Origin of the sequence: Stenotrophomonas sp. PvP093 (assembly GCF_017876915.1) — a bacterium.
GTDB classification, from domain to species: domain Bacteria; phylum Pseudomonadota; class Gammaproteobacteria; order Xanthomonadales; family Xanthomonadaceae; genus Stenotrophomonas; species Stenotrophomonas muris.
Genome location: NZ_JAGIOX010000004.1, coordinates 3,393,462 through 3,447,952 on the forward strand (window position 1 = coordinate 3,393,462; position 54,491 = coordinate 3,447,952).

Consider the following 54,491-nt stretch of genomic DNA (forward strand, 5'->3'; position numbering starts at 1 on the left):
AGGTTGACCCTCAAGAGTCACTGAGGGGATGCCGTACGCCGACCACTGGAGCAGGCCTCGGCGGTTGCGGGGGACTGACCGTGCCCACCCCCACCTTCCACCATGCAATGCCGCAATGTCCAAGGGCTACCGGGCGCCGGCAAAGCTTTGGACAGCGGGAGCAATGCTTAGCGTGGTGCGGAGCGGAGGCGCGATGGCGGAGGGCCATACTGTAGGGTTCACCGGCCCAACACGCATTCCCTGACTAAGCTAGAGCGGTAGCCTACCGTGATAGAGGTGACCGATGGCTGAGGCCGCCCGTCAGTTTGCTCTGGAGTCGTTGCGGATCCTGGATTCCGACCCCGAGCCCTTTTTCGATGCGCTGATGCGGGCCGCGAGAAACATGACGGGCATGCCGGTCGCCCTGATCTCCTTGGTGGACGGGGACCGCCAATGGTTCAAGGCCCAGATAGGCCTTCCCGGTGTGGACGAGACGCCCCGCGACATTGCCTTCTGCACCTGGGCCATCCAGTCCGATGAGCCGTTTGAGGTGGCAGACGCCGGCCAGGATGCCCGCTTTTCGACCAACCCGTTGGTCTTGGGTCCTCCTTTCGTCCGCCACTATGTCGGCGCGCCCATCAGCGCCAATGGCCAGAACGTGGGAACGCTTTGCCTGCTCAGCCCAAACCCGGGAACGATCTCAGCGGAGCAGGGAGCAGCCCTGTCATGCTTGGCCCAGGCCGCCGCAGTCGGCATGCAGCAGCGCGCTCGCCTTCTTGAGCGGGTCAGCGAATCCCAGGCCTTGCAACGGCGTTTTCAGAGAAGCCAGTTCTTTCTGGAGCGCACCAATGCACTGGCCAAGGTCGGAGGGTGGGAGCTGGTGCTTGGAACTGGAGAAGTCAAATGGACCAAGGAGACCCGGAGGATCCATGACGTCTCTGACGACGCGGTGCCCGGCCTGGACACGGCGATTGCCCTGTGTCCGGAAGGCGCACGGCAGCGGCTGGAGGCCGCCCTGGAAGACTGTATCTCATCGGGTGTGCCCATCGATTTGACCCTTCCGTCCAGCAAGCTTTCGGGGGAGCGCACGTGGGTCCACGTGGTGGGCCAGCGGGAAGAGACCGAAACCGGTGCCCGATTGATCGGCGCGATCCAAGACGTGACGGAGCAACGGGCGGCGGTCGAGGCCTTGGCGCATAGCGAGGCACGCTACCGCAGGCTGTTCCAACACAGCCTCGGCCTCATCTGCACGCATTCCTTGGACGGGACGGTCACGTCGGTCAACCCTGCGGCCTCGCACTCACTGGGTCTCTCGGAGGGTGACGTCGTCGGCCGATCGCTGGCCGAGCTCATTCCCCAGAGCAAGCAGGACGCGTTCAAGGCTTACTTGGATCGCATCCGGGAAAACGAGAGCGACTCGGGCATGATGGAGCTGGTGGCCCGCGACGGATCGCGCCGCTTCTGGGCGTATCACAACGTGCTGGACACAGAAGCCCAACCGCCCTACGTGCTGGGCCACGCGCAAGACATCACGACTGAGCAGCAGCTCCACGACTTGGCGACCCGCGACCCGCTCACCCGAGCGTTCAACCGTCGCTACTTGGCCGATCTGGCCCACCAGCAGTTCGATGGGTGGGGCTGTCTGGTGTTTGACTTGGACCACTTCAAAGAAGTCAACGACACCCAAGGCCACGCCCAAGGCGACAAGGTGCTGGTCGACTTCGTGGCTTTCCTGTCCGCCCCGCTCCAAGGCGAGGAAGCGGTGGTTCGGCTCGGGGGCGACGAGTTCCTCGTGTTCGTCCCCGATGCGACGTTGGAACGGCTGAGCGTGTTGGAGGACACCTACCACGAGCGCGCCGGCGAGGCACCGATCCGCTTTTCCGGCGGTTGCGCCATTGGTCGGCCCTCGGAATCGGTGGCCGATACCATCAATCGCGCAGACATGAAACTCTACGACCGCCGAAAGCGGGAACGGCAGTGAGCCTGCCCTCAGATCCGGGCATGGGGCCAGTTGTGGGCTGCCCCCTTACGCCGATGATCGCCTTTAGCGTAGCAAGCGGCCCTTCAGTGCCGCCCAATCTCACCGATGGAGAGGGCAACATGGATAAGCGGGTGTGCTTTGATTTCGAGATTGATTTCAGCAACGGGGGCGGGATTCAGGGCCAAGGCTTCCGGCTGGACATCGCCGGTGACGACATCACCAATGAGGCGTTGGCCGACTACATCGTGCGCGACATGCGCCTGCTGATGGTGGGTGAGGTTCGCATCCTCAACAAGGAAATCATTGAGGAGCCTCATAAGCGCCCGGCGCACGACCAAGACGGTTCAACTGTCCACGACTCAAAGGACGGGTGAGCGGCCATGCATCCTGATGTTCTCGGCTGGGCTGCAACCGTAGTGCTGATTGCCACGCTGGTCCGGCAAATGATCAAACAGTGGCAGTCTCCCCACCCCGAAACGGTCTCCAAGTGGCTGTTCGTCGGTCAGATGACCGCGTCCACCCTTTTCACCGTCTACAGTGCACTTTTGGGGTCAACGGTGTTTGTGGTGACCAATGCCCTGCTGCTGCTCACGGCCGTGGTGGGACAGATCCTGGCTTGGCGTCGACGTCGACGAACCGACGCATCGCCTCCCTGCTGACCCAGTATTGGCTGCACCAAGGAAGGCCGTCGTAGGCGTTTAGCAGCCACTCTTCGTCAGATCCCAAACGGACGTCGCCTGACATGCTCGACCCGGCCTCCGACCGTGACCAGCGTCGAGATGGCCCAGTCGCTGGAAGCGGACACGGGCGGAAGCAACAAGATCTCAACGCCAGCCCCCATCGCCGCGCCTTTCCATACCTCCACTGTGCCATCCTCGCTGGGACTGCGGTGGAGGCCCCAATCCGAGGCGAAATCCGTCAGCGCTTGCCGTCCATGTATCCTATCGAGCGCGCTGCAAAGCGAATCATACTGAGCACTCCTCATTCCCCTCCCCCTTGCATCGTTTTCTAACCTGCGCTTCACCATCCATCCCAGACTACTTCATGGCAGACATGAAGATCGAAAGCCAGTCTGAATCCCTCAGGAGAACGCCAACTTTCTGACGGGGCAGCCTCCGATCCATTACCTGAAGCTGGGACCAGGGACGACCGCCTAAGCCGATTCAGGCAGGGTTGCGCGGCTGCCCGTCGTCTATCAACAACACCGTGCGGCAAGCGCGCGCCAACTGCAAGGCAGCCGACATGTCCGCATAGCTTCGATAGGGAGAAAATGCGCCGAGCGGGCCCGACACGCGATCGCCCTACTGGTTGGTTCAGAACAGCTCCGTCTGAGCCGGTGGGTAGACAAGCGCTGGCCCGACGGCCTGCGCCATCGGGTTCAGCGGATGCGGTTTGGGTTCGGCGTGGGACACGATGTGCAGCACCTCATGGCCCCGGTGCGTCAGCAGGTCGGAGATGAGACGTCGGTGGCAACGCCACCACGGTGCCTCCGCGCACATCAGCGCGGTCCGATGTTCGCCCCCCAGTGCAAGCACCTTCGATAGCCCGCCGGCGAACTCGGCGGTCGCCATGTGGTCTGCGTAGCCCTGAAACGCGGCGTTGTCCCACGCACCATTGGGCGAATCCGGCTGCACCTTGCGCCGCCCGCCCAGTTCAGGAATCCAAAGATACTCCACGCCGTGCGCTGGCAGCGTTTTAGCCATCTGCTCGGATGCGAACCAAGGGTGACGACGCGATCCTGGGAAACGACGCACGTCCGCGATCGCCGAGATGCCTTGTGCGAACAGCAGGTGTAAGAACTCGTCCCAAGGTCGAGTGGAATGCCCGATGGTCCAGACGGTCACCGGGGTCGGAGCGGGAGCATCGCACTGCATGAGGCTCATTGGACAGGAGCCGGCATCAAGCCCGCGTGCTCATCACGTGCTCGGCAGCTGCCAACGACGCTCGCGTCTGCCCGTCTACGCTCGGACACGACCGCGGGGATAGCGGCTAGTCGTTTCGGGCCCATTTCGACAAGTTCTGCTTCAACGCATCGATGCCCTCCCAAGGATCCTTGCGGCGACGTTTCAGCTTGCCCGGCACGTCCTTGATCGTGAACGCGTCAGCCCGCTTGAGCTTGGCCAGCTCACTCCACGCCAAGGGCATGGCCACCGGAGCGCCAGGCCTCCCTCGCAGTGAATAGGACGCCACGGCGGTGGCTCCTCGTCCGTTGCGGAGGTAATCGACGAATATCCGCTTGTTTCGCAGGGCCTTGGTGGCGGTGGCCAAGAACCGCTGAGGTTCCGACTGGGCCAGCGCGTCGGCGAATCCTTTGGCGAAGCGCTTGGTCAGGTCCCAGTCGCACCCCGGGTTGAGGGGCACCACGACATGCAGGCCCTTGCCTCCGGATACCCGAAGGAAGGACTCCAACTCCAGCTGGACCAAAAGCTCCCGGATATCGGTGGCGGCCCTTTTCACTTCGGCGAAGGGCACGTCCGGGCAGGGATCCAGGTCGAACACGACCCGATCCGCCCGGTCGGGCTCCTCCGCGTGGCTTCCCCACGGATGGAACTCCAGGGCATTGAACTGGACCAGCTCCAGCAAGCTGGCCGCGTCGCGCACTACGAGGTAGTGGGCGTTGATGCCGCTGTCCTCCTTCAACTTGACCGAGTCCACCAGCTCCAGCCCGGCGGTGTGGTGCTTCTGGAAGAAGCAAGGCTTGCCGGTGCCGGCGGGGCAGCGAATGATCGAGAGGGGCCGTTTGATCACCTCTGGGAGCAGGTGATCCATCACTGCCGAGTAGTAATCCCAAACGTCTTGCTTCGTATAGCCGTCGCCAGGGAAAAGGACCTTGCTCGGGGAGGACAGTTTGGGGGGCACGCGTTCGACTTGAGGCGTTGCGGCGGTCTTGCGGGCAGAAGACGCCGCCGATGCCCGTTTGCCACGGGCCGGTTTCGCCGGGGCGGCGCGATCCGAATCCGCCAAATCATTCACTTCCTTGTCGGCCCGCACGGCTTTCAAGGAGGCTTGGCGCAGCAGTTGCTGCCCCCCGATGCCGCGATAGAACACCTCCACCACGAAGCGCGGCTCGAACCACGTGGCAGAGCGAAGATCGGTGTCCTCGGTGGGCACGTAGGCCGTCGGCTTCTTGCCTCCCCCTTGGATCCTCTTGCTCACGTCCTTGATCAAGGCGTCGGAGAACCCGGTGCCCACCCGGCCCACGTAGAGCCAACCGTGTTCGGGATCAGGTTTGGCCAGAAGGAGCGAGCCAAAGCCGCTGCGGCTGCCCTTGGGGGCCGTGTAACCGACCACGGCGAACTCGTCGCTGGCCAGCTGCTTGGTCTTGCGCCAGTCGTCGCTGCGGCCGGGGTGGTAGCCGCGATCGGCGCGCTTGGAAATGATGCCTTCAAAGTGCTGTTCGCCAGCCAGGCGGTAGGCTTCGTTGCCGTCGCCTTGGACGTGAGAGCTGAAGGCCAAGTGGCCGGCCTGGCCCGCCAGCAGCTCCTGCAGGAGCGCCTTGCGCTCCAACAGGGGTGCTGCGGCCACGTCCACGCCATCGAGGTGCAGCAGGTCGAAGAGCGCGTAGGCCAGCGCGCCTTGCCGCTCCCCGGACAATGTCGCCTGGAGCAGGTTGAAGTCCTCCTTGGTGCCCGATCCGGCGATGAGTTCGCCATCCAAAGCCGCAGAAGTGAGGCCCAATGCCGCTACTGCGTCGCGTATCTCGGGGATCTTGTCGGTCCACTCCAACGCGTTCCGGGACCAGAGCCGGACGGCCCCATCGGCGACCGTTGCGAGGATCCGATACCCGTCCCACTTGATCTCATGGACCCATTGGTCGCCCTGCGGTGGGGCGTCCCCCAGCTTGGCCAACTGGGGCACGAAGGGGCTGGAAGGCGGGGCCGCCTCTTTCGCTTTGGGCAGGGCCAAGGCCTTCTTGGCCCAGTTCTTCCGTCGCGCACGCTTTGCAGGGAGGGCTTTGAGCTTCTTCTTGTCGGCTTTACCGCCGCCGGCCCTCTTGATGTCTGCCGTTGGGGCCGCCGACACATCGGCGAGCAGATCGTCCGCTTCCAGATCGCTCGCATACGCATCGTCGTCCTTGAACAACAGCCACTGCGGCTGACGGGCAGGCTTGCCGGAGCGGACCAGGTGCCACCCGCCTTTGAGCTTGGTGCCAAACAGCTCGAAGCGCAGGTGACCCTTGGCAAGTTGTGCCTCTGGGTCTCCTTGGGTGGCCCATACGCCGTGATCAAACTGGGCCACGTGCCCACCACCGTATTGCCCTTTGGGGATCTCGCCTTCGAAGCTGGCGTAGTCGACGGGATGGTCTTCTACTTCCACGGCCATGCGCTTGACCTTGGGGTCGTAACTGGGCCCCTTCGGCACCGCCCAACTCTTCAGGGCGTCGCCGACTTGCAAGCGGAAGTCGTAGTGTCGGCGGCTGGCGTGGTGGAGCTGCACCACGAAAATGGCGCGCTGCCCTTTTGGCAGCGCTTTGCCGGGTTCGGGCTCCTTGGTCTGGTCAAAGCGGCGCTTACGGCGGTATTCGACCAAGGACATGACGGCTCCTCGTTACTTGCCCAGGTGCTTGCGAACGGCCGCAGCGGTGGGGCCCACGGCTTTGACGGCGGCCCGGAGCTCGTCGGCGGACACGCCCAGCGCCTTGGTCCAATACTGGAGCTCGTAGTCTTCGTTGACGTTGATGCGGTCGCGGTCCGGGCTGCCGGTGTTCTTCTTGTCGTCGCTCATGGGATTCTCCTTGGGTGATCAGGCGCTCTTTAGAGCCTTCTTGGCGGGGGCTTTCTTTGCGGCTTTCTTTGCTGGGGCCTTCTTTATGGCGGCCTTCTTGGCAGGCTTGCTGTCTTTGGAGGAGGACTTGGAGGCAGTCTTCATCGGCGTTGCTTTCGCCGGGGTGCGCTTGTTGGTTTCCAAGCTCTTCTGGAGCAGCGCCATGAAGTCCACCACGTTGGTCGCCGAGTCCTCGCGATGTTCCGGTTCCTCGAAGGTGGTCGTGGCTCCGGCCTGCTTCACCCGCTTCTTGATGATGTCGGACAGGCGCTCGCGGAACTCGTCCTGGTAGCTGTCCGGCTCCCACTCAGAGGTCATGCTCTCAATCAGCTGCTTGGCCATTTCGAGCTCTTTGGGCGCAACCCGGTAGTCCGACGCCCCCCCCTGCGGCAGTTTGTATTCGTCCGGAGCCACCAACTCCTGCGGGTAGCGAAGCAGGATCATGATCAACGCATCGCCTTCGGGCATCACCGCGCAAATGTATTCGCGCGTGCGGATGACCACCCTGGCGATGCCCACCTTGCCGGTTTCCTTCAGGGTCTCTCGGAGCAGGACATAGCCCTTTTCGGCCTTCTTGCCGGGCACCAAGATGTAGGGCTTTTCGAAGAACCTCAGCCCGATGCTCTCGGCGTCGACAAAGGCCTCCACGTCGATGGACTCGTGCGTCTCGGGGGCGGCCGCGGCGATGTCTTCTTTCTCTATGACGACGTAGCTGCCCTTGTCGTATTCAAAGGCTTTGACGATGTCCTTCCAAGGCACTTCTTCGCCGGTTTCGGCGTTGACCCGCTCGTAGCGAATGGGCTTTTTGTTTCGAGCGTCCAACATGCGAAAGCTCAGATCCATGCGACGCTCGCCGGACATGAGGGACACCGGAACGTTGAGCAGCCCGAAGGACAACGAACCACTCCAGATGGGCCTGGGCATGCCAGCCGCCTCCAATCCTAGGGCCTTTCGTTGTAGGCCCGGCCGCGTCGGCCGGGCGTGAACCCGGCCGGCGCGGCGCAGCGGTTACTTTTTGGCTTCGACGCCCGGCGTGGCGTCGCGCACCATGAACTCTTCGGTCACCTCGGGCAGGTGGGCCGCCAGCCAGTCGGCCATCGCCTCTTCCTGCACGAGGATTTCTTCGCAGATCCGGGCCGTTTCTGCATCGCCCACCGTCTTCGCTGCGGCGATCAGGGCCGTGTAGGAGGCGATCTCGAAATGCTCGAAGACGTAACCGGCCATCGCGCCTTTGACGATCTCGTCGGAGGCCGTCATGCCGCCGACGGCCTGACCGAAGGCTGCCATCTTGCCCATCACGTCCTTGAGGGTCGACGGCGAGCCGCCCAAGCGCTTGATGCACCCTTCCAGCCGTTCGCGCTGGCCAATGGTTTCCTGAATGTGCTCTTCAATGCGCGCCTTCAGCACTGGGTAGTGCTCGATCCGCGAAGCCTGCCCCTTCAGCATGGTTTCGGCTTGCTGTTCCATCGCGTGTGCGTCGCGCAGCCAGTCCAACAGGTTCTCTTTGAGCTCTGCCATGGACGTCCTCCTCTCGTGTCGGGCGAAGCCTTACCGTATCGAGGCTGGGATGCGGATCAAGCGATCCCCGAGTGAAGGCTTGGCGAACGGCGGAGCATCTCAGACCGGCGGTGCGTGGGCCTGGAGATCGTTGGCCCTCGTGGTGAACGGCGCGCATGCAACGCATTCGCAGGCCATTGACCGCTCCCGCCACATGCTGAACGCTCCTCAGCGCCAGGCCATCCTCATGACCCGTTCCGCGCTTTTGCTCGTCTTCTTGGCCCCCTCCCTCGCCTTCGCTCAGCAGGGGGACGGAACCGACGTCCAAGCCAACGTCCACACGTTCAAACCCGCCAAGGTGGAGGCGACGCCCGAGCGCGTTCAGGCCCTGACGGTGCCCAGTGGCTTCCAAGTGCGTCCCTTGGCGCAAGGCCTTCAAAATCCCCGGATCATCGCCGTAGCGCCGGACGGGCGGATTTATGTCTCACGTCGAGATCAAGGCGACGTGCTGTTGCTGGAGGATGCCAATGAAGACGGAGCCTTGGACGCCGAACCGAAGGTGGTCTTCTCACGTCCAGGAGCGCACGGGCTGGCCATCGCCAACGGGCAGCTGTATGTCGCCACGGCCAACGACGTGTATCGCGCCCCCATACGCCCGGACGGCACGTTGGGTCCAGAGGAACGGATCATCAACGACCTGCCCGATGGCGGTCAGCACCCCAACCGCACGCTGGCCTTTGGCCCTGATGAGATGCTCTACATCAGCGTGGGCTCGTCCTGTAACGCGTGCAACGAGACCAATCCCGAGCATGCGGCGCTGCTGAGGTCCTCGCCGGATGGCAAGAGCCGGTCCATCTTTGCCAGCGGCCTGCGGAACACCATCGGCTTTGCTTGGGACTCCAAAACGGGGGAGCTGTGGGGGATGGATCACGGCATCGACTACTTAGGCAACGATGAGCAGCCCGAGGAGCTCAACCGCATTCAGAAAGGAAAGAAGTATGGCCCATGGTGCTCGGCTACACCGCCCACGCGGCCCCCATGCAGATGCTGTTCTACACCGGCCAGCAGTTCCCGGCAGCTTACCGGGGGGAGGCCTTCGTGACGATGCGCGGTTCCTGGAACCGCAAGCCTGCGTCGGGCTACGAGGTGGTGCGGGTTCGTTTCAACGCCGGCAAGCCGGTCGGGTTTGAGCCCTTCTTGACCGGCTTCCTGGTCGACAACGGCCAGGCGCATATCGCAAGGCCCGTCGGTCTGGCGATGACGAAGGGCGGTGCACTTTTGGTCGGCGACGATGCCAACGGCGTCATCTACCGTGTGACTTACGGCCAGGGCCAAGCGTCCGCCTCCCCCGCGGCGGCAGTGCCTAGCGGGCCCTTGATGGCCCAAGTCAATCAAGGCTCGGGGGTCCCGTTGGCCAAGGATCGGATCGGCAACCCCGCCGCGTTCCAGTTCCGCTCCCCGTCGTTCTCCTCGGGCCAAGCGTTGCCTCCCCGCTTCAGCGCGTATCACGACGATGCATCGCCCGCTCTTTCTTGGAGCCCGATGCCTGGTGCCAAGTCCTATGCGCTGATCATGGAGGATCCGGATGCAGCCAACGTCAAACCCTTCGTTCACTGGGTCGCTTACAACATCCCAGCCACCGAGCAATCGCTGCCCGAGGGCCTGCCGGTCGATCCGCGGCTTCTGAAACCGGAGGGAATGCTGCAGGGGGCGAACAGCCGAGGATCGGTGGGCTATTTCGGCCCCAAACCGCCTGTGGGCGATCCACCGCACCATTACCACTTCCAGCTGTTGGCCTTGGACACCGTGCTTGATCTGAAGGCCGGCGCGACGCGGGACGAAGTGCTAAAGGCCGCGAAGGGCCACATTCTGGGCATGAGCAAGACTGTGGGAACCTACCAGCAGGTCGAGGCCCCGCTGAAATAAAAAAAGGGACCCGAAGGTCCCGACCGGCGCCCAAGGCCCGGAAACTCAGTGAACCTCCAGTTCGTGGCAAAGGGACTGGAGGGCGGCGGCGATCTCTTTCAGGCGGAACGGCTTTTCAAGGAAGGGCGTGCCTTTGAAGCGTTCGGGCAGCCGGCTGGCCCCAAGGCCGGTCGTAAACAGGAACGGCACCCCCAACTCGACCAAGCGATCGGCCACGGGGTAAGACTCGACCCCGTTCAAGTTGACGTCCAGCACCGCAACATCGAAGGCCGCCTCCTCGGCGCATGCCAAGGCTGTGGGCAAATCTTCGGCCGTCTTGGAGACGTCGTAGCCGACTTGGGCAATGGCCTGCTCCAAGACCATCATGAGAGTGGGTTCGTCCTCTACAAGAAGAACCCTTACTGCTTTGCCGTCCAATCCCATGACTTTCTCCCTACAAGCGCTCTGAGTGGATGTGCCACGATTGGACAGTGTGGCCCGAGGGCTCGCCCGATTTGTTAAGAGGGCGCAAAAGGATGACGGCCGTCGCTCTTCTACACTGCGCACTCTGTCGCCCTTCGGTGGCCCTGCCGAGAGGATGACCCATGAACCAACCAGCGAAAGCGAAAACCGATTTGAGGGACGAGAGCCGGCAGTTTGCCCTGCTGGTGAACTCCGTCACCGACTACGCCCTATACATGCTCGACCCCAGCGGGGTGATCCAGACCTGGAACCCGGGTGGGCAACGAATCAAGGGCTACCAGGCTGCCGACGTGGTCGGCACCAACTTTTCCCGCTTCTACCTGCCCGAGGAGGCCCAAGCCGGCCTACCAGAGCGAAACCTGCGGACCGCGGCCTTAGAAGGGCGCTACGTCGCCGAGGGCTGGCGATTGCGGCAGGACGGGACCCGCTTTCGTGCCAGCGTCGTGATCGATCCCATCTGGGAAGACGGGGAACTGGTGGGGTTTGCCAAAATCACCCGCGACATCACCCAGCGCCACGAAGCGCAGGAGCAGCTGCTCCAAGCCCAGCGCGATCTCCTGCAGGCGCAGAAGATGGAGGCCATCGGGAAGTTCCCGCTCGGCTTGGCCCATGATTTCAACAACCTGTTGACCATCGTAGCCAACTGTTTAGACCTCATCAGCCTGCGGGTGAAAAACGGAGGCGTGGCCAAGCTCATCGATACCGCGCAGCGGGCCGCCGAGCGCGGGGCCCTTCTGACTCGGCAGTTGCTGACCTTCGGCAAGGGACAAACCTTGGTGCCAGAGGCAGTCGACTTGGCCGCCTTGATGGCCGAATGCGAAGCGATGCTGCGCCGCTCCGCCGGCGACGCGATCGCATTGACCGTCGAAGTTTCCCGGGGCCTTCCGACCCTGTCGCTGGACAAGGCACAGCTGGAGGCCGCAATCCTTAACCTGGTGTGCAACAGCCGCGACGCCATGCCGAAGGGCGGAACGATCCTCATCACGGCTGCGCGGCACACCCGTGATCCTACGTTGCCCAACGCCAGTGAAAGACCTTACATCTGCCTGAGCATCCGAGACGACGGTTCAGGGATTGAGGCGGACCAGCAGGCCAGGGTATTCGAACCGTTTTTCACCACAAAACCCATTGGAAGGGGCAGCGGGTTGGGCTTGAGCCAAGTGTTTGGCTTCACGGCCCAGTCCGGCGGGTTCACCGAGCTCCAGAGCGAGCTTGGGAAGGGAACCCGCGTCAGCCTTTGCTTCCCCGCACCAGAGCATTGAGATGCCGATCCACGTGTTGTTTGTTGAAGACGAAGACGATCTCCGCAGCGTCGTCGTCGAGGCCCTGACCTCTCAGGGCTTCCAAGTCACTCCCGCCAGCAACGGGGACGAGGCCCTCGTCCTCCTGCGCGGCGACGCTAGGTTCGCGGTGGTAGTGACCGACTTCAACATGCCAGACAGCGCCGACGGGCTGGAGGTCGCGGCGGAAGCCGCGGTTGCTCAACCCCAGGCCCGCGTCATGCTCGCGTCTGGTCTTCAACGCTCGCAGCTGCCCCCCCTGCCCGAGACGGTTCGATTTCTCCCGAAGCCTTACCGCTTCCGACAGCTTGTGACGGCGATCCACGAAGACTTGGGTTGCACGTAGGGGTCGGATTCCTTGCGCGGCCTGGCGGTCGCCAACAACTCACTTCCCCACCAGTGCGCGCCTGCTCACCAGAAACATCAAACGGTCGATCGCCGTTGCGTTCAACGCTTCTCCATCCCCCCGCACCTTGAAACCGGCCCAGTCGCCCACTGCGACCTCGCTCAGCTCCTTGACTTCCACTGGCAACCAGCGCATGGGCCAGTAAGGCAAGCGGCGATCCGTGATCGTCCCTCTTTGCAGCTCGATCAGATCGTGATGGCTCGAGGCTCCGAGCACCCTAGAGAACGCCACGTCCAACCCGTCCGGGGGGCCCTCCAAGTATTGGAGGAAGCGCGTCCCGTCGAACAAGAGCACCCCACTGACACCTGCGTCCCGGTTAAATCGAGTTGCGTCGTCGACCAGCTCCTGGAGCTTGCCGCTCCGGAGGCCAAGCAGATCGCCGCGCAACGCGTCGGATGCCTCGCTGACATACACCACGGCCCTGATGGGCATTGGGCGCTCCTTCTCAACTTGTCTGGCCATCCCCCCTTCCACGAACTTTAGTCCCGCCCACGCATTTAGGCAATCGCGTTGGGAGATAGCGCCTACAGGCGGCTGTTAACTTGATCCCGAGTTCCAATCGAGTAACCTTTGATTATGGCCCTTTACAACATCGCGGAACGTTTAAGCACGGCTAAAGAACTAATCAGCAGGGGCGATGACGCGTCATTGATCTACGCCGCGCTGGAACTACGATTCTGCCTGGAATCCGTGGCGTATCAGAACTTGGCTGCATATGGTGAAGACGTTTCCACCGAGCTTGCTCGCGAGTGGCGACCGGACCAGATCATCAAAATGCTGGCCGCCTTCGATCCGAACTCTGATCAAACGGCCAGCTTCTCCATCTCGGTAACGCCACCGCCCAAAGACCTCGATTTTGCCTCAAGTGACTTGAAGGCCGCTTTCAAGGACAAGGATTTCTTGCCGATCGGCGAGGCCAAGCGCATTCCTTGGGGCAAGTTTCGCAGTTACTACAACTCGTTGGGGAGCTTTCTCCATCTGCGCAAAGATCTGACGAACGCACGGCCGAAGATCGAAAGGCTCCGTGTTCTCATCGCTGAGCTGGAAGAGGTTGCGAGCTCGACGCTGATCGCTGCCAGCAAGGATCTCGCGACGGGCAAATGCGTCGACTGCGGCCATGTGCTCATTCTCGGCCCGGCCGAGCAAGCGGGGGACAAGCCCGTTTTCTGCCCGAATACCAAGTGCAACTCGAGCTATTTGGCCATCAAGGGGGACCCGGAGCGGCGGGTGCAGAAGGTCGAAGCCCTGGGGCTGCGCTGCGAATGCGAGGCCATCGTTCCTATCTTGCCAGAGAGGCTTCTCAAGCCTGCGGTTTGCCCAGCTTGTGGGTCGACCGTTTGCGCAGTCATTGCTGCAAAGGCAAGGGTGCTAGGGGTGCCGCCCACTCGCGAGGGAGACCTGAGCGGCTAGTTGCACCTTAACTTCGCCACTTCGTCCACGCCCGGCAGTGGCGACGGCAACACGGCTTTGCACACGCCGGAAACCTCGACGGCCATCCCCGGCTCGGGGTGCTCCAAGTAGAGCGCTCCGTCGTAGCCCATCATCGCTTGCTCATTCGGCGTAGAGGCCAGGATTCCTGGCGCGATGCTGGCACCGGTCAGGGTGAAGGCCCGGGCGTTCCGGGTCAGCACGGGGAAGGTCACCCGCACACCGCCTTGCCGGGGGGCCACGGCTTGTTTCTCCGTCTCCCCGATCTCCACGCCCACGGGCAGGTCTTTGTCTTTGAGGCTCACCGTGGTGGGCAGCAAGGAGGGAACGTCGGTCACCAAGACGCGGCCTTGCTTGTTGGTCTGGCCGACCGGCGCTCCGTTGACCCGCACCGGCAAGCCCGCCTGACCCGGTACGTCCACGACCGCATAGCTGGCGTAGGCCGGACGCCCGAAAGCCACGCCGCGGTGGTCCAGGAACACGGAGCCGGAGAAGTTGGCCGCCACCTGGGTTTGCCCGTCGTAGCGGTCCAGCATGATCCGGGCGTCGCCGTAACGGGTCATGGCATCCGCCGTGGCCCGGGTGCTGCGCAGGTCGCCGTCGATGTGCTCCGCGGCCAAGCGAACGCCGCCCTCGGTGCGGTAGGTGGCCCGGGTGGTCAGGAAGTCCTGGCCTGGGGCTTGGCGGGCGCGCACGCCCACGCTGGCCTTGCTGCCGAAGCGGTAGGTGTAGCTGGCGGCCACTTGAAGATCGTCGCCTCGGAGGTCTCGGAGCACGTTGGCAGAGACCTGGCCGGCACGTCCCAGGTTTGCGCTCACGCCCAGGGAGGCGAAGGCCAGACTGGTGCGCCCCGTGTCGATGGCGCTGTAGGTGCCGCGCAAGCTGAAGCGGCGATCCGGGCGGTAGGAAATGCTGGCTTGGGTGCGCGAGGCGATGGGCAGCGCCGTCTCGCTCTGCAGTCGCCAGAAGCCGTCGTTTTCTTCGTGTTCCAGCCGCACGCCAAAACTGGGCCCTTTGTAGTCGTAGGCAACAGCCCAGCGCGTCCCGCCGTCGCTTGAGCGCCCCACCTCGCCGTCGAGCACGCCCCAGGTGCCTGGGGCCCAGGTGGAACCCACGGTGACGTTGCCCTTGCCGTTCTCGTCCAGCTGGCCACCGGCTCGGATGGTCCAGCGGTCGTTGACGCCCTTGGCCCACGACGCGCTGACGCCGGCCGTGCCGTAGCGGTTTTCGTCTTCGCGGACCTGGCCGGCGGCGATTTCCCACGCGGAGAGCCCGGGGCGCAGCAGGGTTGGGGCGACGTAGAGCCGTGCAGTGGAAACGGCGGTTTCCCGGCCGTAGGCGTCGCGCACGACCACGGCCGTTTGGCTGGCTCCCAGGGCAACGTTTCGACCGTCCACGGTGAAGGGGCCGGCCTTGACGTCCTGGCGCGTGATTTCGGCTTGGTTGGACAGGACCTTGACCTGCCCCGGATCCAGCGCGATGCCCCCCAAGGTCGGGACGGGCCACGTCGGCGTGAGCGGATCCAGGGCTGCCGGGTCCTTCGCGAGGCGAATGCCGCCCAGCGCCACCGGGCCGATGCGGGGCGTGGCGTAGACATCGCCGGCTTGCCAAGTCCGTTGGCGCGGCAGGTCGTCTTTCTGCCAAGCGGTCATGCCGCGGCGCATGCCAAACCCGTTGGGGGATTGGTTGAGCTGCCCGGTGGTGGAGACCACGCCCCAACGCCCTCCGGTGCGCGCGTCCAGTGCCAACGACGTGGCTTGTCGGCCGCCTGCAATCTGGGTGGCGATGTTGTAGTTGACCAGCACGCCCCCGATGGCCGGCGAGACCTGGGAAACCGGGGTGCCTCGTCGGGTGAGCTGCTGGGCTGGCTTGCGGTCGGCGGGGATGGTGAGTTGGACCGTGGCGTTCTCGGGGTTGTAAGCCACCGTGACGCCCAAGGCTTGGTCAGTCAGGTCCTGCCCCTCTTCGCCCGGGCGAAGGGTCACGCCGAGCTGCTGCCAAGTCGTGGCTTCCGCGACCCAAGCCCCGTTCTGCTGCCAGAGCAACACGGGGTCTTTGGCGGGCTGGCGGTTGGCCAGGATAGCCGCTGCAAGCACGGGTTCCACCCCGTCTGGGATGGCCGCGTGCGCGGTGCCGATGGACAGGGCCAGCGCGAGGCCCAGGACGCTTCCCCGCCGCATGCGTTGCCCTTAGTCTGCGGGGACGGTAGCGGGGGACCCGTTGGCCGTGATTGAGAGCGTGGACGCTTTCAAGCCGGGCTTGAGCTCAACCAGCTTGCTCTGACCAGGGAGCACCCACCCCAGCGCCCCTTCGCGCCATGCCGGCATGCCTTGAGGACCGACGGCGGTCAGGCGCGCGGCGGTCGAACCGGTGTTGGTCAGCAGAAGGCCGTCGGCGGTGAAGCGGGCCGTGAGCACCGGAGGACCGGCCTTGGCGTCTTCAAACCCCACCGGCAGGTTCTGGTGGATCAACAACTGCACCTGGCCCGCCGTAGACGGCTGGGGCAGCTGGCGCAGCAGCACGCGGTAGTAGCCGGGCGTGCCGACGCCCTGGGTGCGGACCAACCGCACGGCCCGGCGGGACCCAGGTGGGATTTCGACAATAGACGGCGCCGCAAGCACGGTTGTAGCTGGGCTGGTCACGTCCTGCCCGCTGGGATCTTGGGACCAGTCCAGCACCGTCACCTGAAAGCGCTCGGGGATGTCCCCGTGGTTTTCCAAGGTCAACGCCCCTGCCTTTTCTCCAGCCGGGGCCACGATGCTTGTGGGAAACAACGACACGTTGCCCGCCCACGCAGGAGCGGCGCACAGCAAAAACAATGGAACCACCAACAAACGCTTCAACATCATTCCTCCAAACCGATCACCTCCTTTGATCCAACCAAAACATTTAACGTTGTCAACCCACCTTCAAAAGAAAACCCCCGGGGATTTCCGGGGGCTTCAAGGAAAACGATTGAGGATCAGTAAGTCAGGGTTACGGCAATGGTGTCGGAGAAGGTTCCACCGGGCACCTTGTTCAAATCATAGAAGGCATAACCGATGCCAATCATCTGCTGCTCACCGGTTCCCACGCCCTCCCAAGCATCGGCCCCACTGCCCCACACTTGGCTGGCACCAGGATCTTTGAAGAGGCCGTAGGCGACGAAGTTTCCGGCCCCATCGGACACGGCGCGGTGATTGGGACGGCCAATCGCGGCCCCGTAGTTCAATCCATCGCCGGGCACGATGCTAAAGGCCGTGCCCTGGTTACAACGCACCAGCAACGCGCCGTTGGAGTAGCCCTGCGTGCCAACCGCCAAGCCGTTGTATTCACCACCGCCCAGCTGGGTCACGAGCATGCTGCACTCGTTGTTCACGGTCGCAGAAATCATCAAGTCTTCGGTGACGTCGGCGGCGGAGGCCGAAGCGGCAGAAAACGCGGCCATCAAGGCCAGAGAAAAAGAAAGGGTCTTGCGCATGAAAAATCCTCCTCGGATTTAGGGAAAGGGAAAGTGGCCCGGATTGGGCTTGCTTCACCAATACTCGATAAATACATTTGCGCAAGAGGATCTGCTGACAAGATTTTGCGGATCCCCTCCAAGTGCTTGCACCGGGGACACGAGTGAGCTAAAAAGCAATCGCCGGTCGCTTGAAGCGTCGGTGTTGTGCTCGGCCACCTTAGGGGTCGGGTGCCCGAGGTCCACCCAATGGCGGCGCGGGAATCTTTTTTCGATTCCGGAGCCATCCATGACGACCAAGCGCCTCAAATCCATCCGCACATCCGCCTTCCATGCCCAGTCTGGCCGCTGCTTCTATTGCGGTCTGCCGATGTGGCTCGAAGCTCCATCAGAGCTCGGCCTGAAGCCCAGCAAGGCTCAAGCCTTTCAATGCACCGCCGAGCACCTGGTCGCCCAGCAGGATGGGGGCCGAGACATATCCGGGAACGTGGTGGCCGCGCATGCCCGGTGCAACCAGTGCAGGCACAAGCGAAGCGGGCCAGCTCCTTCCCCTGAAACGTTCCGGGCGCTGGTTCAAAAGCGCCTGGCAGTGGGAAGATGGTGGTCCAAACTGCCGCCAGGGATTGCGCATGCTCCTGTATGACCTCATCAAGCTCTACGAACCCTCGTTTGAGCCGGCTCGCACCAAGGTTCACTTGGCCCGAAACAATAAGATCGAGGATCCGATCGATGTTTGGCTGGACGGCCGGTTTGACGACTGGCAGTGCTGGCAGCGGCAGCGGAACTTCGACCGAGACATGGTCTTGTCCCTCGTCCAAATCCCCAATACCTACCGTTGGATGTTCGCCGGCCTCTTCCGATCCGTGGGAAGCAGGCCCGATGTGGATGCCAACGGAACGCCCCACGTTGACTACACCTTGGAACGCATCGACAGCACACTGGCGTTAGAAGGACGCCTCTTCGTGACGGGGAAATACGTCAGCCGCACCTCCTATCTGAGAGGCGAGACCCTCTCAGGAGACATGGTGGTGCACGAACTTCTGGCAGAAAAGCTGGGAGACGGAGAGTTTCCTGGCTTCGGGCAAGTGGACATCGACAAAGACACCTTGGACCGTATCGTTGCCAGCGGCAACAACTCTTGGCGTGCCGCTCTTTCCAGTGTCAAAGGCATCTATCTCTTAACAGACAGCAAGACCGGCCTGCTCTACGTCGGAAAAGCAGACGGCGACGCCGGCATCTGGGGACGCTGGTGCCAGTATTCGAGCACCGGGCACGGCTGGAACAAGGCCTTGGTCCAAGAGTTCGGCATCAAGGCCACAGATCGCCAGCGCGATCTCCGCTTCTCGATCCTCGAAGTCATGGACCGGCGCTCCCAAGAGAGCCAGATCGACAAGAGGGAGTCGCATTGGAAGCGAATCTTGATGTCCCGCAATGGCTACAACCGCAACTAGCAATGTTCAGCTAAGCCGCAGAGAACCGTCATCTTGTGATCGTTAGCGGCATGCCCGAGGCATGCCGTTCTCGGCACACGAATGCTCTTTCAGACAGGCAGGCGCTCGGCGATCCAATCCATCCATTCGGATTGTGCAGCCGTCGCATTGGCGCTCAAGGGTCCACGCCCAGGGATGAGCTCAAGGCGGTCGGCTTCGGCGCGGAACTGAGGGAAGAACGGGCCGTTGACGCCCATCACGAAGAAGTCGCCTTGTAATGCGCAACAGGCTTGGCAATGGTTGACCCAGTAGGTGGCATCGGCGGTTTCCGAGCGCCCTGGCTTGAGCCAAGGTGCCGCCTCGCGCACGTGCGCAGCGACTTGATCGTCCAAGTCCTGGATACCATGCAAAGTGGCCGCATCGCCTGCTTCCGGCTCGTCCCCCGGCTCATCTACGTCTGCGTAGTCCACGAAGGACGGCACCCACACCGACGTGACCGGCGTTGCCTCGCCGCACTTCCAACACTCGCCGCTGGCCTGCAGGAGTGCATAGCTCGGAGCGGACAAGGTTCGTGTCATTTGCGCTTCCCCACGTCCGCGGCTCGCACCTCTTGAAGGCGCAGGGACAGCTTGCTGGCAGACACCTTCCCTCCGCGGCTGCCCCGCACCTCATCCACGACCGCCAGGGCCATGACCACGGCTTGGAGGAGATCCGATTTCGTCCGCCCCTGCTCGCTCCACTCGCCCGGAAGGGCGGTCAATGCAGCGACCGCGTCTTTCCCTGACAAGTATTGGACGCACGTCAAGGCAGACCAATGAAGCCCAAACTGGTTGCGTAGTCGTGTTCCCGCCTCCTCTTGCAAGAGCGTTCCCTCCGCCATGTCGAGCAACACGTGTGCAGCGGCCAGCGCCTTGCAGCGGGGATTCGGGCCTTTGCGCACGGGCTTACTCTGCCGGCTTCGCCTTGGCCTTCTTGGCAGGCTTCCGAATCGGCTTTGCCTTCTTGGCGACCTTGCCCACCTTCGCAGCCCCCTTGGCCGCAGCCTTCTTCACTTTGCCTGAGGCAGGCGGGAACTTGGCCCCAGGGTTGGCCTGCGCCCACGCTTTTCCTTCGGCCGACTTGGCCCATGCCGTGAACGCCTTGGGTGCCAGCCCTCGGCCTGCCCAGGTCTCTCCCGTCGGGAGTCGATACTTGGGGGCGACTTTGCCGAGCTTTCGGCCCTTCAACGGCCCCGCAGAAAGTTTCGGGGAACGCGCCGGCTTGACCTCGATGGCCTCGCCAATGAGCTTGGCAACCTGGCGACGCTGGACGGGACTGAGAACCTTCGCATACTTCTGAAGCACCGCGATGGCCTTGGGCACTTCACCGTCGCGTTTCTCCACCAAACGCTTTTGGGCTTCGAGTTGCTTGATCTCCGCGTTGATCGACTGAAGGGTGGTCAAGGCCAAGGGAAACACTCCGTTGAGGGCAAGCAACGGTTATAGCCCATTAGTGGGATGAGGGCCAAATCACAGACTCATACCAGGCACAACAGAAAACGTTGACTTGATGACTCCGCGAGGCGGCAACTTCAGCAAGATGCACTTCAGACAACGAGTCGCCGAAAGATGGCTTTGTTAAGTTGTGTCCCCACACCCCACTTGAAGGGGGAGGACTTTCTGTTGCTGACGCAACCCAGGACATCCAACCGTCTCTCAGACGCTAGCAGCCCGGCTTATCACGCGGACAAGCCGGGCCTCGGCATCATTTCTTGAGCATGTCCCTCATGGCGTTCTTAAACCGAGTGCCGATCTCTTCGCCCGTTGGGGACGCATCCGGATCATCGGTGAAAATGGCAACCATGGCGGCCAGATACGCCTCTCCGAGTGCGGATGTCAGCGCAACAGCGGTCGTCCCTGAAATAGCCGCGCCTGCTGCGGTGCCTACACCTGGGATGAACTTGATCAAGTTACTCACCAAGGTGCGCCCAAGAAAGCTTGCACCTGCAACACCCACAGCCGAACTGACAAGCGAAGTGAGCATCGAGTTGGTCAGGTTGACGCCGAAGATCGACGTAATCTTTGCAATCATCCCAATCTGAACAGGGGCGATGATCATCGCGTCTGAAAAGGGAATCGGACTGACCCCAGCAGCACCAGACGCAGTGGCTGCGGCCATAATGATCTTCCGAGCCTCAGACTTTTTTGTGTTCAGATCCGCCTTTTGAGCAGACGCGAAAGCACGCTTTGCACCTTCAGGGATCGCACCGATGGTGACCTCAACCAGGGTTGAAAGGCCCTTGGGCTGCAATACAACATCGTCCTCAAGCTCTTCTTTGATTGCGCGCACCTGGACCACATTCCTGCACTCTGGCAGAAGGCCCTCCACTTCCTTCTTGAAGCCTTGGTCGGAGCGATGCTTTGTGATCACGCCGATGACAGGAACGACTTTGGAAAGAGCAGCATGCAGTTCCACTTCCGCGGGTTCCACGCGGCGGCCGTCCTCCATCACACAAATCCAAGCAACATGGATGTGCTTCGTGGGGTCAACCTCGTTTTTGCGAGCTTGGATGAAATTCGTGAGCGCACCAATGGTGCTCTTATAGTCAGCCATCTCCAAGCCACGGGTATCGAAGATCGATACCGGCATCCCTTCCTTGGTGATCTCCTTGGTCTCCTTTGTAACAGGCCGTCCCTGCCCGGTTTCAGCCAAATCTTCATGGAAGATGGCGTTGACCAGCGTGCTCTTCCCGACTCCAGACCGACCGGCGATCAGAATGTTGACATGCCCCATCTGCTTGGCCGCGTCTGCGACCGCGTCTGCGATTGTTGAAGCAAAGTTTCCGTCCATACTTCCCCTGTTTCCATTTTAAGAACTAGGCTACACATCAATCGAAGTCGCCACATAACTATCAATGGCGATTTCACTTCGACGACAACAATAAGATGGTGTCGTCTCATTTTCTAAGAATAAGAAGCTACGCGATAGCGGCCCGGAGCTGCTCAGTCACGCTGTTGCCCTTCTCGTCCCTCAGCTGGGCCATGAGGTAGATCCCCCTTCCCTTGCTCTTGCTGGCCCACAGCTCACCGATCATGCGTTTCTCCTTTTCGGAGTCCGCCGTGTAACGGTCGCCACCCTTGTATTCGACGACCAGCAGGCGACCGTCCTTGAGCTTTGCTACAAAGTCTGGGTAGGTCCGCTGCTTGGACGTCGGCATCCAGAACTGGCTCTTGTCCACCAAGTTTCGGACCCAAAACTCCACCTCATCCAGCTGATCGATGGCTTGGGCGCAGAGGAACTCCTCGCCCGCTTTGCCCCCGGCGGTCTTCCATTGAAGATCGCCCACGAAGGGGTAGTAGTGCTTGCGGAAGCGATACGTGCCACCTTGGTAGTAAGAATGCGCTGGATACTGGGTCATATCCGCGGGGTAGGTGAACATGGCATCAGGCTCGTCGCTGACCACGATCTCAGCGTGGGCACCAAACAGGGCCTGCTGGAAGCCATCCTTGAGCGCCTCCGCCTTGGCGATCTGGAGCTGTTCGCCGAGCTTCCGTCGGAGCACGAACTGGCCATTGAGCAGTTGGGAGAGAGAGAAGCCCCGATCTTCGGACAGCCCGCTGATGGACCGGCGCAACCACTCCCGCAGCACGGGCTGCTTGACCGCTGGATCGCGGATCTTCTGGTCCAGCCAGCCCACCAGGTCCGCCTGTGTGCGGTCCTTGGCGAAGCCTGGCAAGTAGGTGTTCACGTCGTCATCAATCGGCGTGTAGCTGACCTTCTCGTCCACCAAATCAACTTCAAAGGTCTTGCTATCTGCGTTGAACTTGAGGCTTGTTAAGTCCGGGGGATAGGCCAGCAAGTCCCAGGTGAAGCCCGGCGGCGTGGCGCCGCTCTCCACGAACTCCAGCTCGCCCTGCTCCATGACCCCAAGCCGCGGCACGCTGAACACCGCGCCGTTCTGGCTAGGGGCTTTGACGGCCTTGGCGGCGATCTGATGCCGCTGGATTGTAGCCGCCGCTTCCTCGCGCTCCTTGGTTGGCACAGCCTTGGTGATCGCTTCCACGGTGGACTCGTCCACCTCGCCCGTGATCTCCACCGAGCCGCCCTTGCCTTCCTCGTTCGGAGTGAACACCACGCTGGCCTGGTCCCGAGCAGGGATGCCGGTAAGATCAGGCTGTTTGCTCACAGCAATGGTGGCCCTGGGCGTCACGGGCACCGGATTGACCTTGCCGCCTTGCAAGTCCAAGCCGGGCCCAGGTGTGGGATCCGGCAGCACCGCGCCCACGGCCTCCAGAGGGTTGAACCCGATGTCGATGAGCGACTTGGTGAGCTCTGCAGCAGCCAGATTGAACGCCGCAGTGGTGACGTGCGCGTAGGCCTTGTTCATGGCCTCCTGCTTGCGGCGGGTCGCATACGGCATGCGCAGCACGCGCCCCAGCAGCTGCTGGATGTCCTTGTCGCTCTTGACCTGGGCAACCGAGCAGAAGACGTAGGCAAAGGAGCAATCCCACCCTTCCTTGAGCGCTTGCTTGGTGATGATGACCTCGATGGGGCAGTCCTTGGCGAACAGGTCCACCCCGTCGATCTCGCGCTGATCGCCCGTGGCGATGGCAATCGCCTTCTCGGGCACCTTCTCGTTGTCGATCAGATGCTTCTTGACCTCCTCGACCGTGGCGGTGCCCTTGGCGTTCTCGGCTTGAATGAGCAGGATCGGCCGGATGTAGTCCGGCTCGCCCAGCGCGGTCTTGCCCAACTCGTTACGGCGGGCCACAGCGCTGCCCACGGCGACTTCCCACTGCCCGACGTGCTCCTTGAGCACGACTGGGAACTTGATCATGTCCGCGCCCTTGAGCTCAAAGGCACTGACGCTGACCAGCACGTTGCTCTTACTGGCTTCCGGCGTGGCCGTGAGCTCCACCACGACCTTGGCACCCAGGCGCTCGTAAACCTGGTAGGACAAGGGCGTGTTGGCATTGTGGGCTTCGTCGGTGATGATCAACGGGCCGTGAAGTTTCAGCAGATTGGCGAAGGACGCTATAGCCTTTCCCGCCTTGTTCTGCTCCAAGTAGGGCAAGTCGGACACGCTGCCGGCGAAGTGAGGCTCCAAATCTTCGTGGTGCTCATAAACCTTGCGGCCTTCCTGGTTCTCCACGCGCAGGGCCGCCATGGTCGAAATGACCACGCACACCTTGGTGCCCAAGTCAGCAGGGCGGATGTGGGTGAAGTCCTCCACGTCGAACACAGCGACCTTGCCCCCGAACGCCTCGTCCAGTTCTTGCCGGTAGGGGTGTCGGGGGTTTTTGAAGGCTTCCAGCGTCTGGGTCTTGATCTGGGTGGTGGGGACCATCCACATGACCAGCGGAAACTCGCGCTCGAGGTAGGCGTCGCCTGCCGCCTGGATGATGTGTGCGCCCATGACGGTTTTGCCGCCGCCCGTCGGAATGCGTAGGCACACGTAGGGCGAGGCCTCCAGATGAGGCATGGGTTTGTATTGCGTGACCAGACCGGCATCCACGTTCTTCTCAAACGCGGATGCGGCGCCAGTCAGCCGGGCGTCTTCGAGGAACTGGGCCAGGCTGGACAGGGCCCGCTGCTGATACACCTTGAGGGAGAGAGCCATGCTTAGCGTGCCTTGATGTCGTAGGGGGTCTGTTTGAAGGTGATCTGGAGTTCTTCCAGACGCTCCTTTGGCAAGTCGCAGGACTCCCCGTAGATCACCTTGGGCCCGTCAAAGGGCTGCAGGCCTTTCAACACCCGCTTGGTCAGCACGTTGCCGCCGGTCTTGCTCTCATCGCCCAAAATGCCGTTGAACAGCAGGTAGTAGCCGACCCCGTGGTGCTCCCCCAGGAACGGCTGCTTCGGGGCTCGAGTGGAGCGTGCGGCACCAGTCTCGGCGAACCAGACGTGGGCGGCCAGGTGCTCGAACTTGATGCCGTCGCGGATGTGACCCTCGTCATCGAACACGGGCACGCCGAGCTTGTAGAAGCGAAAGCCACCGCCACCTTTCCAACCGACTTCTTTCGAAATACCTGATTGCTCTCCTTCCACAACGGATACAAGCCTCGCTTGGCAATGGCTTCGCGCCTGGTCACCTCGCTCAATACCAACAAACCTGCGATTGAGCTTCAAAGCAACTGCTGCTGTCGTCCCGCTTCCAAGAAAACTATCGAGAACAAGGTCCCCAGGTTTAGTCGTTAACTCAATGCAACGACGCAGGAGCCGCTCGGGCTTTTTACCTTTCTTAAATGTCACGCCGCCCTCGCCAGCAATACCCTCCCACGAGATATCACTCCAGATATTCGTGAGCATTGAGGAGGCGACAGGCTCTCCATCAATCTCAACAACGTTCTTGCTGTAGAAAAGGATTTGCTGACCGTCCAAGATGTAGACCGTATCGAGCGATTCGCCCCGCTCCAGCTTTAGAACCTCACCAGGTCGACTGAGAGACTCTTTCTTTAGATCAACGATTGCCTGACCCGCACCGGAGTCGCTAAGGAGGGTCTGAACAACGCACTCTGACACTTGGATTTCAGCGTCAGAGCGCCGGACCAGCGTCGATTTGATCAATTTCCCGCCCTTTCAGGCGGTTTCTGGCGGGTTTTCCCGCCTTACAGGCGCACCACCCCCATCGCCGGCAACAGGCGCCGGCGCGCCATCCACAGGTTCGACAGCGCGAACAGCGTCAGCACCTGCGCCGCGTTCTTCGCCAGGCCGCGGTAGCGCACCTTCGTGTAGCCGAACTGGCGCTTGATCACCCGGAACGGATGCTCGACCTTCGCGCGCAGGCTCGCCTTGTACCGCTCCCAGCGCTCGGTGTAACGCCGCTCGCGCGGGTTCTTCATCGCCCGCAACTTCGACGGCTTCTCCGCGATCAGGAAGCCGGCCTCCACATCCTTCAACTCTTCACGCTTGTCGGCACCGGTATAGCCGCTGTCGCCACAGATCGTGTCTTCCCGGCCGTGCAGCAGCCTGTGTACCCGGGTCACGTCGGCCACGTTCGCCGCCGTGCACTCGACGTGGTGCACCAGGCCGGATTCATCATCGACGCCGATGTGCGCCTTCATGCCGAAGTGCCACTGGTTGCCCTTCTTCGTCTGGCACATTTCCGGATCGCGCTTGCCTTCGGCGTTCTTCGTCGAGCTCGGCGCGGCGATGATCGTCGCGTCCACGATCGTGCCCGCGTGCAGGCTCAGGCCCTTGCGCGCCAGATGCGCATTCACCCGCTCGAAGATCCGCCCGGCCAGGCCGTGGGTTTCCAGCAACCGGCGGAAGTGGAGGATCGTGGTCTCGTCGGGAATCGCGTCCACGCCGCCCAACCGCGCGAACCGGCGCATCACCGGCGTGTCGTACAAGGCCTCTTCCATCGCCGGGTCGCTGAGCGCGTACCACTGCTGCAGGAAATGGATGCGCAGCATCGTCGCCAGCGGGTACGGCTGGCGGCCGGGACGGCCCAGCTTCGGGTAGTGCGGCTCGATCAGCGCCAGCAGCGCCTGCCACGGCACCACCTGCTCCATCTCGGCCAGGAAGATCTCCCGCCGCGTGCGCTTGCGCTGGCCCAGGGTCTCGGCATCACCGAACGTCAGCTGCATCGATCGTCACCCCAATCTGGTGCGCTATTGTCGCCTGCAGCAGCGGAGTTGTTCAGACCTTCCCTAATGGATGCTAAGCGGCAGACTTGGCTTGAGTTCTTCAGAACCCACTTGTCGAAGTGCTGGAGAATAGACTTAGGGTGTTTGATCCTTGCGTTCCGTGGCACCTCAGCATATTTATCGGCAAGAGACGAAAACCTCCATTCACTCTCAGGCAAATCCCGGTTCTCCAGCCAAAGGTTGTAGGCATAGTCAACACCGCGTGGAATGCGGGCACTTACGTCTTCAAACTTCTCTTTGTCCTTGGCATACCAAAGAATGTATTCCGATGCTTTGAATACACCAGGATTGACAGTGCTAAATGCAGAAGGAGAGCGGGCAGCGATAGTTATCCTGTTGACGAAGTTAGACCGGCCAAAAATCTCATCCAGCATCACCTTCGCATAGTCAACCTCGTTATCGTCCAGATGAAGAAAAAGAGATCCCTTCTCTGAAACAAGCTCGTGGATGAGTTCGAGCCTGGCATACATCATTGACAACCAAATCGAATGCTCGAAGTTGTCGTCGTATTTCGGGAACATCGCTCCGGTATTGAACGGCGGGTCTATGTAGACGCAACCAACCTGGCCGGCGTAGTAAGGCAGCAACGCCTTCAACGCATCCAGGTTGTCGCCCTCGATCAGCATGTTGGGAGCGTCCACCTCCCCATAGGACAAGCTTGCCACCGGCTCCAAGAGTCGATAGGGCGTCAGGGCGGAGCGGGTCAGGTCCTCATCACGGTCGGACCAGTTGAGCAGTGGCATCGAATACATCCCCTCGAACAGGCTCCAAGTATCCTTCAACGGGTGCATTTGGGCCAATCCCTAAGGGACCATCCGGCTCTAAATCATTGATCGAAATGAGCTTTGCGAAATAAGAAACCGGCGGGGCTTTAGAGCCTGACGACGCATCGGCACTTGGGCCTGGAGATATGTCTCGGCTACTACGTGCTGAGGCCCGCATTCCTGCAGTAGCGATACACGGCCGAGCTGCTCACCCCGAGCTCCCGCGCCAACTGAGCCCGGCTGACCTCCTTTAAGCGAGCCCGAACCTGGTCCAGGGCCAGCCCCCGCAAGGTGCGGTGCTCCGGCCCTTTCAGGACGCGCCCCAACCAAAGGGCTCGGCGGTCCAGGCCGATGGTGGCCGGCGACAAGCCCAAGCGCTGGGCCACCTCGGCCGAGGTTAGCCCGGCTTGAACCAGCTGCTGCACCCGTTGGCGACGCTCAGCGAGCTCGCGGGTTTGGCGGGCCCGAAAGGCCTGCCGTCCGGAACCGGCCAGGCGGTGCCGCCTCACAAAGCGGTTCACGGCTTGGTGGGTAACGCCCAGGCGTTGGGCCAGGGCGCGCTGGCTCACCCCTTCGTCCAGCCAGGATTGAACCTGGGCCGGGGAGCGGCCGCCGAGGAAGCCTTTGCGTGGAATCATGATGGAGTGGCCTGACGACGTCGCCCATCGCGCGGCGCTTTGAGGCCTGCTCTTTTCATGTAAACAGATATAGACGACGCGCTGACCCCAAGATGCAGAGCCACAGCGTTGGCCGTCTGGAATCGGGCGAGCAGGATCTCGACCTCTGCTCGACTCAAGCCCGAGAGGGTCATTTTCTCCGCCGGTTTACGCATGCCCGGAAGCTTCAGCGGTTTGCGGTCGGTCGATGGTGTGTTGGCCTGGCGGCATCGCCCGTCCCGTGGCGCTTTGAGGCCGGCTCTCTTCATGTACGAGGACACATGCGCCCCACTGGTTCCGAGATGCAACGCCACTGCCTTGATGGTCTGGAATCGAGCAAGAAGGGCCTCGATCTCTGCTCGACTCAAGCCCAAGAGGGTCATTTTCTCTGCCGGCAGACGCACACGCGGCAGCTTCAGCGCTTTGCGGTCGGCCGTTATGCACGCGTATGGCACGGCCAACTGTTGCGCCATTTCAGACACCGATAGGCCGGCCTCGCTCAACCGGCGCACCTCTTTGCGCCGAGCCAGAACAACCGCCTTCTTTCCGTTTTGCGGCATGTCCAGTTCGTATTTCTTGCAAAACAGGCTAACCGCTTGCTGCGTGACGCCGATCCGAGCCGCCACACGGGTGCGGGTGCCCAGTTCGTGGAGCAGGCTCAGCACTTCCTCAACCGAGTGCCCTGCAATGCTCCTCGGTTGTCGTTGGCAGACCGGCAACCGCAGTCCAAGGGCTTGAGCATCTTTCTGCACGGTGTAAACAGCCACCCCGAGGAACCTTGCGATGTCCTTTCGTGCCATGCCGGCCTGAATGCAGGCGCGGACCGCATAGCGGCGTTGGCTCACATAAGCCCGGTAGCGCTCCGAGGGCATGGCATCCGCAGGATCCACACGCTGAGCGTGCTCGATTTGCTCCGCTTCGCCGTGTGCGTTGCGGTGCGCGGCCAGGGCGTCGTCCACGTCCTTGCTGAAAGGCGTGTTGCGTTGGGCTGCGTCGTAGATGGCCCGGATGTCTGCGGGCATCGGCAACAGCTCGATGCCATCCGGCCCGGGAAGAACGTCTGGGGCAAACAAGGTGGACGGCTCGCGTGTCATCGGCCCACCCAGTAGCCCAGTCCCGCGCTAAGCAAGGTGGCCGCGTATAGAGCGGCGTCCTCAGCGCTGGAAATGTTGAGGGCCATGATTACCGCCCCGAATGCGAGCGTGAGGACGCAACCCGCGAAGATCCCACCAAAAATCGCTAACTCCAGGTAGAGCCAAGCACCGCGCCTCCCAGCCCAGAAAAGGGCCAGCGATTGCTTTACGGTCGGGTAAGTCAACGCGATCATAAAAGAGAGAAACGCTGCCGAGCAGAGAAACACGGCAAGGACCAGCACGGATAGGACCAGCATCGTCAACGCACTCATCCGCGCGACCTCCCCTTGCGGCAAACAAGCGCCAGCAGGCAGAGCACCGCGACTATGCCGAGTGCAAACAGCCCTCCCCCGGTGGCGACCTGGTGCCAGACGCTGAAGGTGGCTTGGGCCAGGAATGCGGCGATGACCACCATCCCAACGCCAAACAGCCCGCCATGAATCACGAAGCGGCCGTGCGTGCGAGCGCCTCGCTCACCGCCCCTCACCCGTTGCCAAGCTGCCTTGGCGTCGCCAAAGCGCTTGAACGTCCAGAGCGGGACCAGGACCATGAGGCCAAGCAGGGTCAGCAGAAGGATCGCGCTCACCATGGGCGGCCTCCCGCGTGGCTCCTCAGTGGGCGAGCCTGGAAGGGGAGAGGTTGGCCCCACTGGCTGGGCTTGAGATTCCATGCCATTGGCAGGTGGTGCAGCTCGTGAGGTTGCGCAGGGGAGCAATCCATGCCGTCTAGAATGAGGTGACCGTAATGGTGGGCAATGCTTTTGAATGTGGCTCCCATTAGCGCCGCCCTTTGCCGGTCGTTGCCGCGTTGGCAGAGCGCACGCCCCAGCCCTTGGCTTGGCGCAACCGATCGATCTGGGCTGCTGCTTCGTGAGAAAGGCCCAGGTATCCGCTCTCGTCCATCAAAACGTGGCCTGGAGATTGCTTGAAGTCCTCGATGCTCAGCGCGGCATCGGGGCGCTTGCGGAAAAATGCGAGCCATTTCATCAGCGCTGCCCCTCAGGCCGTCAAGGGGAGCAGGCCGGCAAGGGCCAGAGAAAGAACCAAAACGCGCATGAGGCCTCCTTTTTTGAATGGGTTGCACTACCCATAACAAACGGTTTGGTTTGCGCAAGGGGATCGGGAAAAGAAAAGGCGGCTTTCGCCGCCCTTTCCCTTGGCCTTAGAAGCGCGCTCGCAAGCGAGGGGCTTCCAGGGTTTGGCCGTCCTGCCCATGGGCCTTCATGGCCGCACCGACCTGCCGTTGGGCGTCGGCCCCAAACCCGCCTTCCGGTGGCTTCCAAGCGTTGGCAGGCGGAAGCATACTGTCGAGGAGCTTGGCTCGGTTGTGGGCACGGATGACCTGATCCGATTGATCATTCCCGTGCCGCCCCAACAAATCTGTCGGGGTCGTTCCCTCCGAGTCCGCGTCCTGGGGCGTGCGTCCCGACTTGAGCAGGTCACCAGCCCATTCGGCATCGCCGGATGCGACGGCGAAGTGGAGCGGATACTCGGTGGCAGCGGTCAGGAAGGCCACGTAGTCCTTGTAGCTGGTTACCCAGGTCTCTTCCTTCCACTCTTCTTCATCGGTCTTGCCGTCGTAGTAATGGTCGAAGGCCGCTTGCCGCAGCTCGTCGTAAAGCTCGTCTACTGACCAATCGTTCTTCACCGCTTGGATGAGCAGGTCGCGCTCTTGTTCGCAGAGCTTCAGACCAAGGGCTTCGCGTGCGCTGATGGGTTGGGTGGAATCGTGTTGCATGGGGTCCTCCATTGGTTGGTGTTGAGTAGGTCACGGCTCACCAGCACCGCAGGAATGCGGTGGAAGCCGTTCTTCGTTTTCAACCCCGATGGGGAACCTGACAGGGGCATGGATGCCCACTTCCCAGTTCTAGCAAAAACTCGGGGAAGGTCAAGCCCTACCAGCGTTAGGCTACTTGGCGTTCCTTGCGTTGCGACGGCGACCTTCGACCGGCTTCCGCCTTCCGCCCCTGCTCGGTGTCCTGCTCCTTCTTGACCTGCGGCAGCGGCTCGCGTTCAAACGTCGGGATGTCGAGGAAGGTCATGACCTTCTCCGCTTGGCTGGCTGCGCGGAACAGGGTCCTGGGGTCATCGGCCAGGGCTTTCATCCAAGACTGCAGGTAGCCGGCGTGCTGTTCTTCGTGTTCTTTCCCCAGCCCGATCCCGAGGCGCTCGGAAATGAAAAGGCTGGACAGCTCTGCCACCAGTTCCTCCTTGGCATACCCCTCCGTCCCGAATCGCCCGGTTAGATCGCGGCCGAGCCGGTGCTTGGCCCCGGCCCAATGGGCCAGTTCGTGGAGCACGGTTGACGCATAACTAATCGGGTCTTGAAAGCTGCCCGCTTTCGGAACGTGGATGCTGTCGGTAGCAACGGAGTAGAAGGCCCTGTTCCCGCCATCGTGATGAAGTTTTGGCTGGTGCTTGTCCAACAACTCCCGCAGACGCAAGTTGCGGATCGACTCGGGCATGATGAAGGGCGGCGGGGGCTCGGGCATGCCGTCCATTTGGCTGGCATTGAACACCGTGGCGACGAACACCGATGGCCCTTGGTATCCGCCCTTCTCTTCGCCTTCGGTCAACGGCTCGGCACCGTCTTTGGCTTTGCCCGTCTTGCTGAAGTCCCAGTAGGCGATCTGCTGCCCCTTCTCGCCGCGCCTGACTTGGGCCCCGATGCTTTCTGCCTGCCGATAGGTCAGCCAGCGATTGTCGTTGTAGCCGTGGGCCATCTGCGCCCCGCGCAGGACCAGCGTGTTGGAACCTCGGTAGGTTTTGCCCGTGTGCGGATTCCACGGGCCGTTGATCGAACCGTTCTGCGGGGCGTCGGGGTCGTTCCAGGGCCGGCGCCAGGGGATGGTGCCCTGCTGCATGAGCGCAAGCATGCGCTCGGCGGTGGCTTGAATGAGATCAGAATACTTGGACATGCGGTGGTTGCCTCAAATCTTTTTCAACCTCCTGCGCCTCCAAGCGGGTGGTTGTGGGTGGGGTCGGGTCAGAACTCGATATGAAGGGTCAGTGTCTTCCGGTGATACAAAGCTCGCCGCACCAGCTCGGCGATTTCATCCTCGCTGCGCAATCCCTGGTCGCCGTCTTTGCCAAGACGGACATGGAGACCAAACCCGCTCTGCACGAGCAAGTATTGCGGGTCCGCTTCCGGCGTCTCTGGACTCTCCAGATCAGCAGCGGTGATAGCTTCTTCGTGGAAAGCGTCGTCGGGGATGTGGTTGGGCGATGGCATGGGGGCTCCGTTTTGGTTTGGATACCCCTTTGCAATAGCGCAACGTCGCCGGTTGTAAAGGCCTACGCGGCTTCAGCCATCGGTGCGCCCGACAGGAGGGCGATGGCTTCCATGGCCTCTTTGCTCAGAGGGTCACCCAACGGAACCTCCTCGTCCGGGATGGCCTGGGGAGGCCCGCCCTCCAGGCGCGGCTTCAATCCCCCCACGCGCAGGTTGACCCAGCGCTCGGCCTTCGAGCCCTTCGTCGCCTTCTTTTGCTTCTGCTGGAGCCCCGGCATCCGTTCGCGCACGCGCTTCCAAAGCTCTTCTGCGCCCACCGGCTTGCGCCCCAGCTCTTCCAGCACGTAATCGCGGTAGTCGGCATAGATGTCGTTCTTGTCGGTCCACGTGCCTTCTTCTTCGATGACCATGCGCTCGGCGAAATAAGATGCCGTGGTGTCCGTCTCTTGCCGGGTCTGCTCGGCCAGCGCTTTGACGGCCTCGGGCATTTCCTCGGGCAGGCCGCCACGCTCAATGAGGCGCATGGCCCCCTCCAGCAGCCAGTCGATGATCACGGCCATTTCCGCCGGGTCCTCGGTCAGCTTCTTGTGGAAGTCCGGATCGCGGTCCTTGTCGTTCTCGGCCAGGCGCACATTGAACGGGATCATGCAAATCTTTCGCCAGAAGCCGTGTTCGTGACTCGTCACCGAGAACATGGCGTTCAGTGCCAGGAAGAGCGTGCCGCGCGGCACCGTGGTGTAGGCATCTTTGCCCTTGTTCTCCGCTGACATGGGATCGCGCGAGATAAGCGCCTTCAAGACCTGCTGGATGGGATCGGAGAGGACCTTGGGCGCCTCTGTCGCCAGATAAAGAGTCTTGGAAGCGAGAGGTGCCATGGCGAACTGCCCATCCAGCTTGTCGATGCGGACCGCAGTGTTCTTGGGGTGGATGGCTCGCAGGACGTGAAGCAAGGTGCTCTTGCCGTTGCTGCCGCTTCCCAGCAACAGGAAGGCTTTTTCCAGGCACATCGGCATGACCGACGACGCCATGGCTTCTTGAAGCAACCCTCGCACGGCCATGTCAGGCATGAAGCGATCCAGATATTTGGCCCACCGCGACTTGGGGTCCAACGGCTTGGGGGTGTAGCGGCCGGACCTCACCTGGTCGAGGTTGAGCTTCGCTGGGACCAAGGAAGTGATCCCGTGTTTGGGGTCGGCCGGCAGGTATTCGATGTAGGCCTTCTTGTTGGCGTCCTTGAGGATCTCCAGGTAACCGCCCTTCAGCGGCACGATGGCCCGATGCTGGCTTTCAGGCAACTTCATGCCTGGCAAGCGGATCATTTCGAGAATGGCCGTCTTGACGCAGCTGGTCGCGCTGCTCTGCTTGGCGTCCTCCGGGGCGTGCTTGCGCATCCAGTCCAACGCGTGGGCTTCTACTTCCCGGGTGGCTTGCAGGGCCCAGATGCCTTCGGACTCATCCCACTGATACAGCGAAAAATCGATCTCGCCGTTGTCCATCTTGCCGCCAATGCGGAAACAGTTGGCGCGGCGCATATCGTCGGCATAAGCCAGCTCAAACGAGAGGTCTTCCCCAATAACGCCCAGGTCATCCGTGGCGTCGTTGGGATTGACATCGGCCCCAAAGGCCTTGCCCTTTTTCTTAGGAGCCTGATCAACGGCGTCGCCATTGGCCTCCCCGCCCTTGACAGGGCCAGTCTTCGACTTACTCTTCATGTTGTAATCCCTAGTAGTAAACGCCCCGGTTCGCACCCGGGGTTTTTTATGCCGCTTGACTGGGGCGATGCACCCACTCTTGAAGCGCCTGACGCATGGCCTCGGAAGGGGTTTGCCCACGGGCCACCGCCGTCTCCTCCACCAACGCCTTAAAACTTTTGCTGACCCGGGCCTTCAACAACTCATCCCGTGCGGTCTTTTCGCGTTTCGTCTTCACTGCCTGCTCCGTTTCTTGATTTGTGGTCCTGTTGTGGCCACAAATCCATCTAAGCAGGCTTTACGGAACTGGCAAGGGCTCGCGCCAACGGATGTTCGTTTCTGCTTTCGATGCTCCAGAAACACTTGAAAGTGTGAAATACCTCAAGCATCAGCCTGGGAGGTAGCAAGTGCTTGTTACCCACTTGTTACCCTTCAAACCCTTATGTTTACTGGGGGTAACAGGTGGTAACAAGGTAACAAGTGGTTTAAGAGATCCACGCAAGAAAAATCCACTCACCGCTCACAACATCCATGCATACATCCATCGGGAGCTCGCGATCCACCCGTTACCCTGTTACCCCTTGTTACCTCCTTATGGGACAAGGCTTTCACGGGTAACAAGGGGGTAACAGGTGCTTGTTACCTGTTAGGAAAAACAAGAGCAAAAGCGGCTTGAAGCAAGAGCCGGCGGCTGCTCGCCGCCGAGTCTTGAAGAGGGAAAGGCGGGCCTCCGGCCTCTACTCGTAGAGGTGGAAGTGGGACCAAAACCCGGGGCGCCTGGGACCGATCAGTTCGTTCCCCACCGTGACTTTGACCGCCCCAAGCGGCAAGAAATGAAACGTTTGATTCGCGTGGATCTGCAAAGCCGTCATCGCTGCGCACAACGGATCGATGTCCCCCGCCAGCACCAGGATTTTTTCGCTTGGAAGGTGTTTCTGTTGACTCCTGATCGCGGCAAGGGCAAGCGAACCCGCGCCGCAACAGCTGTCGTAGACCTTGGCTCCGCTCCCACCAGGCCGATGCCTGGTGGCAAGGGTTTGAACCAGATCGAGAAGATCGCCGGGAGTGAAAGACTGACCCAGCCCTTCCCCACCCTTCCTGGCCAGCAGCTCGGCATGGACCCGTCCCAGGACATCGTCAAACGGCCTGCTTGCGAAGACCGCTTTGATGTAAGCGTTGATGGCTGCTACCACTTCAGGCGCTTCTTCGACATTTTTTTTCAAGGGTCCAAAAGCAAGGACTTTGGTGTCGAGGTGACCCTTGGTGTCTGCGTGGATATGTGCCATTGACATCAGTGCGTGCTGAACGAACGTTTCGAATGCAACCCGCGGATTCCACGGCTTGCCAGGAGTGGAAGGGATGGCGCGGATGGCCTTCACAAGGTTGGCGACCTCATTCATCGTTGGCCGCCCCCATGTCAGCGCCCGTCACCCGGTTGGCCTTCTCGAGCCGGATCTCCTCATCCATGGCGATGAACCGATCTCGCGTGAGAGACCAAAACACCACCCGCGTTTCCAGGTATTGAGTGATGATGTCTTTGCACTCGACCACCACGCGCCCGATGGGCATCCGCCAGATCAACTGGTTTGACAGCAACTGAAGTGCGGTCATCGCAGCACACAACGGATCGCGGTCGTTCGCTTTCACGGTAAGCCCCCGAAGGGCCTTCGAATCCTTCCCGGCCAGTTCGTGAAGCTTCACAAGCAACAGCGTGCCGGCTCCGCAGGTGGGGTCACCCATGGGCCACTCGTCTTTTTGAGGCGCTTGAGCAAAGGCGTTCATCGCCCTCGCCAAGCCCCAAGGGGTGAAATGTTGAGCGTCGTTCTTTTTCCCTGACCACACCAACTCATTAAACAATCGGCCCAGGATGCATTCGAACGGCTCGAAGGTTTCCACTGCGCCGCCGTAGGCCTGGCCCGCTTCGTGGCACCAATCCTCGCTTCCTTGCACGTCAGTCCCAAGCAGCGTCAAGTCACACCAGGCGACCAAGGGCCCAAATCCCCGGGTGAACAACTCCTCGGCCTGATTGATCACGCAAACCTTCAGCGCAAACGCGGTGAACTTGCGCATCTTTTCCCTGGGCGATTCCCCGGGGATGGCTTGGATAGCCTTCAACAACCGCTGGTAAGCATTGTTGCGGGGATCGGTCGGCTTTGCCTTCTTCGAAGTGCCCTTACTCATCGTTGGCCGCCCCCACGTCAGCGCCCACCCCAGAACTCACCCGGGCAAAGTCCAGCTCCAGGAAACATCCGCGGATCTGCCCCTCCCTGACCGCCCGCTTCAAGCGACGGGCGCCCTCCTCGCCGTAGGCAATCCACGCAGGGCCAGCAGGGGGCGCGTCACCTACGTCTCCGTTGGCCCGGTGGAACTTCAAGCGGCCCTCCTGGAAGACCACCGCGCTGACATCGGGGTGGTTCAGCACGAAACTTTGGAACCAGCGGGTCTCGGTTCGCGCAAACACCAGGGCGATGCCGCCCCCCGGGTGGTTGGCCATCTTCTCCATCCAGGCCTCTTGCCCCCGGCCGAACGGCGGGTTCATGAAAACGAAGGCATCCGCCGGCCATTCCGACGCCAGGCCGTCATCGCTGGGCTTGAGCATCCGAGCCGCGGTGGGCCACGGCATCCCGTTCTCGGGCGTTGCCGGATCCAGGTCGAAGGGCCCCAGGCCCGTGAAGCCTTCCCTCGGGCTGCCCCAAATATGCTCCGGAGGGGTGAGCCAAGTGGTGGTTGTCTCGAACTGCGGCAAGCGGTCGAAACCAACTGTGGCTGCGGCGAGCTTTTTAGTCCGGGGGATGGAGGTGGTTTTGCGCTCCTTCGGCATGAAGAGGTTGTTCGGGTCAGACGAAGCGGAGAGGATGTTCAATGTGCACACCTTATGGTTGATAGGGAGTTGTTGTTAGTTCGAGGGATTCAGACCTGCGTAGCGGGTCCGAGGTACAGCAAGGGCATCTACGGCAGCTGCACGTCCAGGTGCATGGCAATGTCTTCCAGCGCGTCTTCGTCGGCTTCACCGCCCTCGACCAATGCCCCCACGACAAGGCTGACGTCCACGTCCAGATCAATTCCCCAAATGCTCCACGTCGGCGCATTGAGCTCCTCGGTGCTGAGCCCGTGAAACTGACTCAATGCGTCTTCCCATGACTCGGCTTCGAAGGTGTAGCGGCGGCTGGCGAGCCCCGTCGCCGTCAGCAAGAGGCGTTGCGGCAACGCGGGCGCGACGGGATCGGCGACACCATCGTGGTCGTCCTCCTCGTCCGATCCGAACTCCATCTCACCGGCTCGGTTGAACACGTAGTCCGGGATCGCCTCGTACACCGCGTCCCCCACGCCTCCGCATACCTCGTGTTCGATTCTTTCCAGAGAGTAGGCCGATGACTCAATCAGCCACTGTGCGGCGATTTCAGGATCAAGCGATTCAAGATGGTTGATCGCATCGGACACACACGTGACATCCATGGCGACGCTGTAGTCGACCCACACCGGGCCGGTGACGCTGATGGTGTATCGCTGTTTCATTGGCTGTTCCTTGATGATTTGGCAAAGCTCCGCCCTCACGGCCAAAGGGCCGCGTTGAACGTTTGCTTTATGGGGTTGGGTTACTGCGCGCCAGCAGAGAGGCAAGCGATGCCCGCACTGCCTTAGGCAAGCCCGGAAAGGCGATCGCTGCCCGGGTTGGGGTTACGACTCGGACTGCAAGCCGGGCAGCGGCGCCGTGCGCAGGAGGGGCTGGAAGCTGCCGAGCCACGAGGGAGGCTGCAAATCGCCGGGTGCATGCTGATCGTATGTATCCAGAACAAAGCCGGGCTTGGATGAATGGCCTTTCGTAGCGGCGCGGCACCCCACGGACTCGACCACAAACTGCGTGTCGAAATGGGTCACGACTGCTCGGTAAGAACCGTAAACTTGAATGCAGGACGTGACTTCCTCCGACGTCAGCAAGTCCGGGAGCGTCATTTCAAAGAGTTCCCTTTCAATGCTATCCATCCCCTCAATGAGGGAAGCCGCACTGGTCGTCAAATAGATCTGCGGAACGATCGCTCCATGAGATCGAGAGGAACGATTCGACTTCCGATTACGGCGGGATTTGCTGCTGGGCTTCTTGCTCACGATGGACTCCGAAGGTTGATGGATGCGGAAGGTTGGGTAGCGGTACGAGAGGACAGAGATCACCACCACGAGTCGTAGAAGACATTCCAACCCTGATCGATGAGGCGGCACGCTCCATCGATGAAGATCAGGTCGAAGTGCTGTTCTTCGGGAAGAGACTCGCCAAAGAAGTGCCCCTCCGTTTTCGGAAGCTGTCCGGAAAGCACGGCCTGCCGGAGGTCCTCCAGGTCCTGCCTAGACAGAAACAGGGGCTTCTTGTTGAACTTCATCGGGTCTTTGCAGCCGCTCCGGCTGGCATACAGCGCCTGCATGTAGCCATGCAGATCCGGGTGCTTGCGCCATTCCATGATCGGCACGGCGGTGTTGTCCACCACGTCTTTACGGGTTTTTCCTGCAAACATATCGAGTCCCACGGGAGCATCTCCTTGGTTTTTGGGTAAAGCTTCGCCGTCGCGGCAGATCTGCCGCGCGGAAGAAGTGATCGAAGTAGTGAGCCGCTTGGCCTGACCTACGCCCTTACTCGGAAGCGGTCACGCCCGGACTACAGGTTTCCTTAGGCACCGACCCAAAGTGCGTGCTGAGAGCAGTGCCACTGGGCGGGCCTGGTAGGCGGGGGAAGTGTTCAAGGGCGTCTCCGTTTCTTGTGCGCCCATCCTACCCACTCGCTGGCGACCTCCCATGAAGGGCTAAATCACTGAAAGTGATCGTTTTTCAAGGGCTTGCAAGCAATCATTTTCACGACAAAGTGCGCGAGGACCCGGCATTCGGGCATCCCATTTCGCGGTAAGCCTTTGCCTCAGCCGAGGCTTGCCTCACGCGCCCTGTTCAGCGCTTGGCGGACATCGCTCAGGATCGAGTCGACAGCGTCCATCAGCACGTCGTGCAGACGCCGCTCGACCCAGGGCATCTGGAGCGCCTCCAGGGTCGTGTGAGGCTTTGCGAGGTGGGCAGGGTAGGCCGCGGCAGAGCCAAGCACCCGCCCTCGATCATCCACCGCCCAAGGCAGCACGCGTTCAAGCGCCTTAATGCCAAGCCGCTTGAGTGCCTTTGTCAGGGATTCAATCTCGGCATCGGCCTCAGCGCGCCTGATCTTGGCTACAGCCAATGCTGCCGACAGCGCACTTGCCTCATCCTCTTCGATACGTTGGCGGCCGGCCGATATCCATCGCCCGTTCACCTCCGCCTCGCTGCAATCCAGGACGGATCTCCAGTTGTAACGGGTGCCACCTTTGTTGCTCTTCGCCCTCGTGAAATCAGGAAAGAGCCCCTTCCCCGCCCGGCGTCGACTGTTCAATGAGTCTAGGCTGATGCCCATCGTGTAAGCGGCGACGGCGCCGCTCACATCAGGCTCCAAGCCTTTTCTTGCTCGCGATAGCTCGTCCTGATGTTGCTCGCTCAATGTAACGAGCGGTGACGTCGGATCTTTTCGAGGCCGGCCACGACGCTTGCCCCCCATAATCCCTGGGTCTCGACCTTTAGCTGTTGGCTGGCGTTCTCTCACTGGGCGGCCTCAGAAGCGGAATCGACCGCCACCGACATCTTTTGCGGGTCGGGCAGGCTCAGGCAGAGAGTCGTCCAATGCGTCTTGGCGGGCAGAAGAACGCGCCACCCGCAAGACCTTTTCCACCTCGTCCAACGCAGCGCTCATGGCGGCGTCGTAGGGTTCTCTTGCGTCGACGCTGACCCAAGCCTCCAGCAGAGCCTCGGACAGCGATGCATCCCACACGTTGCCTTCGTCCAGGGCCCGGTCCAGCAGATCTTCCGAGACCGAGAGAACGTGACCGGCGATACAGCCGTCGCTCATTACCCACCCATGGCTGATCGACACGCAGTCTCGCAACGACAGGAAGGACACGCCCTTGCCGACCGCCTTCTTGAGCTTCTCCAACTCCGTCCGGCCCGTCTTTACCGCGAGCTCCCGCTCGAGCTCGCGGATCTGCTGGCGCAGAGCGTCTTCCTCTGCCACCAGCCGGCGCTCCTTGGCTGAGCGACCCAATCGAGCGCGCTGCCACTCGACGAGATCCTCGTACAGATAGCGGACGTGCTGATTGGCCCCGCCGTGAAGGCTGCCCGCGCCTTTTTGAAAGGGCGGCCCCAGCGGGGGCGACCGGCGGCGCCACTCGCCCAGCGTGTCGAAATGCACCCCGAGAAACTGGGCTGCGGCCTTGGTTGAAACGGTGGGCGTCAGGCCGGCTGCAGCGCGCGACAGCTCTTGGTCCAGCGCGCGTTGAAGCTTGGCGCGGTAGTCCTCGTCACTGCGAACCGTTTCAATCGTCTGCATGGCTCAGCGCCAACTTCCTGTTCCTTGGAGCGAACAGTTTAACCGGCTCCTCGCCGGCCTCGTCGAGGCGGGGCTTGTCCAGCCCCTTGAGCCGGTTCCAGACCCGGGGACTGCGGGCCACCATCATCTCCTCAACCTCACCAAATGCCTCGCGAAGGCGTGCCCACTCCTGCTGCGTGTAGCGTTCGGAGACCGGAGACATGCCATCGCCACCGGCCGTGCGGACGTGGTGGTGGAGCATCTGCGAGACAATGCGGCTCTCGCCAAACTTCAGGGCCGCATAACGCCCAAGGGTCCGCCGCAAATCATGCGTGGTCAGGCCCTGGTCGACGTCATCCCGAATGTCCCCCGTATCTCCCTGCTGCCCAACCAAGCCCGCGTCGCGACGCACATTGGCGAGGATCGATTTGCTATCGAGGTAATGGCCCGACTTGCTGCGGCTAGAGCGGGCGGGGAACACGAAGCGTGTCCGGTCCACCTTGCGCAACGCTTCCTGGACGCCTGCCTCCAGTGCAGCAAGGACCGTTCGTGCCGCCCCCTTGGCCTTGGCTGACTTCAGCAACGACTCTGCTGCAGCCAGTTCGCGCAGGGCACCGTCGTCGTCCAGCCGGGTTTCAAAGCGCAGTCGCAGCACCCTCTCCGCGAAGTAGCTGATCGGCAGGAAGCGCTCTTCGCCCGATTTGGTGTCGAACATGAAGACCTGCGGGCCCTCCCGCTTCGTATAGCGGTTGATCTCCCCGGGCTGGCCCAGCCAGACCCATGACACTTCTTCTTGGATCAACTCGCTGTGGGAACAGCGATCCATCCAGCGCAGTTGCGCGGCTTCGCTTCGACGCGTGCCCCAAAGCAAGGTCAGCAGCAGATAATCGGACGCGCCGGCGTTGTGGCCACCCTGCTCATCCCGGCGCCCCACAATCGACTGCAACACCTTTGGGAGCGTGTTGTCGGTCAGCGGATTGCGGACCGCCGCCTTCTCATAATGCTTGCGGAGGTTCCGGGCGCCTCTCAGCAAGTGCCTATCAAAGATGGCCTGCAGGGGGTTGTGCCTCAGCCTAGACTCTCGCCCTTCCCGTCCCGCCAGGACGCTCTCACGTTTCAGCACCATGGCCACCGCGCGATGGGCATCCGTGAAGCTGTGTTCGGTGGCGGCCAGGCCACTGGCCCGGACGCGCTGGACATACTTTCCCGTGATCCCCAGGCTTTCCAGTGTCCGCGTATCCAGCTCCGCCCAGTCCTCGTAGCCCGCCAAAGCTTCTCGCATCGGGGTCGGAATGCGGTTGGATCGGACCATCGCGCTCTTGCGCAACGCGTCGAACGCGGCTTCCACGTCGTCGTCGGTCACATCGGCCACGGCCCGCTGAGCGAACCCCACTTCCGGACGTGACAATCGAGCAAGGCTGTCCTCCAACGCCGTCAGGCTGGACTGCTTCACCAGTCGCTTGGTCACCCGGTCCTTCATGTCGGCGATGTAGACGTCGAAACAGTCGGCCACGGTGAGCCGAGCCAGTCGACCGTCCTCTTGCTGCTGCTGGCTAGCCCGCGCTGCCCGAGTCTTCGGGTTCTCGCCTGACGCCTTGAGCTCCTGAATCAGCTCCCGGGCCACGGAGTAGGCCTCTTCCAGCCCCATGTCCGTGACGTTGCCCAACGCAAAGCGGCGGACCCCCTGCGTTCCGCGCCGAACCACTTCATAGGTCGTCCGGGTCTTGCCCACGTAGAAGCCAAACCCTACCGGCGCCCCTTGGTTTCCATCCAGCACGCGATAGGCCTTATCGCCCTGCTCCGCCGGCCGCTCCACCAGCTTGGCGCGCTTGCCCAAGCCTCCCGACGCAGGGATGCGCCGAACTGAAAGCTCCATCACCTGTTGGTGGGTCAGACTAAACTTGGTGGCCTGGCGCCGGGTGGCGCGGTCCGTCGCAACATTTTTTGGCATGATCGTCCGTGTCCCGATTGGCGTCGCAACACGATCTTTGCCCAAGCAACCGGCCGTCGCAACACCATCGCAACAAAAAACCCCGTTACTTGCCGTTTCTGACGGCAACCCGCCTTCACTCACCGAGACGGACTCCATTGCAAGCCACTGATTCAAAAACAAAACGGAACGAATCCAAGGGGAGTCAAGAGCACACCCCCCTGATGAAGCAGTTCTTCGCAGCCAAGTCCGAGTATCCGGACCTGCTGCTGTTCTTCCGCATGGGCGACTTCTACGAGCTGTTCTACGACGATGCGCGCAAGGCCGCGCGCCTGCTCGACATCACCCTGACCCAGCGTGGCAGCTCCGGCGGCGCGCCGATTCCGATGGCCGGCGTGCCGGTGCATGCCTATGAAGGCTACCTGGCGCGGTTGGTGGCGCTGGGCGAGTCGGTGGCGATCTGCGAGCAGATCGGCGACCCGGCGCTGGCCAAGGGCCTGGTCGAACGCAAGGTGGTGCGCATCGTCACCCCCGGCACCGTCACCGACGAAGCGCTGCTGGACGAACGCCGCGACACCCTGCTGATGGCGCTGTCGCGCACGAAGCAGGGCTACGGCCTGGCCTGGGCCGACCTGGCCGGTGGCCGCTTCCTGGTCAATGAAGTCGAGACCGACGACGCGCTGGAAGCCGAACTGGCCCGACTGGAGCCGGCCGAGCTGCTGGTGCCCGACGAGGAGAACTGGCCCGACTTCCTGCGCCACCGCACCGGCGTGCGCCGCCGTGCGCCGTGGCTGTTCGACGCGGACAGCGGCCGCCGCCAGCTGCTGAACTTCTTCAAGCTGCACGATCTGAGCGGCTTCGGTATCGATGACAAGCCACGTGCCACCGCCGCCGCCGGCGCCCTGCTCGGTTATGTCGAGGAAACCCAGAAGCAGCGCCTGCCGCACCTGACCTCGATCGCGATGGAAACCGCCGCCGAGGCGATCGCGATGAACGCCGCCACCCGCCGCCACCTGGAACTGGATACGCGCGTCGACGGCGATACCCGCAATACCCTGCTGGGCGTGCTCGACAGCACGGTGACGCCAATGGGCGGGCGCCTGCTGCGCCGGTGGCTGCACCGCCCGCTGCGCCTGCGCGAGGTGCTGGTGCAGCGCCACCATGCGGTGGAAACCCTGATCGATCGCGGCAGCGATGCCGACATCCGCGAACAGTTCCGCCGCCTCGGCGACCTGGAACGCATCCTGACCCGCGTCGCACTGCGTTCGGCGCGCCCGCGTGATTTCTCCACCCTGCGCGATGGCCTGGGCCTGCTGCCGGCGGTGCGCGAAGTGCTGGCGCCGCTGGATTCACCGCGCCTGCAGGCACTGCATGCCGCCTTGGGCGAGCACGACGCGTGCGCACAGCTGCTGGCCAGCGCCATCGCCGAAATGCCGCCACTGAAGCTGAGCGACGGCGGCGTGCTGGCCGATGGCTTCGATGAAGAGCTGGACGAGCTGCGCCGCCTGTCCACCCATGCCGACCAGTTCCTGGTTGACCTGGAACTGCGCGAGCGCGAGAGCAGCGGCATTCCCACCCTGAAGGTGGGCTACAACCGCGTGCACGGCTACTACATCGAAATCAGCAAGGGCCAGTCCGATCGCGCGCCGGTGCACTACACCCGCCGCCAGACGCTGACCAATGCCGAGCGTTACATCACCGAAGAACTGAAGGCATTCGAGGACAAGGTGCTGTCCGCGCGCGACCGTTCGCTGTCGCGCGAGAAGTACCTGTACGAGCAGCTGCTGGACACCCTCGGCGAACAGCTGGAACCGTTGAAGCAGTGCGCCGCTGCGCTGAGCGAACTGGACGTGCTGGCCGCCTTCGCCGAACGCGCGCAGGCGCTGGACTGGTCGCGGCCGGAACTTGAAACGGCACCGTGCCTGAAGATCGAGCGTGGCCGCCATCCGGTGGTCGAGGCGGTGCGCGAGCAGCCGTTCGAACCCAACGATCTGGATCTGCATCCGGACCGCCGCATGCTGGTCATCACCGGTCCGAACATGGGTGGTAAATCGACCTACATGCGGCAGAACGCGCTGATCGTGCTGCTGGCCCACATCGGCAGCTTCGTGCCGGCCAGCCGGGCGCTGATCGGCCCGATCGACCGCATCCTGACCCGCATCGGCGCCGGTGACGACCTCGCCCGCGGGCAGTCGACCTTCATGGTCGAGATGGCCGAGACCAGCTACATCCTGCACCACGCCACCGCGCATTCGCTGGTGCTGATGGACGAGATCGGCCGTGGCACGTCCACCTACGACGGCCTGGCGCTGGCCGACGCGGTGGCCCGCCACCTGGCCTACCAGAACCGCTGCTACACGCTGTTCGCCACCCACTACTTCGAGCTGACCGCGCTGGCCGACGAGCAGCACGAGGGCGGCCGCAGCGGCATCGCCAACGTGCACCTGGATGCCGTCGAGCACGGTGAAGCGCTGGTGTTCATGCACGCCGTTAAGGACGGCCCGGCCAACCGCAGCTTCGGCCTGCAGGTGGCCGCACTGGCCGGCCTGCCGCGCGCCACCGTGGCGCAGGCGCGCCGTCGACTGGCCGAGCTGGAACAGCGCGGCGGTGAGAGCCATGCCGCCGAGCTGGCGCCGCAGGCATTGGATGCACCGCAGCAGTTCGGCCTGTTCGCGGCGCCGTCGAACAAGGCACAGGAAGCACTGGCCGCCATCGATCCGGACGAACTGACGCCGAAGCAGGCACTGGAAGCGCTGTACCGACTGAAAGCACTGCTGTAACCGCAGCACGCACCCCTGGCTTCCCGCCGCCACGCGGGAGGCCTATCGAAAGATCCGGCAAATCTTATTCTTCGTTTCAATTGACAGAAACTATCAAACTGAACGGATCATTCGATTATTCATTTCATCTGGCCCTAGCTAAAGTCGAGTGAAGATGTTCCATCCCGTCTTCACCCGCAGGAGCCAGCCATGAGCCAGTCCGATAACAACAGCCCGAAATGTCCGTATCACACCGCGCCGTCGCCTGCGGAAGGCGCCCAGCAGCAGCGCGAGCTGAGCACTACCCCGAAGCAGAAGCACGGCGATGAACCGGTCACGCCGATGACCACGGCCTTCGGCGCACCGGTGGTGGACAACCAGAACAGCAAGACCGCCGGCCCGCGTGGCCCGCTGCTGATGGAAGACGTGTGGCTGCTGGAAAAGCTGGCCAACCTCAACCGCGAGATCATTCCCGAGCGCCGCATGCACGCCAAGGGCTCGGGCGCATTCGGCACCTTCACCGTCACTCACGACATCAGCAAGTACACCCGCGCCAAGCTGTTCGAGAAGGTCGGCAAGCAGACCGAGATGTTCGCCCGCTTCACCACGGTGGCCGGCGAGCGTGGCGCCGCCGACGCCGAGCGTGACATCCGCGGCTTCGCCCTGAAGTTCTACACCGAAGAAGGCAATTGGGACCTGGTCGGCAACAACACGCCGGTGTTCTTCCTGCGCGACCCGCGCAAGTTCGCCGACCTCAACAAGGCCGTCAAGCGCGACCCGCATACCAACCTGCGCAGCGCACGCAACAACTGGGATTTCTGGACGCTGCTGCCCGAAGCCCTGCTGCAGGTGACCGTGGTGATGAGCGACCGCGGCATTCCGCGCAGCTTCCGCCACATGCACGGTTTCGGCTCGCACACCTACAGCTTCACCAACGCCGACAGCGAGCGCTTCTGGGTGAAGTTCCACTTCGTCAGCCAGCAGGGCATCGAATCGCTGACCGACGCGCAGGCGCAGATCCTGGTCGGCCATGACCGCGAAAGCCACGGCCGCGACCTGTTCGCCGCGATCGAGAAGGGCGACTTCCCGAAGTGGAAACTGTTCATCCAGGTCATGCCGGAACTGGAGGCGGAAACCTACCGCATCCATCCGTTCGACCTGACCAAGGTGTGGCCGAAGAGCGACTACCCGCTGATCGAAGTGGGCCAGTTCGAACTGAACCGCAATCCGGTCAACTGGTACCAGGACGTGGAGCAGTCAGCGTTCGCGCCGAGCAACCTGGTGCCGGGTATCGGCCCGTCGCCGGACAAGATGCTGCAGGCGCGCCTGTTCGCCTACTCCGATGCGCAGCGCTACCGCCTGGGCGTGAACCACCATCAGATTCCGGTGAACGCGGCGCGCTGCCCGGTGCACAGCAACCACCGCGACGGTGCGATGCGCGTGGACGGCAACTACGGCGGCCTGCCGCACTACGAACCCAACAGCTACGGCCAGTGGCAGGAGCAGCCGCAGTACCGCGAACCGCCGATGAAGATCCGGGGCGACGCCGACTTCTGGAACTTCCGTGAGGACGACGCCGACTACTTCAGCCAGCCCGGTGCGCTGTTCCGCAGCTACAACCAGGCACAGAAGGAGCGACTGTTCGCCAACACCGCCCGTGCCCTGGGCGATGCGCCGGACTTCATCAAGCAGCGCCACATCGACAACTGCAGCAAGGCCGACCCGGCCTATGGCGCTGGTGTTGCCGCGGCGCTGAAGGCGCTGGCCAGCCAGCCGACCGATCCGTTCAAGCCGGCCCAGCCGGAAGCGGACTTCCCCACCGCGACCCCGGGCGCCGAAGACATTGAGCTCTGATCGCCCTGCCCCGTGAACGCCACGCCGCCTCCCCGTGAGGCGGCGTCGCCGTTTTAACGGTCTGCGTCGTACCTTCTGCACGCCCAACCCCAATCAAGGATTCCGCAGATGAGCCTGACCGACGAACTTCTCGCCAAACTGCAGGGCGCCCCGCTGCAGCAGGTATCGCAGCAGCTCGGCATCAGCGATACCCAGGCCTCCGGTGCGATCAGTGCCGCGCTGCCGGTGCTGATGGGCGCGCTGGGCAACAACGCCTCGCAGCCGCAGGGCGCACAGGCGCTGCTCGGTGCACTGCAGAACAACCACAGCGGCCTGGACCTGGGCAGCGTGCTCGGCTCGGTATTGGGCGGCGGTGGCGGTGGCGCCGCCAGCGACGGTGCCGGCATCCTCGGCCACATCTTCGGCGGCAGCCAGCAGAAGGTGGAAACCGGCCTGGCCCAGGCCACCCAGCTCGACAGCGGCCGTACCAGCCAGTTGCTGCAGATGCTCGCACCGATCGTGATGGCCTTCCTCGCCCAGCGCCTTGGTGGTGGCCAGGCCGATGCCGGCTCGCTCAGCCAGGCCCTCGGCCAGGAGAAGCAGCAGGTGCAGCAACAGGGCGGCCTTGCCGGCGGCCTGCTTGGCAGCGTGCTGGACCAGGACGGTGACGGCCAGCTCGGCGTGGGCGATCTGCTGAAGATCGGCGGCAGCCTGCTGGGCGGCAAGCGCTGAGCCAAGGCGGCGCCGGACCCGGTCTGGCGCCCTGCAACTTACAACGCGTCGATATCGCCGAGCGCGCGGATCAACCGCCGTGCGCGTTTGTCCGGCTTGTGCTCCGGCGGCTGGAAACCATCGCGTGCGGCGATGCGCAGCGCCCGCTGCTCGGCGCGGCGGGCCCTGGAGGCCTCACTCTCGGCATACAGCTGCTGCGCCGCCGGCGCCGGCCCGCGCTGATCGCTCAGCCCCAGCACCTGGATCTCGAAATGCTCCTCGCCGCGTTCCACCTGCAGCTGCTCGCCGACGCGCACCGCGCGTGAGGATTTCGGGCGCTGCCCAGCCACGCTGACCTTGCCGGTCTCGATGGCCTGCTTGGCCAGGCTGCGGGTCTTGAAGAAACGGGCCGCCCACAGCCAGATGTCCAGGCGGACACTGGGCGGCAGCGGGGAAAGCTCGGTCATCGGCAGGGACTACTCCGTTCGCTTGTTCAGGGGACGCGGGTTGTCGGGGTCGGTGCGGCAGCCGCTGCCCCCGATCAGGGTGGGTACGCCGGCAGAAAGATCCTGGCGCTGGCTGCCGACCAGGCACTCGGGCCGGTCGGTGGGCCGCACCTGGGTATCGCCCAGCCGGTCACCTGTCGAACATGCGGCCAGTACGACGCTGATCAAGGCCAGCGCCAGGCTCCACTTCACCTGCAGTCGTTGATGCATTGCCACATCCCGCAAACCAGCTTGGTGCTAGTGTGCGCCTCCCGGGATTCGATCACCACTCCATGGCCAAAGCGCCGCTTGACCTGACCTCCGGCCCGATCGGCCGCAATCTCCTGCTGTTTTCCCTGCCGATCCTGGCAGGCAACATCGCGCAGTCGCTGAACGGTTCGGTGAATGCGATCTGGGTCGGGCGCTTCCTCGGTGAGGCGGCACTGACCGCCACCGCGAACGCCAACAACATCATGTTCTTCCTTATCGGCTCGGTGTTCGGCTTCGGCATGGCTTCGACCATCCTGATCGGACAGGCGATCGGCGCGCGCGACATCGCGCAGGCGCGGCGCGTGGTCGGCACCAGTGCCACCTTCTTCATCGGCCTGTCGGTGATCATCGCCATCGCCGGCTGGTTCATGGCCCATCCGCTGCTGGCAGCGATGGGCACGCCGGCCGCCTCGCTGCCATTGGCCGAGGCCTACCTGCAGATCATCTTCCTGGCGATGCCGACGCTGTACGCGTTCGCCTTCCTCACCGCCGCCCTGCGCGGTGCCGGTGATTCGCGCACGCCGTTCCGCTTCCTGATGGTATCGGTGGCACTGGACATCGTGCTGAACCCGGTACTGATCTTCGGGATGGGGCCCTTCCCCGCGCTGGGCATCGCCGGCTCGGCCTGGGCCACGCTGGTCGCGCAGACGTTGTCGCTGGCCGGCCTGCTGCTGTACATGCGGCACAAGCGCCACACCCTGTGGCTGGGCCGCGCCGACCTGCGCTTGTTCAAGCTCGACATGACCATCCTCAAGGCGCTGGTGGTCAAGGGCGTGCCGATGGGCCTGCAGATGGTGCTGATTTCGCTGTCGGTGATCCTGCTGATGACCATGGTCAACCAGTACGGCACCGACACCGGCGCCGGCTACGGTGCTGCCCTGCAGCTGTGGAACTACCTGCAGATGCCGGCGATGGCGATCGGTGCGGCGTGTTCTTCGATGGCCGCACAGAACGTCGGTGCGCAGCGCTGGGACCGCGTGCGCGGTACCGCACGCCAGGGCGTGCTGTTCAACTTCCTGCTGACCGGCGCGCTGATCCTGCCGTTGGTTGTGTTCGATCGCCAGCTGCTGGCGCTGTTCCTGCCGCCGGCCAGCCAGGCGCTGGACATCGCCCGCCACCTCAACCATGTGGTGATCGGCTCGTTCCTGTTCTTCGGCGTCAGCTTCGTGATCTCCGGCGTGGTGCGCTCCACCGGCGCGGTGATTCCGCCACTGCTGATCCTGGCCGGCTCGCTGTGGGGCGTGCGCGTGCCGTTCGCCGAACTGCTGCAGCCGTACTGGGGCGCCGATGCAATCTGGTGGAGCTTCCCGGTCAGCTCGCTGGTGTCGATGCTGCTGTCGCTGGCGTATTACCGCTGGGGCGGCTGGCGCAAGGCGAAGATGATGGGCAAGCCCTCGCATGCCGAAGAACTGGCGACGCCGTCGGAGATTCCGGCCTGTCCGCCGTCGCCGGTGGCCGACCCGGATGCCGCACCGCTGCGGTAGTGCCGGCCGCCGGCCGGCAACCTCATGGACCGGCCAATGACAAGGTAGTGCCGGCCGCTGGCCGGCAACCTCACACCTCTCCAGCAGCATCGCGCAACAGCCGGCCAGCGGCCGGCTCTACCGTTTCTTCTTCGCCGCATTGAACGCCGCCGCTGCGCGCAGCAGCGCCTTGAACGCAGCGGCATCCGGCATCGCGCCTTCATGGACGTCGATCGCACGCCGCGTATTGCCCTCGAGGCTGGCGTTGAACAGGCCTTTGGGATCGGCCAGCGCCGCACCGTTGGCGAAGGTCAGTTTCACCGCCTGCTTGTAGGTCTCGCCGGTGCACAGGATGCCGTTGTGCTCCCACACCGGTGTACCGCGCCACTTCCAGGCTTCCTGCACGTCCGGCAGCGCTTCATGGATCAATGCACGCACGCGTGCCAGTGTTTCACCGCGCCAGTCTGCCAGCTCGGCGATGCGTGCATCGATCAGTTCGGCCGCCGGTGTTCCGGCATCGGCCGGGTTGGGGGCATGCGTAGCCATCAGGAGCTCTCGTCGGGAAAGGAATGAGAAAGTCGGGGTTACATGCGCTCGCCGGGCAACGCGGCGGCCTGGCGCACCCAGTCGAGGAACTGTGCCTCATCCAGCGCGCCATCCTGTGCGATATGCAGGTAGCGCGTATCGGCACTCTTGGACGGCTCGGGCGGCATCGGCTTCAGCACCGCGCCACGAAAGAACGCCACCTTGATGTAGCGGGTGAAGCAATGGAAGCTGAGAAACCAGCCTTCGCCCGGCGCCACCGCATACATCGGCGAGTTCCACTTCACCGCCTTGTGCACGCCGGGTACGGCCCGTTCGATCAACGCATCCAGCTGTGCGCCGACCGGGCGTTTCCAGTCCGGCATGGCGGCGATGTATGCCTGCACCGGAGCATCGCCCTCGCCCTTGGCGATCTGCGGGTTGCCACCGGACAGCAGGGTGGGCGCAGCGGTGGGTGCGGTTCGCTTGGCAGGCATCGCACGGCACGTCCATCGGGATGAAACCGCAGCCTAGCGCGGCCCGTAGCCAGCGGTCACGGCGCAGTGCGCCATCGGCTCAGTCCGCCTGCCGCGCCCGGAACTGGCGCCAATCCGGCAGCTTGCGGTGGCGGCGCAGCGAGCGCATCAGCGCCGCCATCACAAGGCCGAACAGCGCGCCGGCCACCAGACCGGCCACCAGCAACAGCACCAGCGGGCGTTCGCTGCCCTGCCACAGCATCAGCCACATCAGCGCGGTCCAGAACAGCCCGAACAGCAGGCCCTGCACCAACGCGTTGGTGCCAAAGCCGGCCAGGATCGGTGGCGGCAGTGCGATGCCCAGGCGCCACAACAGGCGATGCAGCAACGGCGCCGATTGCACGCGTGCCAGCCCCTTGCCGTCGAGAAAGCGCAACGCCGACTGGATCACGGCCGGATAGCGAAGGTTGATGTCGTTCATCACCTGATCGTGGCCGATGCGATGCCGGAAACGCAAACGGCCACCCGAAGGTGGCCGTCGCGGCAACAACCGAAGTTGTTTATCAGGCCTTGTCGGCCAGACGGGCAGCCTTGGCGGCAGCAGCGGCAGCCAGGTCTTCCTTGATGCGGGCAGCCTTGCCTTCCAGGCCACGCAGGTAGTACAGCTTGCCGGCGCGGACCTTACCACGACGCTTCACTTCGACCGAGTCGATGATGGCGCTGTGGGTCTGGAAAACGCGCTCGACGCCGTAGCCGTGCGAGATCTTGCGGACGGTGAACGAGGAGTTCAGGCCGGCGTTCTTGGTGGCGATGACGACGCCTTCGTAGGCCTGCACGCGCTCGCGGCTGCCTTCCTTCACCTTCACGTTGACGACAACGGTGTCGCCCTGGCTGAACTTCGGCAGTTCACGGGTGATCTGGGCGGATTCGAATTCCGCGACGATGGACTTGTTCAGCTTGCTCATGGGTTACACCGATTCTTGTTCGGGTGGGCGTGTCGTATCGACAACGTAGGCTCATGCAGTCACCGGACTGTGCTGCACGTTTGTTTTGGGTACTGCGCGCGCCGACCAGGGCCGACGGGAATTGGCCATGATAGCCGATAAAGCCGACCCTGCGCTAGGGGCTGGCCTTCTGGTTCCGGGCCTGACGGCCCTGCTCCAGCAGTTTGCGGTCGGCCTTGCCCAGTGCCTGTTCATCCAGCAGGTCCGGGCGCCGCTCGGCGGTCCGGAGCAGCGACTGCTGGCGACGCCAGGCGGCGATGGCCGCGTGGTTGCCCGAGCGCAGCACGTCCGGCACGTCACCCAGCGGGTGCTGGGCCGGCTGGCTGTAATGCGGGCAGTCGAGCAGGCCGAGGTCGCCCTCGAAGCTGTCCTGCGCCGCCGATTCGGCGTCGTTCAGGGCACCGTCCTGCAGGCGGGCCACGGCGTCGATGATCACCGCCGCGCCCAGTTCACCCCCGGACAGCACGTAGTCGCCGAGGGAGATCTCCTCGTCGACATTGGCCTCCAGGAAACGCTCGTCGATGCCCTCGTAGCGGCCGCAGAGCAGGACCACGCGCGGCAGCGCCGCCAGTTCCCGCACCTTGGCCTGGGTCAGCGGCGCCCCCTGCGGGCTGAGGTAGATCACCCGCGCCGGGGTCGGATCAGCCTCACGGATCGCCTGCAGGCAGGCCTGCAACGGCTCGATCAGCATCACCATGCCCGGGCCACCACCGAACGGACGGTCGTCCACGCGGCGGTAGTTGCCTTCGGCGTAATCACGGGGGTTCCAGCCGTGCAGGCTGAACAGCCCCTTCTCCTGCGCGCGCCCGACCACGCCCAGTCCGGCGGACTGGGCGAGGAACTCGGGGAACAGGGTGATGACGTCGAAACGCATGCTCACGCTCAGAACTCGGGATCCCAGTCGACCACGACCAGGTTGGCCTCGAAGTCGACCGACTTGACGAAGTCCGGCTGCACGAACGGAATCATCCGCTCGCGATCACCGCGGACCACCACCACGTCGTTGGCGCCGGTGCTGAACAGGTGCGAGACCTGGCCCAGGGCAACGCCCTCGGTGGTCTTCACGTCCAGGCCTTCCAGGTCCACCCAGTAGTACTCATCGGGCTTCGGTGGCGGCAATGCACTGCGGGCCACGTAGATCTCGGTGCCGTGCATCGCTTCGACGGTATCGCGGTCCTCGACGCCGGGGAAACGGGCGACCAGGTGCTTGCCGCTGTCGCGGCCACGCACACCTTCAATCGTGGTTTCCACGCCGGACGGGCTGCGCACGATCCACGGCTGGTAACGGAAAATGGCGGAACGTGGCTCGGTCCAGGACTCGAGCTTGATTTCGCCGCGCACACCAAAAGCGCCGACAACCCTGCCCAGCAGGATGCGGCGCTCGATATCTTTCATCTGCTTCAACCAAGAGGGCCACGCCGAAGCGTGGCCCGTCAGGATCAGGCCGCAGCGGCCTGGGACTTGGTCGCTTCCTTGATCAGGTTGCGGACCTTGTCGGTCGGCTGGGCGCCGTTCTTGACCCAATGGTCAACGCGGGCCAGGTCCAGCTCGATGCGCTTCTCGGCGCCCTGGGCAACCGGGTTGTAGAAGCCAACGCGCTCGATGTTGCGGCCGTCGCGCGCGCTGCGCACGTCGGTGACGATGATGTGGTAGAACGGACGCTTCTTGGCGCCGCCGCGGGTCAGTCGAATCTTGACCATGGTGTTTTTCCTATTGCCCAGTCGCCAGGATGGCGAGGTAAGCGGGCGATTATAGCGGCAGAGCCCGGCCGAGCCAACCCCGGGGAACCCGCCCGGGGTCAGAACCCTTTTGCGCCGCAAAAGGGATCTGACCCCAATCTGTCCCAAGGCACCGCCGCCAGCACTGCCCTGCCCCGTTCAGCCAAGGCCTGCGAGCCGGGCAGGACATGCCCGTCAATGGCGTCCAGCGCCCAAAGACCGCTGGCGTTGCAGGCAAACGCGCTCTTCACACCGGCCAGGTCCGCCAGCCGCAACGGCTGCGTCGCCTGTGCCCCCGGCCAATGCTGCTTCAACAGCGCCTCGGCGGTCCCGCGCAGGGCCGGCGCCTGCGGCCAGAGCAGCCGTTCACCATCGTGCACGGCCAGATTCCAGGTGCTGCCTTCACTCACGTCGCCATCGGCGGTCACGAACAGCACATCGTCGAATCCTTGCGCCATCGCCGCGCGACGCTCGGCAAACAGGCCAAATGTGCCCACATGCTTGATCTGCGGCATTTCGCGCTGCCAGGCCACGCTGCGCACGCGCTTGGGCGCGGCCAGGGCCACCGGCGCTGAAACTGCCACCAGCACGTCCACCGGCACGGCCGCCAGCGGATTGCGGAAATCGAAGCGGCGCGAGTACACCGTCACCCGCAGCGAGGCATCGGCCAGGCCGGCCTGCCGCAGCGCCTGCGACATCCACGCCTGCACCTGCACCGTGTCCAGTTCGCTGCCGAACAGTTCGCGCGTGGCCTGCGACAGCCGCGCCAGATGCAGGTCCAGCCCCTGCACTGCACCACCACGCACCTGCAGCGAGGTGAAGTGGCCGTAGTTCACCAGCGCCGGCAGCAGGTCCGCCACCTGCGCCGGCTGGCCATTGCAGGTGACCCTCATCGCAGCAGCGCCTGCGCCTGTTCCCACATGCCGCGCAGCACGTCGGCGGCCGGCTGTGCAGGCGCCATCCACGCCGACTGCCCGGCCCAGGCCTGCATCGCCGCCAGGCGATTTTCCTGCACGGCCTGCTTGCGCATCGGCGCGGTCAGGCCACGCTGCACCGGGTACGGGCGCGGCGCAGGGGCGCCTTCGGCAGCAGCGGCGCGCACATACGCGGTCGCCAGGCCACGGCCAAGGCGGCCGCTGAACGCGCGCGTCGGCCAGGTATCTTCCGGTTCGCTGGCGGCCAGCCCATCGGCCCACGCCGACGCGATCGCCGCCTCGGGCGTGCGCAGGAAGGCGGTGCCGATCTGGACGGCGCTGGC

60 protein-coding genes and 1 pseudogene (1 of these 61 only partly in view) are annotated in these 54,491 nt (G+C 63.0%); 15 read left to right on the forward strand and 46 right to left on the reverse strand.

Features of this window, described 5'->3' with window-relative positions; translation table 11 throughout:
• The first annotated feature begins 283 nt into the window (after nt 1-283).
• The 3 genes from J3A72_RS18415 to J3A72_RS18425 are packed head-to-tail and all read left to right on the forward strand — an operon-like array spanning nt 284 to nt 2,619.
• A complete protein-coding gene (locus tag J3A72_RS18415; RefSeq protein ID WP_099605708.1) occupies nt 284-1,960 on the forward strand; it encodes a PAS domain S-box protein in 1,677 nt (558 codons plus the stop codon).
• Nucleotides 1,957-2,334, forward strand: coding sequence for a hypothetical protein (locus tag J3A72_RS23125; RefSeq protein ID WP_232281412.1), 378 nt, complete (start codon nt 1,957-1,959; stop codon nt 2,332-2,334). Before J3A72_RS18415 ends, J3A72_RS23125 begins: the two co-directional genes overlap by 4 nt.
• A 6-nt stretch (nt 2,335-2,340) precedes the next feature.
• On the forward strand, nt 2,341-2,619 hold the full coding sequence (locus J3A72_RS18425) for a membrane protein (RefSeq protein ID WP_040008414.1): 279 nt from the start codon (nt 2,341-2,343) through the stop codon (nt 2,617-2,619).
• Between the two features lie 654 nt (nt 2,620-3,273).
• On the opposite strand, the gene J3A72_RS18430 is transcribed toward J3A72_RS18425, so the two are convergent.
• The 5 genes from J3A72_RS18430 to J3A72_RS18450 all read right to left on the reverse strand — a co-directional run bounded on the left by J3A72_RS18430 (nt 3,274) and on the right by J3A72_RS18450 (nt 8,242).
• Nucleotides 3,274-3,843, reverse strand: coding sequence for a DUF488 domain-containing protein (locus tag J3A72_RS18430; RefSeq protein WP_024957540.1), 570 nt, complete (start codon nt 3,841-3,843; stop codon nt 3,274-3,276).
• Nucleotides 3,844-3,949: 106 nt separating this feature from the next.
• Nucleotides 3,950-6,496: a DNA ligase D gene (ligD, locus tag J3A72_RS18435; RefSeq protein WP_209572104.1), complete on the reverse strand. Its 2,547-nt coding sequence runs from the start codon at nt 6,494-6,496 to the stop codon at nt 3,950-3,952.
• 12 nt (nt 6,497-6,508) lie between these two features.
• Nucleotides 6,509-6,685, reverse strand: a complete 177-nt coding sequence (locus J3A72_RS18440; protein ID WP_008266817.1) for a DUF3606 domain-containing protein — start codon at nt 6,683-6,685, stop codon at nt 6,509-6,511.
• 18 nt (nt 6,686-6,703) lie between these two features.
• Nucleotides 6,704-7,648 (reverse strand): Ku protein, encoded by a 945-nt coding sequence (locus J3A72_RS18445; RefSeq protein ID WP_209572106.1) that lies wholly within the window; start codon nt 7,646-7,648, stop codon nt 6,704-6,706.
• Nucleotides 7,649-7,732: 84 nt separating this feature from the next.
• Nucleotides 7,733-8,242: a DUF892 family protein gene (locus J3A72_RS18450; protein WP_024957537.1), complete on the reverse strand. Its 510-nt coding sequence runs from the start codon at nt 8,240-8,242 to the stop codon at nt 7,733-7,735.
• On the opposite strand from J3A72_RS18450, the gene J3A72_RS18455 reads away from it, so the two are divergent.
• Nucleotides 8,241-9,323, forward strand: coding sequence for a PQQ-dependent sugar dehydrogenase (locus tag J3A72_RS18455; protein WP_209572108.1), 1,083 nt, complete (start codon nt 8,241-8,243; stop codon nt 9,321-9,323). The two genes, J3A72_RS18450 and J3A72_RS18455, sit on opposite strands and share 2 nt — an antisense overlap.
• Nucleotides 9,260-10,147 (forward strand): YbhB/YbcL family Raf kinase inhibitor-like protein, encoded by an 888-nt coding sequence (locus J3A72_RS18460; RefSeq protein WP_209572110.1) that lies wholly within the window; start codon nt 9,260-9,262, stop codon nt 10,145-10,147. The genes J3A72_RS18455 and J3A72_RS18460 overlap by 64 nt, the downstream gene beginning before the upstream one ends.
• 45 nt (nt 10,148-10,192) lie before the next feature.
• On the opposite strand, the gene J3A72_RS18465 is transcribed toward J3A72_RS18460, so the two are convergent.
• Nucleotides 10,193-10,570, reverse strand: a complete 378-nt coding sequence (locus J3A72_RS18465; protein WP_065427875.1) for a response regulator — start codon at nt 10,568-10,570, stop codon at nt 10,193-10,195.
• Between the two features lie 161 nt (nt 10,571-10,731).
• On the opposite strand from J3A72_RS18465, the gene J3A72_RS18470 reads away from it, so the two are divergent.
• Nucleotides 10,732-11,871 (forward strand): PAS domain-containing sensor histidine kinase, encoded by a 1,140-nt coding sequence (locus J3A72_RS18470; RefSeq protein WP_100437277.1) that lies wholly within the window; start codon nt 10,732-10,734, stop codon nt 11,869-11,871.
• 1 nt (nt 11,872) lies between these two features.
• Complete coding sequence (locus J3A72_RS18475) at nt 11,873-12,235, forward strand: response regulator (RefSeq protein ID WP_024957534.1); 363 nt, start codon at nt 11,873-11,875, stop codon at nt 12,233-12,235.
• Between the two features lie 39 nt (nt 12,236-12,274).
• Here the strand turns inward: J3A72_RS18475 and J3A72_RS18480 are convergent, their stop codons facing one another.
• Entirely contained in the window at nt 12,275-12,727 is a 453-nt protein-coding gene (locus J3A72_RS18480) for a BLUF domain-containing protein (RefSeq protein WP_100437276.1), read from the reverse strand.
• 144 nt (nt 12,728-12,871) lie between these two features.
• Here J3A72_RS18480 and J3A72_RS18485 point away from each other — a divergent pair, with 144 nt between their 5' ends.
• Entirely contained in the window at nt 12,872-13,705 is an 834-nt protein-coding gene (locus J3A72_RS18485; RefSeq protein ID WP_024957532.1) for a hypothetical protein, read from the forward strand.
• Here J3A72_RS18485 and J3A72_RS18490 read toward each other — a convergent pair.
• The 3 genes from J3A72_RS18490 to J3A72_RS18500 all read right to left on the reverse strand — a co-directional run bounded on the left by J3A72_RS18490 (nt 13,702) and on the right by J3A72_RS18500 (nt 17,183).
• Nucleotides 13,702-15,903, reverse strand: a complete 2,202-nt coding sequence (locus J3A72_RS18490) for a fimbria/pilus outer membrane usher protein (RefSeq protein ID WP_209572112.1) — start codon at nt 15,901-15,903, stop codon at nt 13,702-13,704. The genes J3A72_RS18485 and J3A72_RS18490 overlap by 4 nt on opposite strands.
• 9 nt (nt 15,904-15,912) lie before the next feature.
• On the reverse strand, nt 15,913-16,569 hold the full coding sequence (locus J3A72_RS18495; protein ID WP_158230171.1) for a fimbria/pilus periplasmic chaperone: 657 nt from the start codon (nt 16,567-16,569) through the stop codon (nt 15,913-15,915).
• A gap of 116 nt (nt 16,570-16,685) precedes the next feature.
• Nucleotides 16,686-17,183 carry a spore coat U domain-containing protein gene (locus tag J3A72_RS18500; protein ID WP_099481920.1) on the reverse strand — a complete coding sequence of 166 codons (498 nt, stop codon included), beginning with the start codon at nt 17,181-17,183 and terminating at the stop codon, nt 16,686-16,688.
• Nucleotides 17,184-17,532: 349 nt separating this feature from the next.
• On the opposite strand from J3A72_RS18500, the pseudogene J3A72_RS23255 reads away from it, so the two are divergent.
• Nucleotides 17,533-17,645, forward strand: a pseudogene (locus J3A72_RS23255) (hypothetical protein); the annotation flags it as partial.
• 17 nt (nt 17,646-17,662) lie between these two features.
• On the forward strand, nt 17,663-18,613 hold the full coding sequence (locus J3A72_RS18505) for a GIY-YIG nuclease family protein (protein ID WP_197591150.1): 951 nt from the start codon (nt 17,663-17,665) through the stop codon (nt 18,611-18,613).
• An 89-nt stretch (nt 18,614-18,702) separates the two neighbouring features.
• On the opposite strand, the gene J3A72_RS18510 is transcribed toward J3A72_RS18505, so the two are convergent.
• From J3A72_RS18510 to J3A72_RS18540, 7 genes are all read right to left on the reverse strand, one after another.
• Complete coding sequence (locus J3A72_RS18510) at nt 18,703-19,170, reverse strand: hypothetical protein (RefSeq protein WP_209572114.1); 468 nt, start codon at nt 19,168-19,170, stop codon at nt 18,703-18,705.
• 366 nt (nt 19,171-19,536) lie between these two features.
• Entirely contained in the window at nt 19,537-20,040 is a 504-nt protein-coding gene (locus J3A72_RS18515) for an H-NS family nucleoid-associated regulatory protein (protein ID WP_099481915.1), read from the reverse strand.
• Between the two features lie 295 nt (nt 20,041-20,335).
• A complete protein-coding gene (locus J3A72_RS18520; protein ID WP_209572116.1) occupies nt 20,336-21,421 on the reverse strand; it encodes a DUF697 domain-containing protein in 1,086 nt (361 codons plus the stop codon).
• A 127-nt stretch (nt 21,422-21,548) separates the two neighbouring features.
• Complete coding sequence (locus J3A72_RS18525) at nt 21,549-24,191, reverse strand: DEAD/DEAH box helicase family protein (protein ID WP_099481913.1); 2,643 nt, start codon at nt 24,189-24,191, stop codon at nt 21,549-21,551.
• A gap of 2 nt (nt 24,192-24,193) precedes the next feature.
• Nucleotides 24,194-25,138, reverse strand: coding sequence for a DNA methyltransferase (locus tag J3A72_RS23130; protein ID WP_245336381.1), 945 nt, complete (start codon nt 25,136-25,138; stop codon nt 24,194-24,196).
• A gap of 41 nt (nt 25,139-25,179) precedes the next feature.
• On the reverse strand, nt 25,180-26,160 hold the full coding sequence (locus J3A72_RS18535; RefSeq protein WP_075076136.1) for an IS5 family transposase: 981 nt from the start codon (nt 26,158-26,160) through the stop codon (nt 25,180-25,182).
• Nucleotides 26,151-27,011, reverse strand: coding sequence for a site-specific DNA-methyltransferase (locus J3A72_RS18540; protein ID WP_245336382.1), 861 nt, complete (start codon nt 27,009-27,011; stop codon nt 26,151-26,153). The genes J3A72_RS18535 and J3A72_RS18540 overlap by 10 nt, the downstream gene beginning before the upstream one ends.
• Nucleotides 27,012-27,391: 380 nt before the next feature.
• Here J3A72_RS18540 and J3A72_RS18545 point away from each other — a divergent pair, with 380 nt between their 5' ends.
• A complete protein-coding gene (locus J3A72_RS18545) occupies nt 27,392-27,637 on the forward strand; it encodes a hypothetical protein (RefSeq protein ID WP_139726849.1) in 246 nt (81 codons plus the stop codon).
• On the opposite strand, the gene J3A72_RS18550 is transcribed toward J3A72_RS18545, so the two are convergent.
• From J3A72_RS18550 to J3A72_RS18635, 18 genes are all read right to left on the reverse strand, one after another.
• Nucleotides 27,619-28,734, reverse strand: coding sequence for a hypothetical protein (locus tag J3A72_RS18550; protein WP_209572118.1), 1,116 nt, complete (start codon nt 28,732-28,734; stop codon nt 27,619-27,621). The genes J3A72_RS18545 and J3A72_RS18550 overlap by 19 nt on opposite strands.
• Nucleotides 28,731-29,045, reverse strand: coding sequence for a hypothetical protein (locus J3A72_RS18555; protein ID WP_209572119.1), 315 nt, complete (start codon nt 29,043-29,045; stop codon nt 28,731-28,733). Before J3A72_RS18555 ends, J3A72_RS18550 begins: the two co-directional genes overlap by 4 nt.
• A complete protein-coding gene (locus tag J3A72_RS18560) occupies nt 29,042-29,362 on the reverse strand; it encodes a hypothetical protein (RefSeq protein WP_209572121.1) in 321 nt (106 codons plus the stop codon). The genes J3A72_RS18555 and J3A72_RS18560 overlap by 4 nt, the downstream gene beginning before the upstream one ends.
• Nucleotides 29,363-29,549: 187 nt before the next feature.
• Nucleotides 29,550-29,759, reverse strand: a complete 210-nt coding sequence (locus J3A72_RS18565; RefSeq protein WP_008266166.1) for a hypothetical protein — start codon at nt 29,757-29,759, stop codon at nt 29,550-29,552.
• Nucleotides 29,760-29,934: 175 nt separating this feature from the next.
• On the reverse strand, nt 29,935-30,510 hold the full coding sequence (locus tag J3A72_RS18570) for a hypothetical protein (protein ID WP_209572123.1): 576 nt from the start codon (nt 30,508-30,510) through the stop codon (nt 29,935-29,937).
• A 166-nt stretch (nt 30,511-30,676) separates the two neighbouring features.
• On the reverse strand, nt 30,677-31,690 hold the full coding sequence (locus J3A72_RS18575) for a zincin-like metallopeptidase domain-containing protein (protein WP_209572124.1): 1,014 nt from the start codon (nt 31,688-31,690) through the stop codon (nt 30,677-30,679).
• A gap of 68 nt (nt 31,691-31,758) precedes the next feature.
• A complete protein-coding gene (locus J3A72_RS18580) occupies nt 31,759-32,004 on the reverse strand; it encodes a hypothetical protein (RefSeq protein WP_209572126.1) in 246 nt (81 codons plus the stop codon).
• Between the two features lie 62 nt (nt 32,005-32,066).
• Nucleotides 32,067-33,716 (reverse strand): phage/plasmid primase, P4 family, encoded by a 1,650-nt coding sequence (locus tag J3A72_RS18585; protein ID WP_209572128.1) that lies wholly within the window; start codon nt 33,714-33,716, stop codon nt 32,067-32,069.
• A 46-nt stretch (nt 33,717-33,762) separates the two neighbouring features.
• Nucleotides 33,763-33,933 (reverse strand): ribbon-helix-helix protein, CopG family, encoded by a 171-nt coding sequence (locus J3A72_RS23135; RefSeq protein WP_140222693.1) that lies wholly within the window; start codon nt 33,931-33,933, stop codon nt 33,763-33,765.
• Between the two features lie 499 nt (nt 33,934-34,432).
• Nucleotides 34,433-35,095, reverse strand: a complete 663-nt coding sequence (locus J3A72_RS18595) for an N-6 DNA methylase (RefSeq protein ID WP_209572130.1) — start codon at nt 35,093-35,095, stop codon at nt 34,433-34,435.
• On the reverse strand, nt 35,088-35,876 hold the full coding sequence (locus tag J3A72_RS18600; protein ID WP_146256385.1) for a hypothetical protein: 789 nt from the start codon (nt 35,874-35,876) through the stop codon (nt 35,088-35,090). Before J3A72_RS18600 ends, J3A72_RS18595 begins: the two co-directional genes overlap by 8 nt.
• The gene (locus J3A72_RS18605; protein ID WP_229298517.1) at nt 35,869-36,558 is read right to left on the reverse strand and encodes a phage N-6-adenine-methyltransferase; all 690 of its coding nucleotides are present in this window, start codon (nt 36,556-36,558) and stop codon (nt 35,869-35,871) included. The genes J3A72_RS18600 and J3A72_RS18605 overlap by 8 nt, the downstream gene beginning before the upstream one ends.
• 86 nt (nt 36,559-36,644) lie before the next feature.
• Entirely contained in the window at nt 36,645-37,211 is a 567-nt protein-coding gene (locus J3A72_RS18610) for a hypothetical protein (RefSeq protein WP_008267292.1), read from the reverse strand.
• 162 nt (nt 37,212-37,373) lie between these two features.
• Nucleotides 37,374-37,802, reverse strand: a complete 429-nt coding sequence (locus J3A72_RS18615) for a hypothetical protein (RefSeq protein WP_146256386.1) — start codon at nt 37,800-37,802, stop codon at nt 37,374-37,376.
• Between the two features lie 59 nt (nt 37,803-37,861).
• Nucleotides 37,862-38,215 (reverse strand): hypothetical protein, encoded by a 354-nt coding sequence (locus tag J3A72_RS18620; protein ID WP_040008476.1) that lies wholly within the window; start codon nt 38,213-38,215, stop codon nt 37,862-37,864.
• Between the two features lie 383 nt (nt 38,216-38,598).
• Entirely contained in the window at nt 38,599-39,144 is a 546-nt protein-coding gene (locus J3A72_RS18625; protein ID WP_049446852.1) for a hypothetical protein, read from the reverse strand.
• Between the two features lie 168 nt (nt 39,145-39,312).
• Nucleotides 39,313-40,083: a nucleotide-binding protein gene (locus tag J3A72_RS18630; RefSeq protein ID WP_008266608.1), complete on the reverse strand. Its 771-nt coding sequence runs from the start codon at nt 40,081-40,083 to the stop codon at nt 39,313-39,315.
• Nucleotides 40,070-41,899 (reverse strand): integrase, encoded by a 1,830-nt coding sequence (locus J3A72_RS18635; RefSeq protein ID WP_229298516.1) that lies wholly within the window; start codon nt 41,897-41,899, stop codon nt 40,070-40,072. The genes J3A72_RS18630 and J3A72_RS18635 overlap by 14 nt, the downstream gene beginning before the upstream one ends.
• Before the next feature lie 317 nt (nt 41,900-42,216).
• Between J3A72_RS18635 and mutS the strand changes: the two genes are divergently transcribed.
• The 3 genes from mutS to J3A72_RS18650 all read left to right on the forward strand — a co-directional run bounded on the left by mutS (nt 42,217) and on the right by J3A72_RS18650 (nt 47,316).
• A complete protein-coding gene (gene mutS, locus J3A72_RS18640) occupies nt 42,217-44,772 on the forward strand; it encodes a DNA mismatch repair protein MutS (RefSeq protein WP_235650275.1) in 2,556 nt (851 codons plus the stop codon).
• A gap of 321 nt (nt 44,773-45,093) precedes the next feature.
• Entirely contained in the window at nt 45,094-46,605 is a 1,512-nt protein-coding gene (locus J3A72_RS18645; protein WP_185741883.1) for a catalase, read from the forward strand.
• A 108-nt stretch (nt 46,606-46,713) separates the two neighbouring features.
• Nucleotides 46,714-47,316: a DUF937 domain-containing protein gene (locus J3A72_RS18650; protein WP_046429556.1), complete on the forward strand. Its 603-nt coding sequence runs from the start codon at nt 46,714-46,716 to the stop codon at nt 47,314-47,316.
• 38 nt (nt 47,317-47,354) lie between these two features.
• On the opposite strand, the gene J3A72_RS18655 is transcribed toward J3A72_RS18650, so the two are convergent.
• Entirely contained in the window at nt 47,355-47,762 is a 408-nt protein-coding gene (locus J3A72_RS18655; protein ID WP_069117404.1) for an RNA-binding S4 domain-containing protein, read from the reverse strand.
• A gap of 9 nt (nt 47,763-47,771) precedes the next feature.
• Nucleotides 47,772-48,011 (reverse strand): hypothetical protein, encoded by a 240-nt coding sequence (locus J3A72_RS18660; RefSeq protein ID WP_014646407.1) that lies wholly within the window; start codon nt 48,009-48,011, stop codon nt 47,772-47,774.
• Nucleotides 48,012-48,073: 62 nt separating this feature from the next.
• Here J3A72_RS18660 and J3A72_RS18665 point away from each other — a divergent pair, with 62 nt between their 5' ends.
• Complete coding sequence (locus J3A72_RS18665) at nt 48,074-49,534, forward strand: MATE family efflux transporter (RefSeq protein WP_075076188.1); 1,461 nt, start codon at nt 48,074-48,076, stop codon at nt 49,532-49,534.
• A 117-nt stretch (nt 49,535-49,651) separates the two neighbouring features.
• Here J3A72_RS18665 and J3A72_RS18670 read toward each other — a convergent pair whose 3' ends face one another.
• From J3A72_RS18670 to J3A72_RS18710, 9 genes are all read right to left on the reverse strand, one after another.
• On the reverse strand, nt 49,652-50,059 hold the full coding sequence (locus J3A72_RS18670; protein ID WP_075076187.1) for a DUF1801 domain-containing protein: 408 nt from the start codon (nt 50,057-50,059) through the stop codon (nt 49,652-49,654).
• Between the two features lie 38 nt (nt 50,060-50,097).
• Nucleotides 50,098-50,532: a DUF1801 domain-containing protein gene (locus J3A72_RS18675; protein WP_075076186.1), complete on the reverse strand. Its 435-nt coding sequence runs from the start codon at nt 50,530-50,532 to the stop codon at nt 50,098-50,100.
• Nucleotides 50,533-50,611: 79 nt separating this feature from the next.
• Nucleotides 50,612-50,992 carry a DUF6404 family protein gene (locus J3A72_RS18680; RefSeq protein ID WP_032956354.1) on the reverse strand — a complete coding sequence of 127 codons (381 nt, stop codon included), beginning with the start codon at nt 50,990-50,992 and terminating at the stop codon, nt 50,612-50,614.
• An 82-nt stretch (nt 50,993-51,074) separates the two neighbouring features.
• Nucleotides 51,075-51,476: a 50S ribosomal protein L19 gene (gene rplS, locus J3A72_RS18685; RefSeq protein ID WP_005415736.1), complete on the reverse strand. Its 402-nt coding sequence runs from the start codon at nt 51,474-51,476 to the stop codon at nt 51,075-51,077.
• Nucleotides 51,477-51,630: 154 nt separating this feature from the next.
• On the reverse strand, nt 51,631-52,389 hold the full coding sequence (trmD, locus tag J3A72_RS18690) for a tRNA (guanosine(37)-N1)-methyltransferase TrmD (RefSeq protein WP_046429552.1): 759 nt from the start codon (nt 52,387-52,389) through the stop codon (nt 51,631-51,633).
• Nucleotides 52,390-52,397: 8 nt separating this feature from the next.
• Nucleotides 52,398-52,910, reverse strand: a complete 513-nt coding sequence (rimM, locus tag J3A72_RS18695; RefSeq protein WP_010483256.1) for a ribosome maturation factor RimM — start codon at nt 52,908-52,910, stop codon at nt 52,398-52,400.
• A gap of 44 nt (nt 52,911-52,954) precedes the next feature.
• Nucleotides 52,955-53,215, reverse strand: a complete 261-nt coding sequence (gene rpsP, locus J3A72_RS18700; protein ID WP_005415733.1) for a 30S ribosomal protein S16 — start codon at nt 53,213-53,215, stop codon at nt 52,955-52,957.
• Nucleotides 53,216-53,313: 98 nt separating this feature from the next.
• Nucleotides 53,314-54,126 carry an aminotransferase class IV family protein gene (locus J3A72_RS18705; RefSeq protein ID WP_046429550.1) on the reverse strand — a complete coding sequence of 271 codons (813 nt, stop codon included), beginning with the start codon at nt 54,124-54,126 and terminating at the stop codon, nt 53,314-53,316.
• Nucleotides 54,123-54,491 carry the 3' end of a nitronate monooxygenase gene (locus tag J3A72_RS18710; RefSeq protein WP_075076185.1) on the reverse strand. 708 nt of this gene lie beyond the right edge of the window, so 369 of the gene's 1,077 nt are visible here — the last part of the coding sequence; its start codon lies off the right edge, out of view; its stop codon occupies nt 54,123-54,125. The genes J3A72_RS18705 and J3A72_RS18710 overlap by 4 nt, the downstream gene beginning before the upstream one ends.

What these genes read in the sequence shown, in the direction of transcription:
- J3A72_RS18585 (WP_209572128.1), bottom strand. Translation starts at nt 33,716, where the DNA reads ATGAAGAGTAAGTCGAAGACTGGCCCTGTCAAGGGCGGGGAGGCCAAT.
- J3A72_RS18485 (WP_024957532.1), top strand. Translation starts at nt 12,872, where the DNA reads ATGGCCCTTTACAACATCGCGGAACGTTTAAGCACGGCTAAAGAACTA.
- mutS (WP_235650275.1), top strand. Translation starts at nt 42,217, where the DNA reads ATGAAGCAGTTCTTCGCAGCCAAGTCCGAGTATCCGGACCTGCTGCTG.
- J3A72_RS18445 (WP_209572106.1), bottom strand. Translation starts at nt 7,648, where the DNA reads ATGCCCAGGCCCATCTGGAGTGGTTCGTTGTCCTTCGGGCTGCTCAAC.
- J3A72_RS18510 (WP_209572114.1), bottom strand. Translation starts at nt 19,170, where the DNA reads ATGACACGAACCTTGTCCGCTCCGAGCTATGCACTCCTGCAGGCCAGC.
- J3A72_RS18680 (WP_032956354.1), bottom strand. Translation starts at nt 50,992, where the DNA reads ATGAACGACATCAACCTTCGCTATCCGGCCGTGATCCAGTCGGCGTTG.
- J3A72_RS18525 (WP_099481913.1), bottom strand. Translation starts at nt 24,191, where the DNA reads ATGGCTCTCTCCCTCAAGGTGTATCAGCAGCGGGCCCTGTCCAGCCTG.
- J3A72_RS18495 (WP_158230171.1), bottom strand. Translation starts at nt 16,569, where the DNA reads ATGTTGAAGCGTTTGTTGGTGGTTCCATTGTTTTTGCTGTGCGCCGCT.
- J3A72_RS18460 (WP_209572110.1), top strand. Translation starts at nt 9,260, where the DNA reads ATGCAGATGCTGTTCTACACCGGCCAGCAGTTCCCGGCAGCTTACCGG.
- J3A72_RS18450 (WP_024957537.1), bottom strand. Translation starts at nt 8,242, where the DNA reads ATGGCAGAGCTCAAAGAGAACCTGTTGGACTGGCTGCGCGACGCACAC.
- J3A72_RS18475 (WP_024957534.1), top strand. Translation starts at nt 11,873, where the DNA reads ATGCCGATCCACGTGTTGTTTGTTGAAGACGAAGACGATCTCCGCAGC.
- J3A72_RS18425 (WP_040008414.1), top strand. Translation starts at nt 2,341, where the DNA reads ATGCATCCTGATGTTCTCGGCTGGGCTGCAACCGTAGTGCTGATTGCC.
- J3A72_RS18540 (WP_245336382.1), bottom strand. Translation starts at nt 27,011, where the DNA reads ATGCACCCGTTGAAGGATACTTGGAGCCTGTTCGAGGGGATGTATTCG.
- J3A72_RS18670 (WP_075076187.1), bottom strand. Translation starts at nt 50,059, where the DNA reads ATGGCTACGCATGCCCCCAACCCGGCCGATGCCGGAACACCGGCGGCC.
- J3A72_RS18430 (WP_024957540.1), bottom strand. Translation starts at nt 3,843, where the DNA reads ATGAGCCTCATGCAGTGCGATGCTCCCGCTCCGACCCCGGTGACCGTC.
- J3A72_RS18630 (WP_008266608.1), bottom strand. Translation starts at nt 40,083, where the DNA reads ATGCAGACGATTGAAACGGTTCGCAGTGACGAGGACTACCGCGCCAAG.
- J3A72_RS18580 (WP_209572126.1), bottom strand. Translation starts at nt 32,004, where the DNA reads ATGCCATCGCCCAACCACATCCCCGACGACGCTTTCCACGAAGAAGCT.
- J3A72_RS18665 (WP_075076188.1), top strand. Translation starts at nt 48,074, where the DNA reads ATGGCCAAAGCGCCGCTTGACCTGACCTCCGGCCCGATCGGCCGCAAT.
- J3A72_RS18490 (WP_209572112.1), bottom strand. Translation starts at nt 15,903, where the DNA reads ATGCGGCGGGGAAGCGTCCTGGGCCTCGCGCTGGCCCTGTCCATCGGC.
- J3A72_RS18470 (WP_100437277.1), top strand. Translation starts at nt 10,732, where the DNA reads ATGAACCAACCAGCGAAAGCGAAAACCGATTTGAGGGACGAGAGCCGG.
- trmD (WP_046429552.1), bottom strand. Translation starts at nt 52,389, where the DNA reads ATGCGTTTCGACGTCATCACCCTGTTCCCCGAGTTCCTCGCCCAGTCC.
- J3A72_RS18655 (WP_069117404.1), bottom strand. Translation starts at nt 47,762, where the DNA reads ATGACCGAGCTTTCCCCGCTGCCGCCCAGTGTCCGCCTGGACATCTGG.
- J3A72_RS18520 (WP_209572116.1), bottom strand. Translation starts at nt 21,421, where the DNA reads ATGGACGGAAACTTTGCTTCAACAATCGCAGACGCGGTCGCAGACGCG.
- J3A72_RS18570 (WP_209572123.1), bottom strand. Translation starts at nt 30,510, where the DNA reads ATGCAACACGATTCCACCCAACCCATCAGCGCACGCGAAGCCCTTGGT.
- rplS (WP_005415736.1), bottom strand. Translation starts at nt 51,476, where the DNA reads ATGAGCAAGCTGAACAAGTCCATCGTCGCGGAATTCGAATCCGCCCAG.
- J3A72_RS18500 (WP_099481920.1), bottom strand. Translation starts at nt 17,183, where the DNA reads ATGCGCAAGACCCTTTCTTTTTCTCTGGCCTTGATGGCCGCGTTTTCT.
- J3A72_RS18575 (WP_209572124.1), bottom strand. Translation starts at nt 31,690, where the DNA reads ATGTCCAAGTATTCTGATCTCATTCAAGCCACCGCCGAGCGCATGCTT.
- J3A72_RS18560 (WP_209572121.1), bottom strand. Translation starts at nt 29,362, where the DNA reads ATGGTGAGCGCGATCCTTCTGCTGACCCTGCTTGGCCTCATGGTCCTG.
- J3A72_RS18455 (WP_209572108.1), top strand. Translation starts at nt 8,241, where the DNA reads ATGGACGTCCTCCTCTCGTGTCGGGCGAAGCCTTACCGTATCGAGGCT.
- ligD (WP_209572104.1), bottom strand. Translation starts at nt 6,496, where the DNA reads ATGTCCTTGGTCGAATACCGCCGTAAGCGCCGCTTTGACCAGACCAAG.
- rpsP (WP_005415733.1), bottom strand. Translation starts at nt 53,215, where the DNA reads ATGGTCAAGATTCGACTGACCCGCGGCGGCGCCAAGAAGCGTCCGTTC.
- J3A72_RS18555 (WP_209572119.1), bottom strand. Translation starts at nt 29,045, where the DNA reads ATGAGTGCGTTGACGATGCTGGTCCTATCCGTGCTGGTCCTTGCCGTG.
- J3A72_RS18610 (WP_008267292.1), bottom strand. Translation starts at nt 37,211, where the DNA reads ATGAAACAGCGATACACCATCAGCGTCACCGGCCCGGTGTGGGTCGAC.
- J3A72_RS18505 (WP_197591150.1), top strand. Translation starts at nt 17,663, where the DNA reads ATGCCCGGTGCAACCAGTGCAGGCACAAGCGAAGCGGGCCAGCTCCTT.
- J3A72_RS18600 (WP_146256385.1), bottom strand. Translation starts at nt 35,876, where the DNA reads ATGAGTAAGGGCACTTCGAAGAAGGCAAAGCCGACCGATCCCCGCAAC.
- J3A72_RS18465 (WP_065427875.1), bottom strand. Translation starts at nt 10,570, where the DNA reads ATGGGATTGGACGGCAAAGCAGTAAGGGTTCTTCTTGTAGAGGACGAA.
- J3A72_RS18550 (WP_209572118.1), bottom strand. Translation starts at nt 28,734, where the DNA reads ATGACACGCGAGCCGTCCACCTTGTTTGCCCCAGACGTTCTTCCCGGG.
- J3A72_RS18705 (WP_046429550.1), bottom strand. Translation starts at nt 54,126, where the DNA reads ATGAGGGTCACCTGCAATGGCCAGCCGGCGCAGGTGGCGGACCTGCTG.
- J3A72_RS18440 (WP_008266817.1), bottom strand. Translation starts at nt 6,685, where the DNA reads ATGAGCGACGACAAGAAGAACACCGGCAGCCCGGACCGCGACCGCATC.
- J3A72_RS18480 (WP_100437276.1), bottom strand. Translation starts at nt 12,727, where the DNA reads ATGCCCATCAGGGCCGTGGTGTATGTCAGCGAGGCATCCGACGCGTTG.
- J3A72_RS18535 (WP_075076136.1), bottom strand. Translation starts at nt 26,160, where the DNA reads ATGCAGCTGACGTTCGGTGATGCCGAGACCCTGGGCCAGCGCAAGCGC.
- J3A72_RS18660 (WP_014646407.1), bottom strand. Translation starts at nt 48,011, where the DNA reads ATGCATCAACGACTGCAGGTGAAGTGGAGCCTGGCGCTGGCCTTGATC.
- J3A72_RS18415 (WP_099605708.1), top strand. Translation starts at nt 284, where the DNA reads ATGGCTGAGGCCGCCCGTCAGTTTGCTCTGGAGTCGTTGCGGATCCTG.
- rimM (WP_010483256.1), bottom strand. Translation starts at nt 52,910, where the DNA reads ATGAAAGATATCGAGCGCCGCATCCTGCTGGGCAGGGTTGTCGGCGCT.
- J3A72_RS18650 (WP_046429556.1), top strand. Translation starts at nt 46,714, where the DNA reads ATGAGCCTGACCGACGAACTTCTCGCCAAACTGCAGGGCGCCCCGCTG.
- J3A72_RS18645 (WP_185741883.1), top strand. Translation starts at nt 45,094, where the DNA reads ATGACCACGGCCTTCGGCGCACCGGTGGTGGACAACCAGAACAGCAAG.
- J3A72_RS18565 (WP_008266166.1), bottom strand. Translation starts at nt 29,759, where the DNA reads ATGAAATGGCTCGCATTTTTCCGCAAGCGCCCCGATGCCGCGCTGAGC.
- J3A72_RS18675 (WP_075076186.1), bottom strand. Translation starts at nt 50,532, where the DNA reads ATGCCTGCCAAGCGAACCGCACCCACCGCTGCGCCCACCCTGCTGTCC.
- J3A72_RS18595 (WP_209572130.1), bottom strand. Translation starts at nt 35,095, where the DNA reads ATGAATGAGGTCGCCAACCTTGTGAAGGCCATCCGCGCCATCCCTTCC.